Annotated in this window: 39 protein-coding genes and 1 tRNA gene (1 of these 40 running past the window's edge); 11 read left to right on the top strand and 29 right to left on the bottom strand. The window is 43.4% G+C overall.

Going from position 1 to position 57,671, the window contains the following annotated elements:
* On the top strand, positions 1-1,018 hold the 3' end of the coding sequence (locus Q1W14_RS17460) for a two-component regulator propeller domain-containing protein (protein ID WP_300703687.1). The gene continues 2,933 nt to the left of window position 1, outside the view; 1,018 of the gene's 3,951 nt are visible here — the last part of the coding sequence; its start codon lies off the left edge, out of view; the stop codon is at positions 1,016-1,018.
* A 76-nt stretch (positions 1,019-1,094) separates the two neighbouring features.
* On the opposite strand, the gene Q1W14_RS17455 is transcribed toward Q1W14_RS17460, so the two are convergent.
* Together Q1W14_RS17455 and Q1W14_RS17450 are read right to left on the bottom strand one after the other, a co-directional pair.
* On the bottom strand, positions 1,095-2,966 hold the full coding sequence (locus Q1W14_RS17455; RefSeq protein WP_300703685.1) for a hypothetical protein: 1,872 nt from the start codon (positions 2,964-2,966) through the stop codon (positions 1,095-1,097).
* A gap of 24 nt (positions 2,967-2,990) precedes the next feature.
* Positions 2,991-4,244, bottom strand: coding sequence for an AGE family epimerase/isomerase (locus Q1W14_RS17450; RefSeq protein ID WP_300703683.1), 1,254 nt, complete (start codon positions 4,242-4,244; stop codon positions 2,991-2,993).
* A gap of 232 nt (positions 4,245-4,476) precedes the next feature.
* Here Q1W14_RS17450 and Q1W14_RS17445 point away from each other — a divergent pair, with 232 nt between their 5' ends.
* Positions 4,477-8,439, top strand: coding sequence for a hybrid sensor histidine kinase/response regulator transcription factor (locus Q1W14_RS17445; protein ID WP_300703681.1), 3,963 nt, complete (start codon positions 4,477-4,479; stop codon positions 8,437-8,439).
* Positions 8,440-8,555: 116 nt separating this feature from the next.
* Complete coding sequence (locus tag Q1W14_RS17440) at positions 8,556-11,090, top strand: glycoside hydrolase family 9 protein (protein ID WP_300703678.1); 2,535 nt, start codon at positions 8,556-8,558, stop codon at positions 11,088-11,090.
* Between the two features lie 137 nt (positions 11,091-11,227).
* Here Q1W14_RS17440 and Q1W14_RS17435 read toward each other — a convergent pair whose 3' ends face one another.
* Both Q1W14_RS17435 and Q1W14_RS17430 read right to left on the bottom strand, forming a co-directional pair.
* Positions 11,228-12,235: a family 43 glycosylhydrolase gene (locus tag Q1W14_RS17435; protein WP_300703676.1), complete on the bottom strand. Its 1,008-nt coding sequence runs from the start codon at positions 12,233-12,235 to the stop codon at positions 11,228-11,230.
* A gap of 70 nt (positions 12,236-12,305) precedes the next feature.
* Positions 12,306-15,212 (bottom strand): glycosyl hydrolase 115 family protein, encoded by a 2,907-nt coding sequence (locus tag Q1W14_RS17430; protein WP_300703674.1) that lies wholly within the window; start codon positions 15,210-15,212, stop codon positions 12,306-12,308.
* Positions 15,213-15,687: 475 nt separating this feature from the next.
* On the opposite strand from Q1W14_RS17430, the gene Q1W14_RS17425 reads away from it, so the two are divergent.
* Complete coding sequence (locus tag Q1W14_RS17425) at positions 15,688-16,497, top strand: DUF1266 domain-containing protein (RefSeq protein ID WP_300703672.1); 810 nt, start codon at positions 15,688-15,690, stop codon at positions 16,495-16,497.
* A 31-nt stretch (positions 16,498-16,528) separates the two neighbouring features.
* Positions 16,529-16,960 (top strand): hypothetical protein, encoded by a 432-nt coding sequence (locus tag Q1W14_RS17420; RefSeq protein ID WP_300703669.1) that lies wholly within the window; start codon positions 16,529-16,531, stop codon positions 16,958-16,960.
* A gap of 74 nt (positions 16,961-17,034) precedes the next feature.
* Here the strand turns inward: Q1W14_RS17420 and Q1W14_RS17415 are convergent, their stop codons facing one another.
* From Q1W14_RS17415 to Q1W14_RS17400, 4 genes are all read right to left on the bottom strand, one after another.
* Positions 17,035-18,459 (bottom strand): sialate O-acetylesterase, encoded by a 1,425-nt coding sequence (locus tag Q1W14_RS17415; protein ID WP_300703668.1) that lies wholly within the window; start codon positions 18,457-18,459, stop codon positions 17,035-17,037.
* Positions 18,460-18,611: 152 nt separating this feature from the next.
* On the bottom strand, positions 18,612-20,336 hold the full coding sequence (locus Q1W14_RS17410; protein WP_300703666.1) for a glycoside hydrolase domain-containing protein: 1,725 nt from the start codon (positions 20,334-20,336) through the stop codon (positions 18,612-18,614).
* Positions 20,337-20,353: 17 nt separating this feature from the next.
* Entirely contained in the window at positions 20,354-22,507 is a 2,154-nt protein-coding gene (locus Q1W14_RS17405; RefSeq protein ID WP_300703665.1) for an alpha-N-acetylglucosaminidase, read from the bottom strand.
* Positions 22,508-22,834: 327 nt separating this feature from the next.
* On the bottom strand, positions 22,835-24,583 hold the full coding sequence (locus Q1W14_RS17400; RefSeq protein WP_300703664.1) for a glycoside hydrolase family 9 protein: 1,749 nt from the start codon (positions 24,581-24,583) through the stop codon (positions 22,835-22,837).
* Positions 24,584-25,236: 653 nt separating this feature from the next.
* On the opposite strand from Q1W14_RS17400, the gene Q1W14_RS17395 reads away from it, so the two are divergent.
* The 3 genes from Q1W14_RS17395 (at position 25,237) to Q1W14_RS17385 (ending at position 30,155) form a co-directional block, all read left to right on the top strand.
* The gene (locus tag Q1W14_RS17395) at positions 25,237-25,668 is read left to right on the top strand and encodes a hypothetical protein (protein WP_300703663.1); all 432 of its coding nucleotides are present in this window, start codon (positions 25,237-25,239) and stop codon (positions 25,666-25,668) included.
* 410 nt (positions 25,669-26,078) lie between these two features.
* Positions 26,079-29,438 carry a DUF2723 domain-containing protein gene (locus Q1W14_RS17390; RefSeq protein ID WP_300703662.1) on the top strand — a complete coding sequence of 1,120 codons (3,360 nt, stop codon included), beginning with the start codon at positions 26,079-26,081 and terminating at the stop codon, positions 29,436-29,438.
* Between the two features lie 102 nt (positions 29,439-29,540).
* Complete coding sequence (locus Q1W14_RS17385; RefSeq protein WP_300703660.1) at positions 29,541-30,155, top strand: polysaccharide deacetylase family protein; 615 nt, start codon at positions 29,541-29,543, stop codon at positions 30,153-30,155.
* Positions 30,156-30,367: 212 nt separating this feature from the next.
* On the opposite strand, the gene Q1W14_RS17380 is transcribed toward Q1W14_RS17385, so the two are convergent.
* The 4 genes from Q1W14_RS17380 to Q1W14_RS17365 form a co-directional block, all read right to left on the bottom strand.
* Entirely contained in the window at positions 30,368-31,606 is a 1,239-nt protein-coding gene (locus Q1W14_RS17380) for a DUF4861 domain-containing protein (RefSeq protein WP_300703659.1), read from the bottom strand.
* Positions 31,607-31,629: 23 nt separating this feature from the next.
* Complete coding sequence (locus Q1W14_RS17375) at positions 31,630-32,433, bottom strand: gluconate 5-dehydrogenase (protein WP_300703658.1); 804 nt, start codon at positions 32,431-32,433, stop codon at positions 31,630-31,632.
* Positions 32,434-32,520: 87 nt separating this feature from the next.
* Positions 32,521-33,363: a 5-dehydro-4-deoxy-D-glucuronate isomerase gene (gene kduI / locus Q1W14_RS17370; protein ID WP_300703656.1), complete on the bottom strand. Its 843-nt coding sequence runs from the start codon at positions 33,361-33,363 to the stop codon at positions 32,521-32,523.
* 176 nt (positions 33,364-33,539) lie between these two features.
* A complete protein-coding gene (locus Q1W14_RS17365) occupies positions 33,540-34,802 on the bottom strand; it encodes a toll/interleukin-1 receptor domain-containing protein (RefSeq protein ID WP_300703655.1) in 1,263 nt (420 codons plus the stop codon).
* 183 nt (positions 34,803-34,985) lie between these two features.
* On the opposite strand from Q1W14_RS17365, the gene Q1W14_RS17360 reads away from it, so the two are divergent.
* Positions 34,986-35,171, top strand: coding sequence for a hypothetical protein (locus tag Q1W14_RS17360; protein ID WP_300703654.1), 186 nt, complete (start codon positions 34,986-34,988; stop codon positions 35,169-35,171).
* A 248-nt stretch (positions 35,172-35,419) separates the two neighbouring features.
* Here Q1W14_RS17360 and Q1W14_RS17355 read toward each other — a convergent pair whose 3' ends face one another.
* The 17 genes from Q1W14_RS17355 to metK form a co-directional block, all read right to left on the bottom strand.
* Positions 35,420-37,057 (bottom strand): C69 family dipeptidase, encoded by a 1,638-nt coding sequence (locus Q1W14_RS17355; protein ID WP_300703652.1) that lies wholly within the window; start codon positions 37,055-37,057, stop codon positions 35,420-35,422.
* 38 nt (positions 37,058-37,095) lie between these two features.
* Entirely contained in the window at positions 37,096-38,646 is a 1,551-nt protein-coding gene (locus Q1W14_RS17350; protein WP_300703651.1) for an ATP-binding protein, read from the bottom strand.
* Between the two features lie 125 nt (positions 38,647-38,771).
* Positions 38,772-38,842, bottom strand: a tRNA-Gln gene (locus Q1W14_RS17345).
* Between the two features lie 91 nt (positions 38,843-38,933).
* A complete protein-coding gene (tyrS, locus tag Q1W14_RS17340; RefSeq protein ID WP_300703650.1) occupies positions 38,934-40,226 on the bottom strand; it encodes a tyrosine--tRNA ligase in 1,293 nt (430 codons plus the stop codon).
* A gap of 208 nt (positions 40,227-40,434) precedes the next feature.
* Entirely contained in the window at positions 40,435-41,085 is a 651-nt protein-coding gene (locus tag Q1W14_RS17335) for a TatD family hydrolase (RefSeq protein ID WP_300703649.1), read from the bottom strand.
* Between the two features lie 13 nt (positions 41,086-41,098).
* The gene (gene yidD, locus Q1W14_RS17330) at positions 41,099-41,320 is read right to left on the bottom strand and encodes a membrane protein insertion efficiency factor YidD (protein ID WP_294586743.1); all 222 of its coding nucleotides are present in this window, start codon (positions 41,318-41,320) and stop codon (positions 41,099-41,101) included.
* Positions 41,321-41,325: 5 nt separating this feature from the next.
* Positions 41,326-41,784, bottom strand: a complete 459-nt coding sequence (rnpA, locus tag Q1W14_RS17325) for a ribonuclease P protein component (RefSeq protein WP_300703647.1) — start codon at positions 41,782-41,784, stop codon at positions 41,326-41,328.
* A 142-nt stretch (positions 41,785-41,926) separates the two neighbouring features.
* Positions 41,927-42,679: a uroporphyrinogen-III synthase gene (locus Q1W14_RS17320; RefSeq protein ID WP_300703646.1), complete on the bottom strand. Its 753-nt coding sequence runs from the start codon at positions 42,677-42,679 to the stop codon at positions 41,927-41,929.
* 4 nt (positions 42,680-42,683) lie between these two features.
* The gene (locus Q1W14_RS17315; RefSeq protein WP_300703645.1) at positions 42,684-43,415 is read right to left on the bottom strand and encodes a DUF4271 domain-containing protein; all 732 of its coding nucleotides are present in this window, start codon (positions 43,413-43,415) and stop codon (positions 42,684-42,686) included.
* Positions 43,412-43,999 (bottom strand): TIGR00730 family Rossman fold protein, encoded by a 588-nt coding sequence (locus Q1W14_RS17310; RefSeq protein WP_300703644.1) that lies wholly within the window; start codon positions 43,997-43,999, stop codon positions 43,412-43,414. Before Q1W14_RS17310 ends, Q1W14_RS17315 begins: the two co-directional genes overlap by 4 nt.
* Positions 44,000-44,100: 101 nt before the next feature.
* On the bottom strand, positions 44,101-46,332 hold the full coding sequence (locus Q1W14_RS17305; protein WP_300703642.1) for a TonB-dependent receptor: 2,232 nt from the start codon (positions 46,330-46,332) through the stop codon (positions 44,101-44,103).
* A 33-nt stretch (positions 46,333-46,365) separates the two neighbouring features.
* Positions 46,366-47,358 (bottom strand): hypothetical protein, encoded by a 993-nt coding sequence (locus Q1W14_RS17300; protein WP_300703641.1) that lies wholly within the window; start codon positions 47,356-47,358, stop codon positions 46,366-46,368.
* Positions 47,359-47,373: 15 nt separating this feature from the next.
* On the bottom strand, positions 47,374-48,363 hold the full coding sequence (locus Q1W14_RS17295) for a thioredoxin domain-containing protein (protein WP_300703639.1): 990 nt from the start codon (positions 48,361-48,363) through the stop codon (positions 47,374-47,376).
* Positions 48,364-48,367: 4 nt separating this feature from the next.
* Entirely contained in the window at positions 48,368-49,345 is a 978-nt protein-coding gene (locus tag Q1W14_RS17290) for a hypothetical protein (protein ID WP_300703637.1), read from the bottom strand.
* Positions 49,346-49,382: 37 nt separating this feature from the next.
* Positions 49,383-49,760 carry a hypothetical protein gene (locus Q1W14_RS17285; protein ID WP_300703635.1) on the bottom strand — a complete coding sequence of 126 codons (378 nt, stop codon included), beginning with the start codon at positions 49,758-49,760 and terminating at the stop codon, positions 49,383-49,385.
* A gap of 153 nt (positions 49,761-49,913) precedes the next feature.
* On the bottom strand, positions 49,914-51,557 hold the full coding sequence (locus tag Q1W14_RS17280; RefSeq protein WP_300703634.1) for a tetratricopeptide repeat protein: 1,644 nt from the start codon (positions 51,555-51,557) through the stop codon (positions 49,914-49,916).
* A 499-nt stretch (positions 51,558-52,056) separates the two neighbouring features.
* A complete protein-coding gene (gene metK / locus Q1W14_RS17275) occupies positions 52,057-53,352 on the bottom strand; it encodes a methionine adenosyltransferase (RefSeq protein WP_300703633.1) in 1,296 nt (431 codons plus the stop codon).
* 287 nt (positions 53,353-53,639) lie between these two features.
* Here metK and Q1W14_RS17270 point away from each other — a divergent pair, with 287 nt between their 5' ends.
* Positions 53,640-54,680: an endonuclease/exonuclease/phosphatase family protein gene (locus tag Q1W14_RS17270; protein WP_300703631.1), complete on the top strand. Its 1,041-nt coding sequence runs from the start codon at positions 53,640-53,642 to the stop codon at positions 54,678-54,680.
* A gap of 95 nt (positions 54,681-54,775) precedes the next feature.
* Complete coding sequence (locus Q1W14_RS17265; protein WP_300703630.1) at positions 54,776-57,514, top strand: alpha-L-rhamnosidase; 2,739 nt, start codon at positions 54,776-54,778, stop codon at positions 57,512-57,514.
* Positions 57,515-57,671: the final 157 nt, after the last annotated feature.

Raw genomic sequence — 57,671 nt, 5'->3', positions numbered from 1 at the left:
CCTGCGCTTCTACCAGTCCGACAAGAACCAATCGAGTAGTGGAGGTAGCGGTATCGGACTGCATATTGTATCAGAGTATGTGAAGATGCATCAAGGCAGTATACACATTGAGGATAATCAGCCAAGTGGGTCTATATTCATACTCACTCTGCCGTTACATCAGCACAGCGACAAAGAACAAAAAGTAGAATTGACGGAAAAGCAAACAGTTGAAGAAGAGCCTCATCCATTCACCATTCTACTGGTAGATGATAACTACGATTTCATCAAATTCCTTTCGGAAAGTCTTTCCAAGAAATATCATGTGCTGAAAGCCATGAATGGAAAGCAAGCCTTGTCCGTTCTCGAGAAAGAAGATGTGGACTTGATAGTCAGCGATATTATGATGCCCGAAATGGATGGATTGGAACTCTGTTCTACAATCAAGAACGATATTCGTTACTCCCACATTCCCATCATCCTGCTGACCGCCAAAGCAAGTGAAGAACATCAACTCGAAGGTCTCAGTGTCGGTGCGGACGATTATATCACCAAGCCCTTCAACATGGAAGTTCTTAAACTCCGCATCAACAAGATTATCGATATGAATGTGAAACGGCAGGAGTTATTCAATCAGGAGATAAGAATCGAGCCCAGCCGGATAACCATCACTCCCCTCGACCAACAATTGGTTGAGAAAGCCATTCATATTGTAGAAGAGAACCTCAGTGAGACTGAGTTCTCCGTAGAAGAGCTTGCCGCCAGCCTGAATATATCCCGCAGCTATTTCTATAAAAAGATGGTGAAGATTACCGGAAAGAAGCCTATCGAGTTTATCAGAACCATTCGTATGAAGCGTGCCCAACAACTACTGGCAGAGAGTCAGATGCAAGTTGCCGAGATTGCTTATATGCTGGGATATAATTCGCCGAAAGTCTTCTCCAAACACTTCAAGGAAGAGTTCAACCTAAGTCCTTCGGAGTTTATACGGAAGCAAACAGGGAATGCAGGGGGCAATGCTGCTGTGGAGGAGGAGTAATTTATATATCTAAAAGGGTATTGCCATTTTCTACACCCTCTTCCCCTGCCGAAAGCAAGGAAAGAGGGTGAGTTTTTTATTTAGAGAACACAGATATAAAGCTAATAGCAGGCAAATAGACCCGAGCCTGTCCATTCTCAACCTTCACAGTCGTTTCCGTCATGCAGTCTTTGGTATTGGTAACATAGACCTTAACCTCGCGCACCTCTGCCGGGAGTCCTGAAATAACGGCATGGCAATCGGCACCATTATTCACCATGTGAACTGCATATTCTCCACGGGTTATATTGCCAAATGCCGCACAATTTACATTCTTCTTATCGCTACTGACCGGAATAGCCAAAGCGTCGGCAGGAGTAGACGCCAACTGCTTGATATTCCAGAAGCGTTGTGTAGGACGCAAAGCACCTTTAGAACCGTAAAGACCATCCCCCCACAACAAGGAATAGTCGGATGTCAACTGCCATTGCAAGATGGACAACGGCTGGCAGATAGCACAAATGCGAGTATAAAGGTTAATCTCGTAAAGCGCAAAGGTAGATTCATTAAAGATCTCGGCATAGTTGTGGGCGGCAGCATCCGTACTACCTTCACCGATGATGAGAGGTACATTCAGTTGCCGGGCGGCACCTGCCCACTTCTTCAAGGTAGCATCATCGCAACCTCGCCAGGAGTGGAAGGAAACTGCACCAATGTACATAAACGTTTCTTCATCTCCCAAAGCCGGAAGGATAAAGTCGAAGGTAGTGGCATCGGAGTTATCTCCCAGTAGCATGCGGGTAGGCAGATTCCGTTTGGCAAGATAGCCGCCAAACTCTTTGATAAACTCCGCATGTTGTTGGGGAGTATAATATACATCAATACCCAAATCGGACTCATTGAACGAGAACATGGAGAATTCGATGCCGTAACGTTGTTTGGCATACTGTATATAATCGGCCATGGACTTATATATCTTCTCTTTCTTCTCCGGATTAAGACGGTAGGCAATCACACCTCCACGATATTTATAATCGGCAGGGTCACCTTCGATAGCCCATGTAGGAGGAAACCAACAACTTAAGATAACGGGCATGCCGATCGCTTTCAGTCGTTTCGCCATCAGAAGGCTTTGCTCTACACGCTCGTTCAAACCACCGTTTTGGGCAGCGGCAATTGGATCTGTATTTTCTTCGGGCTGCCACAATCTCCAGGGAAACTCAATACGTCCGTAAGCTACCCGCAGATTTTCAAGGCAATAATCTATCACTTTAGGATCACCGGTAGGATTCTGAAGACGGAAGTTCCCACCGAAGCCGGTAAACAGATTACCCGGGTTCTGCCTATCGAGCACAATATTCACATCACTATGGTCGATGGTTCCGGATGCACGAAGCTCTATATTCAAGGTGGCATCAGATGACTTCTTCAATGCAGGCAATAATTGGATATAGATAGCAGTACTCTCCTTCCCCTTCTCTACAAAGGTCTTTACGGATTTATCGAACTTGAATTCAAGCTTGCGTTTGGCAGAGGTTATGGATAGTTTCCGGCTACCTGCATTTATCTTAGCTTGGGCATAGTTCTCCGCCGCAAGCGTGATGCAATAATAGGCTGATTGGTTCAGGGTAGTGTCCGATGAGGCTTTGATGGAAATATCCACCAGTCCCCGTGCCTTGTCGGTGACCTGTTGTTGGAACTGCACGCCGCGAAGGGTGGTTATCACTTCCTGCAACTCTCCTTCCCTGTGATAGCGGGGACGGACTTGTCTTTCTTTTCCTGAGGCTTCCATGTCTCCTTTCAAGGTACCTACACAGAGGGAAGACTCAAAGTCTATCAGTTCACCATCCACCCGGACACCGGTTATATTACTCCACGCCATTACTTCGGTCTGCGCCGAAAGTGGCAAGGACAGAGCACCACACAAGAGTGCAGCCGCCCACAACTGGAAAATTCGAAAGTTCTTCATACGATTCATGTTTAATATAAGGTGTTATTTCAATCTAGTCTCTATCTCAAAACCCATGCGACTATTGTGATAAGGACAGTTCCACATACTTGCTTTAGCCTCTTTGTAACGGGGAGTTCCATCTTCCTCTACGGTACGGAACCACTCGCCGTATTCTTTGTCTATCATTCTCGATTTAATAAACTCCCACGTGCGGGAGGCGGCATCGAGGTAAGACGGTTGCCCCGTCAGTTGCCAGGCGTTGATACATCCCACTACAGTTTCCGCCTGACACCACCAAGAGGCGTCTTTGCGGATTTTATCTTTGTGCCTTTCGTACATCATAGCACCCATTGGGTTGATACCTTCGCGAAGCGAGGCGTCTACCAACTCCAAACATATCTTCTTGCATTTCTCCAGTGTTTGAGGATCATCCAGAGCTTCGGCAGCCTCCATCAATAACCAGGAAGTCTCGATGTCATGCCCGTATGAGTCAATATCATCCAGGTTGTTCCAATCGGAATCACAATACAATATCAGATGATGAGTGCGGGGATTGTAGAGAGGAGTGGTTACCATATCTATCACCTTGGCAAGGCGTTTGCGCAGACCATCATCCCTCCAAACTTTATATAGAGCCGTATATGCTTCGAGCACATGTATATGGGTATTCATGGTTTTGGTGGCAACTCCTTCTCCGTCGTAGCCCAGCTTGTCAGGGGTGCCCCATTCGCGGGTAAAGGATTCTATGTAACCATCTTTAACCGGATCTTTTATCTTACTCTCCAAGGTATGATAAATCTCAATGGCTTTCTGTAGACTTTCTACATTGCCGGTTGCCCTGAAATGCTCGGATAGCCCGTAGATGGCGTACGAACAGCCGTAGGTCTGCTTGTCTGTGTCGAGCGGGGTACCGTCAGCATTTATCAGCCAATAGATTCCGCCGTATTGCGGGTCGATGAAATGGTCTATAAAGTAGCGTTGTGCTCTATCCGCCAAGTTACGGTAGATGGTATCTCCGTACATGCGGTAAGCGGTAGAAAAGGTCCACAGGATGCGAGCATTGAGCACACCTCCTTTGGGAGCGTCGGCAACGGGAGTGCCGTCACGTTGCAAGGAGCCGTAGAAACCTCCGGCAGGGTCTATGCTATGCTTCTGCCAGAAAGCAAGGATATTGTCTTTCAAGTCTGCGGTGATTTCATTGTGCAGTGCCCGGGTTGAAACGGATTGTGCTTTAGCGACCGGGAAAGCAAGCAATTGCAGCGTCACCCATAGAAGGATAAAAAAGCGGTATTTCATATATAAGACGAATTTAAGTGGTTAACGAATGTGTCATATCGCAAAAGTAAGGTTTTTCCGGGTCTTATCTACGTGCGCCAAGGTATTTCAAAGGTAGCAATTGTAGCCAAATACGGGATTATTTGAATACTAACCCCGAATACAAGGGTTATGGAAGCGTTATTAGTCCTTCATAACTTTCAAATCTTGCAAATTTTAAGTAGGTTTGCGCCACGCTTAAGCTAATAATGCCATGAACTCATCCGTTACTTCCTATCTATACCGCCTGGTGCTACTACTTAGCATACTGTTTCCCCGTTATGCCCAGGCTAACCCTACGGAGCAAAGCATTATCATGTTCAGGCAATTGTCCACTACCGAAGGGCTTTCAAACAACAGTATCTTTGCCTTGTGCCGTGACAGCCGGGGTTTCCTTTGGATAGGAACCGCATCGGGCCTCAACCGCTATGACTCTTATTCCTTCCAGCAGTATTATCAAGGCATTGATAACTTGCCCGATAACAATATCACAGATATCTTCGAAGACTGGAAAGGCAATATATGGGTATCTACCAACGAAGGCATTGCCATCTACGACTATCAGACGGGGAAGTTCAATCAAAACAGCGAGGAGGTGCTTCAACAGATCAACATCACTTGCGACACCATCCCCCACGCCGGAATGGACCCTAAGAAGAAGTACTTCTGGGCATACGATAATAGCAAGATATACCTCTACGACCATCAGCAGAAGATGACGAAGATGTATCCTTTGGTAGATACTTATATTACCAAGTTGTTTGTCACCGACGAATATATCTACTCCATCTACGAAAGTGGGAAGTTGTTCTACACCAATATCAATTCGTCTCTCACCCATGAGATTCCCATCCCTGCCCAATACAAGAAATACCTGGAGAAACACCTGCCACGGATATATATCGACCGCAACGGCGGTATGTGGATTTACACCTTCCAGAACAGTCTGCTCCTCTACAAGAAGAACCGGCAGGCAGATTGGGAAGAGATAAAACTGCCCATCCATACCGAACAATTCAACCGTATACGCACCATTGAGGAAGATAAGAACGGCAATATCTGGCTTATCACCAGCCATCTCGGAGGATTCGTCTACCAGCCGCAGTCACGAACACTGACTAATTTATCGCACGACCCTCTGAAGTCCCATACCATAGCCAGCAACAACCTGAGTGCCATCCATATCGACCAGGAAGGCATTGTGTGGATCGGCAACTTCAAGCAAGGCATATCGTATTACGTTCCCCAATCGCAGGTATTCATCAACCAAAGGTTATGGCAATACAGCGATATGATCTCGTTTTGCGAAGATTCCCTCTCTATCTGGTATGGCACGGATGGCGGAGGACTGATGCGCCAATCCCTGGACGCCCCGCTTCCCGAACGGATTCCAACGCCTGCCAATGTCATTGTCAACATCAAGAAGGACAACAAGAACAGACTTTGGTTGGGAACATTCCAGAACGGGCTGATATGCTACGACCACGGAAAGATAACGCAATATACCTACGAGAATAGCGGATTATTAGGCAATGACGTTTACGGCATACAACCCGATAAAGAAGGTAACATCTGGATAGGCACTCTGGATGGTTGCATACAAAAGCTGGATGCAAAGACGCAACAGTTCCAAACCCTTCTGAACATGCAAGGCAGGATAAATATCAGGGACATGATATTTGCCGATGAAGACAACCTGTATGTAGCTACCTCAATCGGACTGATGCTTGCCAATATCAAGAACAATCAGTGCACGTTTATCCACCACAACCAACCTAAAACACAGGAATTAAAGAAGCAGACCTTATACACCCTCTATAAAGACCATCGCAACATCCTCTGGCTGGGAGGTACTCAGGGTTTATCCTATTGGAACCTGAACAACGACAGCATCCACCACTTCGACCATAGCAACGGATTGCCCGCCAATATGGTAACTGCCATTTGTGAGGACAATAACCACCAGATGTGGATAGGCACCTGCAATGGCTTAACACGTATCAACCTGACTCAGAAGTCGCCTTCGGTCTGCAACTATGACGTGAACGACGGCATCTTATCCAACAACGTCAATGACCGTGCCCTCTATAAATTGAAGAACGGAAATATCCTCGTGGGAACCTCCAACGGATATACTACCATTACTCCCCAGGAAATAGTGCACAACGCCTACAACGCACAAGTCTATATGACGGGAATAGAACCCGGGTACTATCCCTTATCCGAGATGCTGAACGGCAAATCTCCCGAATGCGCTACCGAAGTCATTCTGAAAGAGGGATTACCTTTCTTCCAGCTTCAGTTCTCCACACTCGACTTTATAGAGCCGGGCAAAGTACGTTACGCCTATCGCATAAAGGGACAACAATCGGACTGGAACTATACCGCCAACAATCAGATTGATTTCTCCATGCTCCCTACCGGCACTTACGAACTTCAAGTGAAAGCCTGCAACTCCGAGTATATGTGGTCGCCCAACATCAAGACTATCACAATCCGAATTCTGCCTCCCTGGTACAAAACCGGATGGGCTTATCTTGCTTACTTCCTCATTGTGGTATGCTCCGGATGGAGAACCATCGTGTACTACCGCTCACGCCGCAGAAAGACAGCCCTACAAAAAGCAGCCGAAGTGGAGAGCGAACGCCAGCAGAAAGTTACCGATATGAAGATGCAGTTCTTTGCCAACATCAGCCATGAACTGCGGACACCGCTATCACTCATCATCAATCCCTTGGAAGAGTTCCTGAGCAAGTATCCCCAATATAAGAACACCTTATTATATACTGCCCAGAACAATGCCAGATATCTGCTGGAACTTATCAACCAGTTGCTGGACTTCCGCAAACTGGATGCTAGCGGGGAGACTATGCACTACATCCACGGAGATATAGTGAGCCTCGTAAAAGACCAGTTCCAAGCCTTCGACAGTGTGGCACGCAAGCGGGAGATAGACTATCGGATAGTAAGTCCGCAGGCTAATATACAGATGGATTTCGACTATGACAAAGTGAGGAAGATAGTCATGAATATCCTCTCCAATGCATTCAAATTCACCGAGAACAAGGGAAGCATCGAGATTACCATCCATATAGAAGGCAGCAACCTCGTCATGCAGTTCAGCGATACCGGGTGCGGCATAGACGACACCCAGCAGAAGAAAATATTCCAATGCTTCTATCAGGCGGAACAACAAGAGAACACACTGGGAGGAAGCGGCATCGGCTTATACCTCGTAGCCGAATACGTGAAGATGCACAAAGGAAACATTCAGGTTTCCGGCAACGTACCCCACGGAAGCATCTTCACTATCAGCCTGCCGATGCATGCCACCGTACAACCTCAGATACAGGGGCAAAAAGCCGTTGAGGACGCCCGTCCACCGGAACAGCCCGGCAGCAGGAACGAGCAGAACTATACCATCCTACTGGTTGACGATAACTACGACTTCCTCGACTTCCTGAGCGCCTGCCTTTCCACCAACTACAATGTATTGAAGGCCATGAACGGGCTGGAAGCTCTGGAGGTATTGAATACCGAGAACGTAGATATCATCATCAGCGACGTGATGATGCCTAAGATGAACGGCTTGGAACTCTGTACGGCTATCAAAAACGACATCCGCATTTCACACATCCCTATCATTCTCCTGACCGCCAAAGCCAGCGAGGAATATCAACTGGAAGGGCTGAACATGGGTGCCGACGACTACATCACCAAGCCTTTCAACATGGAAGTCTTGAAGTTGCGTATCAGCAAGTTGATAGAAAACAACCTGAAGAAGCACGAACTCTTCAACGATGAGATAAAGATAGAGCCTAGCCGCATCACCATCACGCCCCTCGACCAGCAGTTTGTAGAGAAGGCTATCCGTATTGTGGAAGACAACCTCACGAATGCCGAGTTCTCGGTAGAAGAGCTGGCGGGACAACTGAACATCTCACGTGGTTATCTTTATAAGAAGATGGTGAAGATTACAGGGAAAACCTCCCTAGAGTTCATTAAAGTGATTCGTATGAAAAGGGCGCAGCAACTACTTGCCGAAAGTCAGATGCAGATAGCGGAGATAGCCTACATGCTGGGGTATAACTCGCCCAAAATCTTCACCAAGCACTTTAAGGAAGAATTCGGAGTAAGCCCTTCCGAGTTTATCCGCAGCCAAAAGAGTACAAATTAGTTGAAATACTGATACTAAACACATTTCATCACGCTATTGTCTACAAACAACCACCCTCTGTATCTCATGAAGTGCGTACATTAGCAGAGAAATCAGTAACTCTAATAAGATATACTATGAGAAAGAAACATTTCGTACTTGCATCGGCTTTCGCCTGGCTGTTCTCTTGCGGCGCTTTGCATGCACAAGACTTCAAGCTAACGCCCTCCGGCTACTTCAAGAACCAAGGAGTGGATGTGATGGCTTTCGACGACATCTACCCCGAAGGACATCAGGGTGGAGTCTGTATCATTATGAACGGACACCGCATAGCAACCAACGGTGATATCCGTCTGGAAGCTACCCCGGGACAGTGGCAGCCCGTGCCCAAGCAACTGGATCGCAAACTAGGCGACAACAGTATCACCGCTACCCTGTGTTATCCCGATTCTTCGCGCCATCTTACTGGCTTCAATCCGATGGTTTATCCCGACCTCAACCTGAAGTATACCGTAAAAGTAGAAGCCAAAGGCAGAAACATAGAAGTAACCGTAGACCTAGACCGTCCTATTCCCCAAGAGTTTATCGGGAAGGTGGGGTTCAACTTCGAATTCTTCCCCGGATCACTCTTCGGCAAGCCTTGGCTGATGGATAACAAGAGCGGCATCTATCCGCAACAACCCAATTCCCCCTTATTGACAACACAAAGCAATCATCTACATACAGGTAATTATCACAATGGAAAGAGTCCGCTGGCCGATTATGACAAACTGGTTGGCAAAGGATACAGTCCCATTGTAGCGGACGACGTGATCAGTGAACCCTACGCCGTAGGAACGAAGTTCACTTCTCGTCCCGATGACCCCTACAATAAAGTAACTATCGAATCTCTGAACGGCGACCTGCAACTCTTTGACGGACGCATGAACCACAACAACGGTTGGTTCGTATTGCGCAGCAACATCAAGCCCGGCGTCACCAAAGGTGCAGTGAAGTGGATTATCTCTCCGAATGTGGTAGCCGACTGGATGTACCAACCTATCATCCAAACCTCACAGATAGGGTATCATCCGGCACAAAACAAAGAAGCGGTTATCGAGATGGATATTCGTGATAATCGCCAGGAAACGGCACAAGTAATCCGTATCGATGCGGATAAAGAGAACATCGTGAAAACCGTCAGCCCTGCCAACTGGGGAAAGTTCCTGAGATATAACTATCTGAAAGTGGACTTCACCGACGTGAAGGAGCCGGGACTGTATAAGATAAAGTACGGAGCTTCCATTTCACCCATCTTCCGTATAGACAGTGATGTATATGCCCGTGGTGTTTGGCAACCTGTACTGGAATACTTCCTGCCCGTGCAAATGTGTCACATGCGTGTGAATGAGAAGTACCGTGTATGGCATGACTTCTGCCACATGGACGATGCACAAATGGCCCCCGCACACAACCACATCGACGGTTACGACCAGAAAGAAGGTCTTTCTAAATTTAAGCCGGGCGAAATAGTTCCGGGAGTCAACATCGGCGGCTGGCACGATGCGGGCGATTTCGACCTGCGTATAGAGTCGCAAGCCGGTGAATCTTATATCCTTGCATTGGCCTACGAAGCTTTCCGTCCGGAGATTGACGCCACTTCTATCGACCAAATCAACCGTATCACCGAAATTCATCAGCCCGACGGTAAGAATGACTTACTGCAACAAGTGGAGAACGGTGCACTGAGTGTAGTAAACGGGTATCTTGCTTTAGGCCGATTGTATCGGGGTATTATCTGCAATGACCTGCGCCAGTACGTGCTCTTAGGCGATGCTGCTGCCATGACCGATGGTAAGATAGGCAATAGTGATGACCGCTGGATATTTACAGAAGATAATCCGGGACGCGAACTGGCCACAGCGGCACAACTCGCCGCTACTTCGCGCGTGCTGAAAGGCTTCAACGATACATTAAGCGTGCATTGCCTCAACATCGCCCGCCAAATCTATGCCACTACTGCCACAAATAATAACAGAACGCTTTCTCCTAAGATTCAGGCAGCCGTAGAGCTTTATCTCACTACCGGAGAACAAACGTATATGGATTTCTTGCTGGCAAATCAGGAGACTATCATCCAGCAAATAGGACGTACCGGCTGGTACACCGCCCGCGTAGAGAAACAATTTGCGGAAATGAAGAACAAGAAAGCGAAAGCCTTCTCTACCGCCTTCCGCAAAGCACTTGCCGATTACGAAAAAGAGTTGAACAAGCAAGTTGAGGAAACGCCTTACGGTATTCCTTACCGTCCACACATCTGGGGTGCCGGCTGGGACATCCAACGTTTCGGCTTCGAGCACTATTTCCTGACTACTGCCTATCCTGAGATATTCCCAAGCGCACCTGTATTCAGTGCACTCAACTTTATTCTGGGATGTCATCCGGGCTCCAATCAAGCTTCCTTCGCTTCGGGCGTGGGTGCACAATCGGCTACGGTAGGTTATGGTCTGAACCGTGCGGACTGGTCGTATATCCCGGGTGGAGTTATCTCCGGAACGGCACTTATCCGCCCTGATTTCCCTGAGCTGCTCACCTTCCCCTTCTTGTGGCAACAAACGGAGTATGTGTTAGGAGGAGGTTCGTCGCACTATATGTTCCTGGTACTGGCAGCACAACAACTTCTGAACAAATAGAGTTAAGTTCCAAGACAAGTATCTTGCTGTTATTGCCAACGGGTTGGCAAGACTTTGCCTGCACTTTGGCAAGGTCTTGCCAGCATGTTGGCAACAGTTTGCCAGCCAGTTGGCAAAACCTTATACAATAGTATTCATCATTTACTACTCAAGACAGGCTTTCCGCCTTTCCAAAACACTTCTACATTAGTGATATACCAAGTACGACCATTGTCGTTGTTTCCCTGAAAGAACAGATATGTACGCCCGTCGGTATCAGCAAAGATATGCGGATGTCCGGATTCACTTGAGTTCCATTCACCGGGTTTGCCATTGGGCATGAAAGGTTTATCAAATAAGCGTTTCCAGTTTACGCCGTCTTTACTAACTGCCACACCTATTTGTTGGGGCGCATTATTGTATGCTCCGGCATAGAACATGAATAGCTTATTCCCCTTTCTTACTATAGAAGCTGCTTCAATACATTCTCCCTCCCAAGGAAGCTCGGGTACAAGTATCGGAGCATCCACAGCCAGTTTCCAGTCTTCCCGATTGAAGTCGGTATTGCCCGGAGCTACAGCTACACCTTGTAGCTGAATCTTGAAGTCTTTATCACGCGATGCGAAATAGAGGTAGTATTTGCCTTTGAATTCATACACTTCCGCATCAATGGCACGCCCACAGTTCCAGTCTCCGGTAGGATGAAATATCGGATTCGTAGGGTTACGCTCGAAGTGGATACCATCAACAGATACAGCATGGCAAATGGCATCTTTCTGCATATTACCATAGGTTTGATAAAACAGATGTACCTTACCATCACGAATCAAAGCGCCGGGAGCACATAGACCTTTCTTTTCATAATCGGCACCGGGAGCGGGAGTTATTTCTCCGACTTTCGTCCAGTTAATCAAGTCGTGACTTTCGGCAATACCGATATTCCATCCCGATTGGGGATTGTTCTTGTAAGGTGGAATGGAGTAATACATCAGGTATCTATTCTGAAAATGAACTACATGCGGGTCTTTGCAGAATGGAATGCCTATCCGGGTAGTGTCTCCATACATCATTCTCGAAACTTGGGCTTGTACATTTCCGATAGCTACTTGTGCTTGTATATTACCGGTAAATAGTATCAGCAAACAGCATAAAAGAATCTTTCTCATTAGTAGTTTATCAATATTAAATTAATATATCCGTGTTATCAAATCATCTGCAATACCATCTCAATTATTCTCATTTGACCAGAGTTACATCAGGCCCCAGATAAGACCTTTTCATCCCTCCGAAATCAATAACCACCTTCTGAATAATCATGCCCGGATCAGCACAAATCAGCTTGAAGGTATGCTTGCCCGGCTTTCCAACATTCATAGTAATGCTACTTATCGCACTGTTACGAAATACATTCAATCTCCATTGCCCGGAATATTCTTTAGCATTAGTAGTAAGCCATTGTACCATGCCGTCATCGATCATGATGCCATAACGAGTATCGTGCTTGGAGTCAATCGGAAATAGAGGCAGTGCATATACATGTACCGTCGCATTACCACCATTGAACGTATAGAAATCATATTCGGCTTTCGGGCTCTTGTTGGTGAACCACATATTAGGCACTGCCTGCATGGCTTCGCCCAACTGTACACAATCGTTCTCATAACCCAAACCCTTTACGGTACGGATTTTAATTCCGTTGCTTTCTACCTTCCGGTGGAATAGTCCTGCATTGATCGCTACGCAGCCGTTATCTTCCACATAAATACCTTTCAGTTCCTCTTTCGAAGGAGATTGAGGATTAAAAAGCGGCAGATAAACCTTTTCTGTTTTATTGCCGGAAGTGAGTTCTATTTCTCCTGTAACAGCCTCCCCTACCGGAGCTTTTGTCCAGTCTACGGAAATGCCGATACGGTCTTGCAAGACTGTTTGTCCCGATTGTTTGGTCAGTTTAATCCAACGTTCCTTGGTGGTGGCTTTCCAAGAGAATGCCTTATCGCCTCTGTTATAAAGCTCTATAAACAGATCTTTATGGTTATATGGGTTCACTGATGGCAATGCATTAACAGTCGATACGCCTACCGTATAATCTTTTCCGGGAATAAAGACTTGCATATCTTCACCTTGAGTGGGATGCCAGGTTTCTACAGGAGGCATCTTCTGATATTCGCCCATCCACCCCGGAGAGACGGCCATCATGTGGTTCCACTTGCCATTGAGCATGGTATTAAATCTATCGGTATAGTAATTCAAACTGTCGTGATAAGCTTTGGTTTTGTCGGCATAAAGATTCGTTGCGGCACGTCCTTGGCGAGCATACCAACGGTTTTGTTGGGCGGTCAGCATCTTCTTGTTCATCAACGCAGCTCCTTTTACGGGGTAGAACAACAACTCGTAGAAGGCAGGCTTGTAGGCTTCGGGAAGTGAGTTCAGCAGTTTCTCGCTCTTATCGGCAATGCGGTCGTACTCTTTCATCCGCGATTCGGCTTCATTGTAATTGATGAATGAAAAATCGGTATCAATGACACGTTCACGTTCAAGATGATTATTCCATAAGTAGCCCCAACCCATTGATTCCGGTTTATGCTGAAATCCCAACAAGAAGTAAGAATCAAGAATGTCTTTCAAATCCTTCTTGTATTTCTCGCCAAAGATAGATGCTAAGTATTCGGCATTGAAATCGTAGGAATAATCGAAATCAAACTTCTCAATATCCCATGCCATATCCAGAAAGAACTTCATACCTAACTCTCCCGGTTTGATGTCGCCTACATTCAGTAACCAATAGCGATTTGCCCCTGTATCGTAGGCTTTGCGCATTTCTTCGTAAATCAAGGTAGACGGAGTGGTGTTAAGCCACAGATAGTCGTGCGGCTCACCGCAGTAAGAGATGTGGTAATAGACGCCGGAAGCTCCTTTACGCTTCTGTTCTTCTTTATTGCTCAAGCGTTTCAGATAGCCGAAGTTATCATCAGGCCAAACCAGTGTAACATAATCGGGTACCTTCAGACCCTTCTCATAAATATCCATCACCTCTTTATAAGGAACAAATTGTTGGGGAATGGAATCTATATTTTGATTGATATGCTTCGAAAGAATAGCACGTTGATCGTTCAGGACTTCTTCCATCAAGCCCACTTCTCTTTCTTTTGAAACACCTACCAAGCCGGCATCATGAATGCCACGCATTGCCAAAGTGTAAAAGTTCTCATAAGGGCCGTTTTCGGAGATACGTTTATCAAGAACACGGTTTATTCCGTCTTTATTGGTAGTATAATTCCAGTCGCCCATCGTGTCATTGTACCACTCTGTTACATTGTTGAATAACAGAGGCTCACAATGAGAAGAGGTCATCACGATACCATAACTATCGGCCACTACCTTATTCTCCGGGTACTTGTTGAAAGCACCCGAACCCGGATGCATAGCTGGCGCCAGCATATTGCCCTTCATGCGTAGAATCAGCTCACAAACTTTGGCATAGGTTTTAGGCCCGATATCTCCCAACTCCGGATCGAATGTCTTTGCCGCCCACGGGGTGATACCCCAACCTTCATCGTTGATAAAGATACCTCTATACTTCACACTCGGGGCTTTCGAAACATACTCCGATGCTTCAAGATACAAAGCCTTTTGCTTCTTAACCGGGACATCCGCCCACCAATACAAAGGAGAAACTCCCATTGCTTCGGATAAAGCGAAAACGCCATACGCCGTACCACGACGATCGCAACCCGCTACCACTAAAGCACGCTCAACGCCTTTAGCAGGTTTATCAATTGTTTTAATGATATATTGCTCCCAACCGTTACGGATGGTGGAGACATCAAGTTTATTTTGCTTTACCAGTCCGTCAATAAAGCCGTTATGCCCTAATGTACCTATAACTACTACTTCTTTACCTTTTACCGTTTTAGAAGTCGAGACTTCTCCCTTCACCCCGGTTACCATTTGGATGTCTTCGGCAAACAAACCGGAAACTTTCTTCACTACCTCAAAGTCAGAAGAGTCCATATAAATATTACACGGTTTCCCGTCAACAAACAAAGGAAAGTCCGACGCTGCTGTTGGTTTATTGTTTATCCTTACTTGTGCAAATGCAGATATTCCGCAAAAGAGAAACAACACGATAAATACTCTTTTCATAATAAATAGAATTAAAACTTGATTATCAGGCTAACAATACGAATATTTATATCTTAATTAGCTCTTCATATACAATCTTCATAGTGCAAATATAAAGACATCAAATAACATAATTCCACTCTATTCTTTCAAATATTAGTAATATCCAGTCAAAGCAAGTTTTATTCCAGAATAATACAGCAAAAATAATTATTTGAAATACATTATAGAAGTAAGCCTCTCAATCTTTTCTCATTTCATTAATGGCCGCAATAATAGAAGGTATTTCATTCATTTCCCCCATCATTACTATACCATTCTTATTTTCTCCCCCTCACAAAAGTTAAAAGATAGCCTATAGAGTTCTTGTATACAACCACTTACAACTCATCTAATATTCATTATTTTATCCCCCTACCCACTTCAGCTAACTATAGATATTATCTCTATTTTTGCCAAAGACATTTCAATTAATCACTAATTTCAATTTTAGACAATGAAACAAGCACATCAGCTTCAACTTATGTTGTTAACAGTAGCATTGCTACTCTCTTCTTGCGGTGGACAATCAGGTAAACGAGTTATTAAAGACGAAAGACTGGCAAGCTACATGCTGGCAGGTGTATATACCTTGACCGGATATGAGGGAGAGGCAGAAGGAACCATCAAAATGTTCAAAGAAAATCTGCCCGATACATTAGCAAGTGAGTTCCTAACCCAAATGCAAGAGGGGTATACGTATCTGCTTATTTTCCCTTTCAAGGAAGGTCACTCCAAATCGGACATCATGCGTGAGTTCAAGAAGTCATGGGGCATAGAAAACAAAGAAGACTTGCTGGCTACTCTGAAAGAACTGAAAGAGGGATTGCATCAACCTACATTTGAGAAATGCGTGCAAATCGTAAAAGAAAACGGAGGAAAAGAAGTTGATATCAACGCTATTGACTTCGCCAAATATGATGTTGACAAAGAGGACGTAGAGTTTATTATAAAGAATTTCGACACTATCTCGCCCTCCGGCATCAAGGCATGGGACTACTCCCGATATGCCAACAATGTCAACATGGCTCAAGCTGCCGGATTACTGACCGAAGACGAATGTGACAATATGATGAAAGACTTACTGACTACCGTCCGTGCCAACTACAACGATTGGAAAACTTATTTCGCCGACTTCGATATGGGACGCCGTTTCTGGGGAGGTGACACTGAAAATGCGGAAATGTTCAGCCGTAACGCAGCTTTACTGGGTTCTGACAATAGTTACCTCATCTATAAATATATCCCGCTTCAAGCAACCGAATAAACACATATTCTCTAACCAAAAATACAGACTTATGTTTCAAAAGAGTTATCAAATCACCGGCCCGCTTCCCAGCTTGGAAGAAATAGAGGGCAGCTACAAGAAATCAGGCAAATGCCCCACTGAAATAAAACGAGGCAAAAAAGGAATTACCGCCAGCGTACTTGGACAAATCAAAGAAGATTATCTCTACATCAGCAAGAATGGTTATCATGGAGTAGGTATCACGGTATGCCAAGAGCAAGGACAATGTATGATTATGGCAGGACAATGTATACCTAGCAGTATGGTTGCCTGGTTCAGAAATCAAGCCGGCTTGTTACTATTACCCCTTTTTCCTTTAATATGGGGCAAACAGAAAGATTTTTATGAGGAAGTAGACACTTTTATCAAGAACACATATCATGTAGAAAGCACATTAGATGCCAATGACATGAATGTCATGAATATGTTCAAGAAGAAATAACCGGAGGTAATCAATAATTAGTTTTAGAAGAAAGGCACTGCTTCATAGTTTATTGAGCAGTGCCTTCTTTTTATTTACCAGTTATCTGTACGGAACGGAATCAACGGCAGTTCGTTACCTCCAATCATTGTTCCACTCTGGAAGTTACGGAAACAGTAACGCACAGCAACGGGATTAGGCACTTTCTCTGAAGTGAGAATAATATGATTTGTTTGCCAACGCAATGTTACATTATCCGCAGGATAGAAGACACGGTCTTCACCGGCAACTTCGAAACCACGGAGATCATAATTACGGCAAATGCCCATTTCGAGATGATCGAATGAGACGAGTGCTTTATTTCCTTCTATTGTCAGATCTTTGTATTGGGGACCGAAACAAACAAATTGCTTCTTTCCGTAAGTAAGATTAAGTGCCAGGTAACTGAGGCGATGACCAACCATTGTTTTGTTACGCGGATGGATATTGAATCTTTCGAAGGGTTCCACCAAATCATTTGTAGAAACCATAGCACTGTTCGGAATAAGGCTTTGCGCTTTGAACTGGGCTTCACGCAGATAAGCTCCGGCAGTATCATCCCATTTGTCACCATAAGCGTATGGAGCAATTTCTACAAAATAGAAAGGAAGTTCACCAAGTCCCCAATCATTGCGCCAAAGCTGCACCATATCGGCAAGGCGTTGGGCATAAGTATCATGGCGTCCTACGTTGGATTCCCCCTGATACCAGATAAAACCTTTAATAGTATAGTTTTGAAGTGGTTTCAACATGGCATTGTACATCAACAACGGACGATGCATAGGGTGTAAGCGTTCAACAGAATCAGGATTAAGACTTACATCAGGATAGCTTTCCAGAAGTTTGCGACCTATCCATCCTTCTACGGTTGCTCCACCATAAGAGCTATTGATAATACCTACGGGAATTTGGAGTGCACGACTCAATGAAGTAGCGAAATGATAAGCGGTAGCACTGAAGTCCAGTGCAGTTTCTAAGGAAGCTACGTTCCAACTACCCGCACATTCGGTTTTAGGCTCATAACTCTGATCCTTGGGAACAGTAAACATACGCACACCTTTATTATCAACAGCGGCAATAATATCATCCGCTCCATTCATAATACAGCAGCCGCCGAATCCTTTCAACGGCATCTCCATATTACTCTGACCGGAAGCAAGCCAAACTTCACCGATAAGAACATTCTTCACGGAAGTTTTCTCTCCATCGTCAAAAGTAATTTCGTATGGGGTATAACCGGCTTTCGGAGTAGAGACTGTCAGCAACCAATTACCGTCTTTATCTGCCCGGCAAGTAGTGGTTTTCCCACTCCAGGAAGGAGTTACACGTACTTCGGCTTTCGGGGTGGCTTTACCCCATAACTTTACTTCTGTCTGTTGTTGAAGTATCATGTTGTCTCCCATCAAAGTAGGGAGCTTTACTTTAGCACCTAACGATAGGGCGCAGAATAAAAAAATCAATGCAAAAGCTTTTCCTTTCATAGTATATCTGTTGTTTTGAGAGATACAAAAGTAGATATTATCTGTAAAAAGGCAAGCTTTAGAGACGTTTTTTTGCGTCCCTATTTTCCCTACAAAATAAGTCCGGACTCATCAGACAATGAATCCGGACTTATCTATAATAAAGCAGGCTTTTATTTAGAGTTAAGGTATGATTTGACTTTTTGGATATCTTTTTGTAAGGTGATACTATTCATTCGTTCGTATGCAAATGGTTGCAATAACTTACGAATGGCTCGGGCATGTTTGGGGGTTGCCTTCAGCAGTTGTATCTTTTCGTACATCTGTATACCTTCTATCAGCTTTTCAAAACGGGCAGAAGAGACGTTCTTCGGATAAACCAGATACGTATCACCTGCCGCCCAAGTATGGAAACGACTGTCCTGACAAGGAGATTCCACCCAACTGTTGTATGCCCAACGCAGGTAACCATCCAACCCGCGTTCTTCGGCCAACAGCCCGAGAACAGAAGCTTCTATTGGTTGCGAGAAGGTAAAGGTATTAGGGAAAGCTTCGGAGCAACAAGTATAGAGGGTAGTCAGTTTACCTTTCGCTCTACGCTCTTCTACGATGCCTTCAGGGTAAGCATCATGATAGCCGATACTATAATCGAATATCTCGTCATTCAGTTCTTCATGATAAACACCGGCAAGGGAGATCTTGAAGTTCGGATCTGCTTTCCGTATTACACGCAAGGCTGCTTCCATACTGGCTTTAGGACGTTCGTCCATAGCAATGATAGTGTTTTCGAACCAGCCTTTTACTTTCAGATGGGCAGCAAAAGCTTCAAGTTTGGTTACCCAGTAAGCATCAAATTCGGGATCGTCTACATTCAGTTTACGATCAACCATTGAGTTTGTTGCCTGATCGTAGTAACGGAAAGTCAATTCCCAAGGGATTACCGAATAACAATAAATGAGGGGACGTATGCCACAAGAGAGCATGAACTCTACCCAACGGTCGAATACGGTATAGTCAAACACCCAGGTACCATCGGCCTTACGAACCTCGGTGATCATATTCTCGAAGTAATCGTACGTTTGTCCATTCCAAGGTTTATGGGTGATGGAAGTGGTGATACCACCTTGCCCGGCTTTTGCCAAACGTACCATCAAGGGGCGCATAGCATCAAAATGCTCTTTGCTCCATAAAGGAACTTGTGCGATACGCGCCACAGCAAAAGGATTTTGCCAAAGATCGAGGTGAAACTTCCGTGCACTTGCTTCGGGTAAAGTACATTCGAGCACTTGTATGGAGTAACGAAGGATACAGGAAGCATTTTGCTCGTTTTTTATCACTATATCTCCTTTGTAAGATCCGGGGCTTGCATCACGAGGTATGTCGAAGGTTATCCAGACAGGACGAACAGTTTTAGGTTCATAACGAATAGACCGGATGGGGGCTATACGGTCGGCTACAAGAAATGAATCAAATTCCGCTTTATTCGGACGGTAGCCGCAGCCTCCTTTTCCATCCTTGGCAAGTTCATCGGTCATCACATAGGTCATGAATCCGGTAGTAGTTTCATCTACCCAACGCTGGTTCTCTGGTTCGGTAATAATGAAAGAGATTTCGCCTTCATCTACCGGAGACCATACCAATAGCTTGGCATGCACCCTTTCGCCACGCCAGGCAACAAGCGTTTGTGTGCCCTTTTGGTTCGTAGCAGACGGACAACTAAATTTATCCACCAAATAATCGGTATCTGCCCAAGCGGCCTGTAACCGTGCGGGGCTTTTGCTCCATGCAGGGTCTTCTTTTGTTCTCGGAACGCTCAGTTCTCCACGGTTCTCTGCAATAGCATTTGTGCAGATGGAGAAAAGCAGTAAAGTAAAAAGAGTATAACCGTAATTCCTCATAAGTTAATTATTTAAAGTTAGTAGAATAGTCCTGATAGTATTTCTTTCGCCACTTTAATTGCATTTTCTTTGGTCTTCTCAATAGAATGATAAGGTTGATCTATCCATTTTTCTTCCAAAGCATAATAATCTATAGGGTGGGATTGGTCAGCATCCCATTGATTCAATGTTTCATCGATATAGACTTGCCAGCGCATGGCGTAGAAATCTTTCAATAAGCCGCTCCATTCCCGGTGAGCATAATCACGTAAACCACCTTCATCGGCTGCTTTGCGGTTGCCCCAAGTCGTTATCTGTACTTTGGCATTCCATTCATAGAGTTTCTTTTCTTCAGGTGTATTTCCTAAGTGAGTAGCCCGGTTCACCCAAGTATCAAGACCAAATTCCGGACGGGTAGAAAGTAGCCGGTCCTGCCACATCAGTAGTTCCATAAAACGCCGGCTACAGTCCTTGAACAATGTTTTCTCCTTAGCCTGTTTAGCAGCTATCATCATCTTATATACCATTCGTCCTTTTTCTGCCACAGCCTGACGAACAATATCAACCAAATCGTACTCGTAATTATTATTGCCCCGGAATGAATCAGCTACAGAAGCAAACTGTTCCGCCGCCTGTATCACCTCCATCGGATTGTAATAATCACTCATTTCCGACCAACTCGAAACTTGATATACCTCGTCGGAAGGACGAGCACAGAATACCGATTCGTGCGTGCCTTGCTGAGTAGACACTACCGGACAATTATAGATGGAATTGCCCAAACGAACCCATGCCTCATAAAGGCTCTGACTAAAGCTACCATAACGGGAGGTTACATAACCTTTCAACCATTCGTCCTTCGAGAACTTCTCGGTGTGCCAAGGCAGTTCGCAAAGCAGTTCGTACATCACCGGGTTGTTCTCAATACCTTCCATAGTGATACCCACCCCCTTCAATGTCTTGCCAAAGCTGATGGAGCGAGCTTTGAAATATTCGTCAATCACATGTTGCATCTTACCGTGAAGTCCTACATTACCTCCATAATTCAGCAACATACAATAAATCCAGTCATGACCGTTGAAACCTTCTTTCCGATACCAAGTCGACTCAGGATCACCCCATTGCGGGCGACTCTCAGAATAAAGGTCAAGTACGACCATATCACCTTTATTCAGGTTCTTAATCATTGCTGCACGAGGATTAGCGCCCCAAGCCTGTGCTACCCAAGCTGCTTTCGGATTACATTGCTTCATGGCACTCATAATCGCTTTGCCCGCTTCTTCCAAATTCACTCCCTCTATACTTCCACCTTCGTGGAAGGGATCCATACTGTAGTAATTCGCTTTTCCAAAAAGGCGGGTCATCTCTTTATAGTACAGTTCGGCTATTTGTGCAAACTTAGGGTCGGTTGGTTGTAAGAAAGCCGGGCGTCGATATCCGCACCATATACCGGGATCGGTTACATTCAAACTTAACTTCTCTTTAGCATTATTGGGAACCATCCCCGAGTAGCCCGCAAAGACCGGTTCTATATCCAGCTCACGCATACGATTTATGATCTTCTTTTGCAATGCAGCACGCTGTACATACCAGCTATCGGGATTGGGACCACCCCAACCTTCCAAATTATTCATCAGCCACCAGGCAAAGAATCCGGGACCACTGATAAACTCGTTAATCTCTTCATGAGAATACCCCAGTTTCTTGAGAACATTAAACCATACACATTCTGTACCTGTGATTGTCAAAGGCATATTAATACCATGAAGCGCCATCCAGTCTATTTCACGTTCCCATCGTTCCCAATCCCAGAAAGCCATGGAATAAGAGTAGGTACAATAATTAAGATCATAACGAAGAAGAATATCCGTCTCATGGCATTCTTTTTCGGGAATTGTAGGCAGTACAGCCGGAAGTGCAATATTCATATTATTCCATGAGATATTAGCGTGAACATAATACTTCAAATACCAACGTACACCTGCTGCCAGATTAACATACGTATTTCCTCGCACTACAATCTTATTGCCTTTGCTCTCCAACTCGAAGAAATCTTTATCGGACTTTACCTTTTCAAGAATAAAATGTTTGGAGGCTCCTTTTTCCAAGCGTTCTAAAAGGTTATGAACCGGATTGGCTTGAATAACTGTTGAGAACAGTAACAGACACCAAATGAGTTTAAGATATTTCATAGTATTACTTAATTTAAATACCGTAACTGGTATATAATTACAATCCTGAAAGAACTTCACCGCTTTTGTAATTCGAGCAAAATGTTGAATGCAAAAGTATTAAATCATATGTATAATTCAAATAAGTAGAGTTCATTAATTTATAATATAATAATAAAGAGGTTGTGTCAAAATTCTAATAAGCCTATCATTCTGTCATGCTGAGCGTAGTCGAAGCATCTCCTCTCTATGTGAAAGGAGAAGAGATCCTTCGACAAGCTCAGGATGACATGGCATAATGATAGTGTATTTTACTTTTGACACACCCTCTTCAAAAGATTCTTGACTTTATTTCTCGCTCAAAGCATCAAGCGCGGAAGCCAGTCCTACCAACGCTGCATTCCAGTTAATCGCTATTTCATTGGAAGCATACGAGGGTTCTGTATCTGAGTATGATTCATCGGGATAATTGGAGGCATAAGCCACTTTATCCTGCTGTCCGGGATTAGGGCCACCTACTAAGAAGCCGGGAATTGGTTCTTCTATAGCATCCGAAGCAGCTAAGCGGTAATGCGGATGCATAGGACTCTTCGCACCGAAACCGGTTACATAGCAATAACCAGTGGCATTTCGCCCGAGCATGTAATCCGAATTACGGTAAGCATTCGCCAAATAATCCTTATTCCCACTCTGAAGATAAGCGTAGACCAATGAAATTCCTTGATTGGCACAGCCTTCGGCGATGCATCCCCAGAAGAAATCTTTTGCTCTATTGCCATAAGGAGAATGAAAAGAAGTAGTATCTGCTCCTGAAATGGCGGCATCGCTATAAGCAAGCAGCTTTTCTTTCAGTAATCCGGCAAAGGCACGGTCGGCATCATTCAACTCTCTGCCCGGTTGCAGCCAGGCAAATACTCCTAATGCTGAAACACTGGGCCAGCCGGGAGTCTTGAAAGTTTCAGGAACTTTTGTCGTAGCATCTTCCCGGTAAGCGGCTTTTCCGGTAGTCAGATAGAGTTCGGTAGCTGCCCAGAAGAATTCATCATCGGCATGGTTATCGCCGTATGCTCCGGTGGTTACGGCAGGCTGGTATTCTCTGTTCAGTTTATCTTGTTCATAGTAAGCTTCAGGATTCTTTTTAGCCCAGAGATACGCCTTCTCGGCAGCGGCAATCGCACGTTTGGAGAAACCGGGATAATCTTTCTCAAAAGGAGCAAAGAGACGGGATGCTTGTGCCATAGCAGCGGCAAAATCGAGGGCTGCCGTAACAGATTTCTTTACGACATATCGCTGCTGCTTACAATCGGTAGGCTTAATGAAACCTTCAAAAGCGGGAGTGGTGAGTTTATGATAAACGCCTCCATCCGAAGGGTCTTGCATGGTTAACATCCAATCCAGATTATAATACATCTCGTCCAATAAATCGGGCGTAGCATTACCGCTTTCAGGGATGTTGACAGACTGCTGAGCAAAATAATCGGGAAAGAGTTGATAAATATTCTGCATCAAGCCGATGGAGTATGCAGAGTTTACAATGTACTTGTTATAATCACCCGCATCATACCAGCCTTTGGGTGAAGAAATGATTGTCCCGGCAGGGTGTTGGGGTGAAACGGCATTGGGATGCACCATTACATTGTTGTCCGGATGTCCTACTGGACGATTCCACTTTCCTGCATACTGTTCTTCAATAGGCATTCCTGTACGTTGATAATAAAATGCTTTGAGTGCTGCATCGGCTAGAGGTGCCAATACTTTTTCTTTCACTTCGAAAGGTACTGAAGTACCATTTACTTCCAGGAGATATTTTCCGGGAGTTACTATTTCGCTGAAGTCCAAAGTAGTTCGTGTTTTACCTGACCACTCAGAAACAGCAGTACTCTTTGCCTGCCCTTTTAAGATTTCTTTACCCGAAGCAGCGTCTGCTATCGTAAATTGTTGGACTATGGCACTATCCACTACAGCCACTTTCTCTTGCGAGGGATAATAGCCCAATTGATTCACTTTGATACTCTCCGCCGGTAACTTACCAGTTGAAGTACTACATGCAGCGAAGATACTGCAAATGCCTACCAGCCATAAATGCTTTTGATTCATAGTATTATTGTTTTGCGTTATTGAACTCTCTAAAAATAAGCCTTTTCTACAAAACAATAGATAGTTAAAAGTAGAAATATCGGAAGGGGAAACATTTCTGTACCTCTTTCAATACATTAGCAACATATATCATCGTTTATCTATACAATGTCTTCTATGAATAACCTTGTGCTTCATTCCGAAGGCAACTCCTGCAACAACCATTTCCAAACGGGAACAACCTCTGATGAATGGCTACTATGTTCTCTAATAAAGAAGTGTTTTCTATAGAAGACGATTTTAGGGAATAATCGTCTTCTATAGAAAACAAAAACCGTGTAGTTTCCCTGTTTCCCCTTTCTTTCTAAAAATGCATCTTCTTGCAATGGCAAGTTATTATTTGTACATTACTTAGTGAGTATTTCGTACAAGAAAGAGTGATGGAATAAGAATAAGCATTATATTTGCAGTGACTAACATTCTTTAAAAAGGAAGCAGAGAACCTGCTTCGGCGAGTTGCAGGCCTTTTTTGAGGTCTGCAGCCTCTCTCATAGGCGGTTCCGTACGCCCGTGGGGAGCATTAATGTGCCTCCAGCTTCCTTTTTAGGCGAGTGTTAGTCAACGGGACCGGCGGAACCGTCTTTTTTCGCCTTCACTCCAAATACTGTTATATTATGGAAGCAGAAAACTCGTTGACTACCACAAAACAAATTTCAGATGAACTTTTCTTTGAAGAAGAAGCACGCCGTCTCCGCGAAATATTTGTTGGAGCGAGAGATGCAAATCAATTACACTATCTACGTGGCGTATTGCAGACAATGAAGGAAATGATGCAGAACCTTGAACTTCCGTGGGATAGCTTGATTCCCATATTGTTCCGAAACTATGCCGTATACATGTTGCACCCCGATCCCGAAGTTAGTAGTAAGAAAACCTACCGTCCCGTGACCATGCTCATAGAAAGGATGAATTACATGGCTCAGCACAAATATATACTCCACAATACGATTCTTTTCCTTGAAAGCCAAATTACCGACATTGATAAATTGATGGCAAAAGGTGATGAAGATACAAAAGCCGAAGAGATAGTAGCAAAAACCGAATAGTAAAGCACTCTATCAAGCCTTTTGAATATACTTCAACCAGCTATACGTAATTGTTGAACTATTATTTAGTGGTTCAACAATTGAGAGCTGATAACTTCCTCCTATAATAAGCCGAGCCTTCTTTCCCTCCCAAAAATCAATGTATATCTTTTAACCTATCCTAATAATCTGCCTTATTGTCACTTATTTAGAACTGAATTCATTATCTTTGCGCCCTTAATAAGAGTACTGCTAGTACCCGGCATGTCAGACACTGGTGTCTGATGTGATAAACACTGGTGTTTGACGCGATAGACACTAGCGTTTGAGATGATAAACACCAGTGTCTGACGTGATAGACACTTGCGTCTATCAATCGGAGAATAGAGCATTGATAATAAGAGAATTAACAAATAACGAATTTCATCCGAATGAAACAGTACAAAACCGTAAACAACCTGGTAGGTTGGATTACCTTTATCATTGCAGCGACGGTTTACTGCCTTACCATTGAACCCACTGCAAGCTTTTGGGACTGCCCGGAGTTCATTACCACCGGCTATAAGCTGGAAGTAGGACACCCACCCGGCGCACCGTTCTTCATGTTAGTAGCCAACTTGTTCTCACAGTTTGCTTCCGACGCTTCAACCGTTGCCAAGATGGTGAACTATATGAGCGCCTTGATGAGTGGGGCTTGTATCTTGTTCCTTTTCTGGACAATTACCCACTTGGTGCGCAAACTCGTTATTAGAGACGAAAACAATATCACTCGCGGACAATTGATTACCGTTATGGGTAGTGGTCTGGTAGGTGCACTGGTATATACATTCAGCGATACATTCTGGTTCAGCGCCGTCGAAGGTGAGGTTTATGCCTTCTCTTCTCTGTTTACTGCCGTTGTATTCTGGCTGATACTGAAGTGGGAAGATGTTGCCGATGATCCTCACAGCGACCGTTGGCTGATTCTTATTGCTTACCTCACCGGACTCAGTATCGGTGTGCACTTGCTCAACTTGCTCTGTTTGCCCGCCATCGTACTGGTATATTACTACAAGAGAGTGCCTAATGCAAATGCTAAAGGTTCACTGCTGGCGTTGCTGGCTTCCTTGATACTGGTTGCAGTAGTACTTTACGGCATCGTACCGGGTATTGTGAAAGTAGGCGGCTGGTTCGAGTTGCTCTTTGTCAACACCTTGGGAATGTCCTTCAATAGTGGTGTCATCGTTTATATTACCCTGTTGGCGGGCTACCTTATTTGGGGTATCTACGAAAGTTATACCGAAAAGAACAGGGCGCGCATGGCATTGTCATTCATACTAACCATCGCCATGCTGGGTATTCCTTTCTATGGTCACGGCACTAGCTCGATTGTAATCGGTATCATTGTTATTGCAGCGTTATGGCTGTACCTCAGCCCGGGCATGCAGGCTAAGATCAAAGAAAAATACCGCGTATCGGCACGTACACTCAACACTTCGTTACTCTGTACAATGCTGATCGTGATAGGATATTCGTCATACGCACTTATCGTAATCCGTTCTACCGCCAACACGCCGATGGACCAGAACTCACCGGAAGACATCTTCACGCTGGGCGAATATCTGGGACGTGAGCAGTATGGTACCCGTCCGTTGTTCTACGGACCTGCCTTCTCTTCACAAGTGGCTCTCGACGTAAAAGACGGTTATTGCGAACCCCGCATTTCTTACAACGCAACCAAGTTCATCCGCAAGGAAAAAGCGGATGCCAATGAAAAGGATAGCTACGTAGAAATACCCGGACGCATTGAGTACGAATATGCTCAGAATATGCTTTTCCCACGTATGTACAGCAGTACACACACCAACGAATACCACAGCTGGCAAGATATTAAAGGCAATGATGTGCCTTACGACAAATGCGGAAATATGGTCATGGTGAACATGCCTACGCAGTGGGAAAACATCAAGTTCTTCTTCTCCTACCAGCTCAACTGGATGTACTGGCGATACTTTATGTGGAACTTTGCCGGTCGCCAGAACGACTTGCAAGGAAGTGGCGAGATAGAGCACGGCAACTGGATTACAGGTATCAAGTTCATCGATAACTGGCTACTGGGCGACCAGACCTTGTTACCGCAAGAATTGCAAAATAATAAGGGACACAACGTCTTCTACTGTTTGCCGTTACTCCTTGGTATCATCGGTCTGCTGTGGCAGGCCTACCGTGGGCAAAAGGGAATCCAGCAATTCTGGGTAGTGTTCTTTCTCTTCTTCATGACCGGTATCGCCATCGTGCTCTACCTCAATCAGACGCCGAGCCAGCCGCGCGAACGAGACTACGCATACGCAGGTTCGTTCTATGCCTTTGCTATCTGGATTGGTATGGGTGTAGCAGGTATTGTCCGCCTACTTCAAGATTATGCCAAGATGAAAGAACTGCCGGCTTCCGTGATTGTTTCCGCAGCCTGCCTGCTGGTTCCTATCCAGATGGCTAGTCAGACTTGGGACGACCACGACCGTAGCGACCGCTACCTGGCACGTGATTTCGGTCAGAACTACCTGATGTCCTTGCAAGAAAGCGGCAACCCGATAATCTATACGAACGGCGATAACGATACCTTCCCCTTGTGGTACAACCAAGAGACAGAAGGCTTCCGCACCGATGCACGTACCTGTAACCTCAGCTACTTGCAGACCGACTGGTATATCGACCAAATGAAACGTCCTGCCTACGATTCTCCTTCGCTACCCATCACATGGGACCGTATGGAATACGTAGAAGGAACCAACGAATACGTCCCCATACAGCCGGATTACAAGAAGAGCATCGACGCCCTCTATGCCGAAGCCGAAAAGCAAGCATTGAACGGCAATCCCGAAGCTTTAGTCAACGTGAAGAAAGAATTCGGTGACAACCCGTACGAGCTCAAGAACATCCTGAAATACTGGGTACGCAACAAGAACCAAGACTTGAAGGTGATTCCTACGGATAGCATCGTCATCAAAGTAGACAAAGAAGCCGTACGTCGCAGCGGTATGCTGATACCGGGTGATAGTATCCCCGAGTACATGCATATTAAGTTGTTAGACCCAAGTGGCAAACCCAAGCGTGCCCTCTACAAGAGTGAGCTCATGATGCTCGAAATGCTTGCCGAGGCAAACTGGGAACGTCCTATCTACCTCGCCGTTACTGTGGGTGCTGAGAACCAACTGGGCATGAGCAACCACTTCATCCAAGAAGGTCTTGCTTACCGCTTTACACCGTTCGACACCAACCAGACAGGCGTGAAGATCGACACAGAGAAGATGTACGACAACCTGATGAACAAGTTCAAGTTCGGTGGTATCGACAAGAAGGGTATCTATATTGACGAGAACGCCATGCGCATGTGTCACTCACACCGTCGCATATTCTCACAACTCATTCAACAATTGATGATCGAAGGCAAAAAAGACAAAGCCAAAGCCGCTTTGGATTACGCCGAAAAGATGATACCTGCTTACAATGTAGCCTACGACTGGCAGAACGGTGCCGCACAAATGGCGGAAGCTTATTATCAACTGGGCGAAACAGCCAAAGCAGATGCCATCATGAAAGCTCTCGCTACCAAAGCGTTGGAATACCTCACTTGGTATATGAGTCTGGATGAAAACCGCTTCTCCATCTCCACCCGTGAATTCGAATATCATTGGGCGGTACTGGATGCAGAAGTGAAAATCATGAAGAAGTACAATTCCAAACTTGCGGAAATCTACGAACCGAAAGTAGAAGAACTGTACACTATGTATGTAGACCGAATGAAACAATAATATTTTAGTAATTAGTGGTTAGTGATTAGTGATTTGCTTATCTGGTAAATCACCAACCACTAATCATTAATCGCTAATCATTAACCAATAATCACTAATCACGTGCTAATAGAACAGCCTCCCGAGATATTTCGTAAATTATATCCCAGCGCCCTTTGGAGGATGGACCCGAATGAAAAAGCCGTTTATCTGACTTTTGATGATGGCCCTATTCCAGAAGTAACCCCTTGGGTGCTCGATTTACTGGACAAACACGAAATCAAAGCCACCTTCTTTATGGTAGGTGACAACATACGTAAACATCCCGAAGAGTTCCAAATGGTTGTTGAGAGGGGTCACCGTATCGGTAACCATACTTTCAACCATATCCGCGGATTTGAATACAGTGCAAGAAAGTACTTATCCAACACCGAACAAGCCAACGAGGTTATGCAGACCGACTTATTCCGTCCGCCTCACGGACACATGGGTTGGGCACAATATATGACGCTGAAACGCAAGTATAAGATAGTAATGTGGGACTTGGTTACCCGCGACTATAGTAAGAAGCTTCGCGGTCCGCAGGTACTCGCCAATGTGATGAGATATGCACGAAATGGCTCTATCATTACTTTTCACGACTCACTGAAGTCATGGTGTAACGGAAACCTGCAATATGCACTTCCACGTGCTATCGAATTCCTGAAGGAAGAAGGATACGAGTTTAAGGTGTTATAGCCTCACCCCCGACCCCTCTCCGAAGGCGAGGGGAGAAAGGAAGTGGGGATATGGGCTGAATAAGTATTGAAAGGAAGCTATATAAATAGAATAACGGCATTTGTTTTACTATGTGATAAATCTAGTAAAACAAATGCCGTTACTTCATTCTTTCTTTCCTATCCCTGTTATCTTTCTCCCCTCGCCTTCGGAGAGGGGTCGAGGGTGAGGCCTTACTTGATAGTAATCGTCAACGGATTACGTACCTTTTGTGCAAAATCTGCCATATACTTGTTCCAAGCCTCAGCAGTCTTGATATCTGCTTTATCCCACGCAAATCCCCAATAATACTCGTAGGTAGCATCGGGCTCATAGTCGCTGAAAGCCAGCACATGACCGTTGGCATTGTTGCGTTGCTTCCTCTCCTGTTCTGAGAAATAAACAGCTTTCGCCTCTTTTACTACAGCGGGGAAAGCTGCACCCATGAAGATTTTACCATTGTCGGGACCTGTTGTAGGATCAACGTATGTCATATAACCGTTTGTAGCGTCGGCAACTACAGCGGCCGTGCTATCGGATTCATGCAATACAATACCTGTAACGATAGGCAATGTTTCTTTCAGGTTGCTGTAAGTAATGTCAGTCTTGTTGAGATGAGAACCGGCGTCCAAGGTAATGATACGTGTTTCCACAACTGTAGTGTCACCCTTCACATTGAGAGGAGTAAACTCTAGTTTCACGGTAAAACGCAGCGGCCCATTATCCAGAATCTCTTGAGTCTTGTAACACCAAGGGTAGATAATAGTATCATTTGCCATTAATGCAGATATACCGGCACCCAACGTAGGCCCTACTGCATAACAGTCCATACCAAATCCATGATCGAGATGATAGGAAATGGAACTACCCAATTCTGCCGCAGCTTTAGGATCAGTCTCTTTCAGTTCGGCTATCTTCGCACGGGCTTCCTTATCGAGTTCCTTTGCATAGAACGATTCCAATACGGGTTCGGTAGTGTTGTACTTCGTAAACAAGTCATAACCAAAACCACGTTCGCCCCTTGCCTGCAAAGCAGGACCGTATGCCCGGAAAGCTACAAGGTCATTCTCCCAAGCTACATCGTCCAGACGTTCGGGATAGCATTTTCCGCAAGCTTTCACTTCTACATCACGGGGAGTACCTGTTTGTATAGTATAAGTTGTAGCAGAATTAGCAGCTACCGTTGCGGGGAAAATAATCTTATCGTCGTAAGTTATCTGATAAGACACCTCTTGCCCCTCAGCATCCAGCACCACAATTTGTGCCGTATCAGCCAGGTTCAGGCGATCTGATATTTCAGTCATAGATAGTTCTACCATCTCACCTGAGCGCTCCATTGCCAGCGGATTGGTTACCGTTACGGTTACAGTCTTACTCTCGCCACACGCAAAGCAAAACATAACCGTCATACATAGTAAAAGAAGTTTCTTCATTGAATTACTATATCACCTTTTTATTATTTCGGTTGTTTGCCAATGTAAGCCAAGATACCGCCGTCTACATAGAGAACGTGTCCATTCACTGCATTTGAAGCTTCAGAAGCCAGGAATACAGCAGGACCGGTTAATTCTTCAGCCTCCAACCAACGACCGGCCGGAGTCTTAGCACAAATAAACGTATCAAACGGGTGACGGCTGCCATCTGCTTGCGGTTCACGCAACGGAGCAGTTTGCGGAGTAGCGATATAACCCGGGCCGATACCATTACACTGGATGTTGTATTCACCATATTCAGAACAGATGTTACGAGTCAGCATCTTTAATCCACCCTTAGCAGCAGCGTATGCAGATACAGTTTCGCGACCCAGTTCGGACATCATAGAACAGATGTTGATAATCTTACCAGCTCTCTTCGCCATCATTGCAGGCAGAACAGCCTTAGATACGATGAAAGGAGCATTCAAGTCGATATCAATAACCTTACGGAAGTCAGCAGCATCCATTTCGTGCATCGGAACGCGACGGATAATACCGGCATTGTTTACAAGAATATCAACCGAGCCTACTTCTTTTTCGATAGATGCCACCATAGCTTGAACTGCGGGTTCATTAGTTACGTCGCATACATAACCATGTGCTTTGATGCCCTTTTCGGTATAAGCAGCCATACCTTTGTCTACCAACTCCTGGTTGATGTCGTTGAAGCAAATGATTGCACCTTGTTCTGCAAAAGCTGAAGCGATAGCGAAACCAATACCGTAAGAAGCACCTGTAACAAGAGCTACTTTACCTTCCAAAGAAAAATTCAAAAACTTGTTCATGATATTAATTATTAAAATTAGAGAAATTATTGTATTTACGTTTATACTATTATGAATATACGATTAAGCAGGCTTCCCTACTCAAAGTTACTTTAAGTCGGTAATTAGCGAGAAATCCTGATCACCGTAATCCAGATTCTCACCTCCCATGCCCCAGATAAAGGTATAGTTATGAGTAGCCGCAGCGGAATGTATAGACCATTCGGGAGACAATACAGCCTGATCGCCTTTCATCCAAATGTGACGCGTCTCGTCTACCTCACCCATAAAGTGACAAATGGCATGTTCTTCGGGGATCTCAAAGTAGAAATAGGCTTCCATACGACGACTGTGGACATGTGCCGGCATTGTGTTCCAAACGCTTCCCGGCGCAAGTTCAGTCATACCCATTTGCAACTGGCATGTGGGCAATACCTGATTTACCAGCATTTTATTTATATTACGGTGGTTGGAACCTTCCAATGACCCCATTTCGGCTACGACAGCATCTTTCTTGGTTACCTTCTTATCAGGATAATTGCAATGTGCAGTTACTGAGTTGAAATAGAATTTTGCAGGATGTGCGGCGTCTTTACTCTCAAAAGTTACTTTTCGGTCGCCTGAGCCCAAATAAAGGGCTTGTTTATAATTCAATTCAAAGATTGCATTATCGGCTTTAACTACACCCGGTCCACCTACGTTGAAGATACCCATTTCACGACGGGTCAGGAAGAAAGGAGCTTTCAACGGGTCGATAGCTTCCAAATTCAACACTTCTTCCACAGGCATAGCGCCACCTACCACCATACGGTCGTACATAGAATATACCATATTCACTTCATTCGGAGAGAATACTTTCTCTATAAGGAAATCGCGACGGATTCTTTTTGTATCGTAGCTTTTTGCATCTTCGGGATGCGCAGCATAGCGAATCTCATAGTTCGTTTTCATAATTCTACTACGTTTTTATAGGTTACAAATTAGAGTATAAAAACACATCGTTTGCGTACACGGTGCAAATGTAGTAAAAGAAAACGGAGTAACATTGCAAATTTGTGCCAATTATGTATCAATATCGTACAAAGGAAAGAAAAGGAGGATTAACGAGTAGTTGGGACAATAGTCTATCATTGAACTTTTAATATCTCCAATCGCCATGCTGCGCCAGTATCCTTTTGAGCGGCTGCTTTACGATACCAGTAAATAGCTTCAGCCAAATCCTTCGTAACACCTTGACTAGTTTCATAACATACGCCTAAATTAAATTGAGCACTAACATCGCCCTGATCGGCAGATTTACGATACCAACGAACAGCCTCAACTAAATCCTTTGTAACACCTTTACCATATTCATAACATAAACCTAATTTATATTGAGCACTAGCATAACCTTGATCGGCGGATTTACGATACCAGCGAACAGCCTCAGTAAAATCCTTAGTGAAGCCTTTACCACTTTCATAACATAAACCTAAATAATATTGAGCAGTAGCATCACCCTGATCGGCAGATTTGCGATACCAACGAACTGCTTCAGTAAAATCCTTCTTAACGCCTTCACCATATTCATAACAATAACCTAAATTAAATTGGGCACTTGCATAACCTTGATCGGCCGATCTACGAAGCCAATGAACAGCCTCAGCAGAATCCTTAGTAACACCTTCACCATTATAATAACATAAACCTAAATTAAATTGAGCACTAGCATTACCTTGATCGGCGGAATTACGATACCAGCGAACAGCCTCAACAGAATCCTTAGTGACGCCTTCACCATTTTCATAACATACACCTAAATTACACTGAGCCTTAGCATTACCTTGATCGGCGGATCTATGATACCAATAAACAGCCAAAGCAAAATTTTTAGTAACTCCAGTACCGCTATAGTAGCTATCTCCTAGTGTAAATTGTTCTTCAGCATCCGTTGGTCCATCCTGTTCTTGTTTATTGCACGTTTGTTCCGATTGTAAAACAGACTCTCCTTTTATATCTAACAGTTTCTCTATATTCTCTGCTAAAGCTCCAAACCGTTGTTTCGGATCAGGGAAAGCATCAATCCAATTCAGATTCTTGAGGTAATACTTTTTCGCTCCTTTAAAAAGATCATCTGTAATACGAAATGTCAGAATAGGTTTCCGGTCTTCCGAGGCTATTTCTATCTCTCGATCTACTTGTTCGGAACGGTTAAAGTTACCTGAGAAGACGACCGCCATCATTCTACTGTCATCCAATGCTTCCGTTATAGCTCTTGCCCAAGGTACGCCAGCAGGAATATCACGGTAAGCGACAAAGCATCGTATCTTTTGTTGTTCCAGATATGCACAAATACCTTCAGCTACCTTTTGATCGAGACTAGAATAACTTATAAAAACATCGTATCTCATATTGTCTATAAATTAAAAGAAGATTGTAACAGCAAGTTTACGAAAAAAATATTTTACACCCAAATAAATAGAAAAAGAATTCGAATGAAGTCTTATTTAATGACTGAGAAGATAAATTTATGCGTTCTCGTCAAGAGCAGATTTACGAAAGATTAACGGGCAGGAGGCTAAAGCCTCTCGTTTATGTCATCAGAACGGATGATGCGTTTACCCAAAACAGACCGTCTGTTTACTCCAAACGCATCATCCGTTTGTTCTGAACAGACCATCCGTTTTGCCACACTTCATCGTCCCGAATGCCAGGGCTTTTCACCAAAACCACAGAGGTTTTCAAGGCAAATGCCAGCCATTTCACCTGCCGAAACGTGACGTTTAGGGAGCTAAAGTGCAGCATTAGGGGAGCAAACATGCGGCATTTCAAATAAGAAGACGTAAGGGGAAAAAAGAAACGGAGAAGCAATGCCCCTCCGTCTATCCTAATTTAAAATTGAAGTATCTATAAATTCACTTTACAAATATACAACATAGCAAAGGCGATGTCAAGTGTTTCGGCAATTATTTTAAGTACATCCACAGACATACTTAGGGTTTTTGGAGTGCGATTACCCAGAATACAATCAACGTATCTTATTATTAGTATATTTCGTAATCAACGTATTACGCAACTCAACATACGTCTGCATAATCTTGTCGGCACATTCCTGAGTATAACTATTTAGCAACTCAACTGCTTTCTTCGGATTCTTCTTCTGCAAAGCAATGAAATCTTGTTCTATCTGCCGGTTGCGTGCAAAGAAACCATCTTCCATCGGAGTACGAGCAGCATTCAAGTCTTCCTTGCCATCCTGCCAGTTCAAGTACAAAAGATTATCTACGAAGTCGATAGCCCAGCGAACGGAATTGTCTGCATACTGGCGGGGATTGTAAGTAGAATAAACTTCCGGTATTCTGGTAACTCCCGTAAAGATAGGAATGTAAGGAGAAGTATAGGCATTGTCCTGGAAAACCCAATAAACACCTCCGATCTCACGAGGCATATCCGAACGCAGTTGGGCAACCATTCCGTATTCTCCATCTACTCGCGCTACAGCACGGCGACGGGTAGTCTTCATCAGTTTCTGAGTTTCTTTAGAAGGGAAAGGAGTGGCAAGTTTACTTTTTACCATTTTACCATCTTTGTCAGGATAATACCAAACAGCATCATTCTCTTTGTCGTAGATAGTACCGGTAAAAGTGGAACGTTGGAAAGCCATCAAGTCTTTGACAGATACCTTATTATCAGGTTTCAAAGAGAATGGATACATGCTGAGAGGTTCCACATATTGCATATACTGGTTCAAGTTCTCGTATGGATCATTAGTTCTACGTTCCGGAATCAGCTTCATAGATGGAGCGAAGGTATTGGCAAACAGCCAGAAGCGGTTTGTTGCAAATTCCCGTGGAGTGGGACAATAAGCTTCTTGCCACACAAAAGGTTTGCCGCTTTGCGGAGAGTACCAGCCATTTTCGATGGCTACCGTCTGATAATTGGAAGAAGCTTTGTATTCAGCGGGTTTGGAGAGATCTATTTCTTTGATGATGCTCCAGTTGGGAATCATCGCAATATGATCATCAGGTACTCGTTGTGCAGCCCAGATAACACCGGGCTTACCACTTTCAGGCGTCCAGTTCTTGCCTACGCTGAACAGTTCCAGTACCCATACATTTTCGGGATCGGCTATCGTCAGGCATTCCGATTCGGGACCACAAGAGGGCAGGAAGCCATATGTTTCCATCAATGAAGTAATAAGGGCTAGCGCATCTTCGGCAGTTTTACAGCGTTGAAGAGCAAAGATCATAGCTTGCTCCACGGTCATAATCTGCTTGCCTTGTCCTTTATCAACTTGCAACTCGGAACGTTGACTCATGGTACTTTCGCCGATACAGAGTTGGTATTCGTTTATATGCGAATAAGCCGACTGGAAATAGGTATAAGTTTGCTCCACCTGCGGAATGTAACCAAGGATTTCACCATTATCCTCCAACGGAAGATCCACCCGCTGAATGCCGTAATAAACAGGAGCAAGGGCACCTTTGGCAAATTTCTGCCCGGGTACGACACGTATGCGGCAATCAGCTCCGGCATCAGTATGAGAGTTGAGTACACTACCGTCAACGGTTGCATTTTTTCCGGCTACAATGGCGGTACATGCATCCCCCGTCTTAGAAACCAAAAGGAGAAGCAGTGTCAAGAAGATGTTTTTTAATGATATCATTATAAAGTAGTTTATATAGATGAATTACTTGTTGTCTTTCATTCTATTATCCATTGTTCGATATTTCTCGTTTTGCTACTGAAGTTCACCCCAATCTTGAATATCCTGCGCTTGTCTGTCTCGAAAGGGCGGGCGTAGTGTTTATCTTCTATCTGTTGCAGTGCTTTTTCGGCAGAATCATTGAACTTGAATTCCATAACATAGATAAAACGGTCGGTCTTTAACACCATGTCGATGCGTCCTTCGCTTGTATGATACTCTGCCTGAACGTAGAGACCTACGAGGCGGAAGACAATGAAGAGCACATTTTGGTAGTGCAGTTCCAGATTACGAATCAGTTCATAGGGGGTATCGGCAAAGAAGCTTTGCAAGCGGAGGAAGAAGGCATCAGGATTGCCGACTTCAACTTCATGAACAAACTTCTGTATCTCAAAATTAGTATCTCCCTTAGTGACATTAGTATAGTAGGGCATCAAATATCTGATGAATCCCTCTTCAACTTCCCGATTGGGGAATCCAAGACGGTAGTTACCAAAACGGGGATCGTAACTCTTTATCGTTAAATATCCACTTTGGTAGATTACCGGAATAGGATTATAGGAAGTGGAGTCTACACTGTTCAGTGTCTCGGCGTCGGTCTCTTCGTTCGCCATACGATGCAGGTCGTATTGGTCACGCTTCAATAGCTCCACCAAGTAGGTGGGCGTACCGGTCTCGAACCAGTAACTGCCGAATTTCTTGTATTTAAAGGTATTCAGTAGACTGAAAGGATTGTAGATACCTTCGGTATTCTCTACGAAATGATAGCCGTCGTAGCGTTCTTTAAGTTCGCGGGTTACTTCGTCATAGGTCATACGGTTGGCGGCGGCAAGTTCGTGAAGCTCTTCTTCCAGATTGTGGTGTATCTCCTGTTCAGTGATGCCACACACATCTACAAACATCTCCTGCATAGAGATATCTTCCAAATTATTGAGATCGCTGAAGACACTCACCTTTCCAAACTTAGTTACGCCAGTGAGGAAGGCGAATTTGATACAACCGTCCATAGTCTTAAGTACACCATAGAAGGGCTTCAAGGTAGTACGGAACGATTTCTGTAGTTCTTCATTACCAATGGCTTGGAGCATAGGCTTGTCATATTCATCTACGAGTATGACGACACGTTCACCAGTCTGCTGGCAAGCACGTTCAATGATTCCGGCGAAGCGCAGGGAGAAGGAACGTTCAGAAGGTTCAGCTCCATAAAGCTTTTCCCATCCCACAAGATTCTTTTCGAGGATATTGTCCAGACTCTCGGGAGCGTCGTACTTCTCGATGTTGAGATCAAGGTGGAGGATGGTGTATTTCGTCCAGTCTTTCTCCAGTTGCTCCATGGCCAGACCTTGGAATAACTCCCGTTTCCCCAGGAAGTAAGCTTCAAGAGTGGAGATGAGCAAACTTTTGCCAAAACGACGCGGACGACTAAGAAAGTAGTAGCTGCCAGTCTTTACCATTCGATAGATGATGGCCGTCTTGTCTACATAGAAATATCCGTCCTTACGTATTTTCTCAAAGTTCTGTATTCCGATGGGATAGATTTTATTACTCATAATATTTCCTCCTTATTGATAACGTAAACAAAGGTACTGAAAATATCTGTTTGTTTATAGTAATAGAGCAATTTCGGACAAAAAAAAGCTCCGACAATCAAAGATTATCAGAGCTTTATTTTCTGTTGTCCCACCAGGACTCGAACCTAGTCAAACAGAACCAAAAACTGTTGTGCTACCATTACACCATGGGACAAACTCAGGTGCTTTCTGTTAAAAAGCGGTGCAAAGATAGAAGTTTGTCCCGAAACATCCAAATATTTCGGGACTATTTTTCTATCAATCTATTATTTTGCGATAATCAGGTAATAGTTTTTCTTTCCTTTCTGTACCAATAAGTACTTCTCATCGAGCAAGTCGGCAGCAGTAACTACTTGATCAAAAGCGCCTAACTTTTCCTTATTCAAAGAAACGCCACCACCTTGAACCAATTTACGCATTTCGCCTTTGGAAGCAAAAACAGCAGCATTGTCAACGAACAAATCAACAGCTTTCACACCAGCCACCAATTCATCGCGTGATACTTCAAACTGAGGAACGCCTTCGAATACAGCTAACAATGTATCTTCATCCAGCTTCTTCAATGCATCCGAAGTTGCATTACCAAACAAGATATTGGATGCATCTACCGCCGCATTGTAATCTTCTTCAGAGTGAACCATAATGGTTACTTCCTGCGCCAAACGCTTCTGAAGGATACGCAAGTGAGGTGCTGCTTCGTGCTCAGCAATCAAAGCATCAATCTCTTCTTTACCGATAGAAGTGAATATCTTGATATAGCGGGCTGCGTCCGCATCGCTTACATTCAACCAGAATTGATAGAATTTATAGGGAGAAGTATAACGAGGATCAAGCCAGATATTACCGGATTCAGTCTTACCGAACTTACCACCGTCAGCCTTCGTAATCAGCGGACTGGTAAGAGCGAAAACTTCGCCACCATTCGTACGACGAACCAATTCGGAACCTGTAGTGATATTACCCCACTGATCCGATCCACCCATTTGCAACTTACAGCCACGGGTTTCGTACAAATGCAGGAAGTCGTAGCCTTGCAGCAACTGGTATGTAAACTCAGTAAAAGAAAGACCGTCGCGTGCCTCACCGTTCAGACGCTTCTTTACAGAATCTTTTGCCATCATATAGTTTACGGTGATGTGCTTTCCTACTTCGCGAGCGAAATCGAGGAAAGTGAAGTTCTTCATCCAGTCGTAGTTGTTCACCAGTTCGGCACGGTTGGGAGCATCGGAATCAAAATCCAGGAACTTGGCAAGTTGCGCCTTCATACCATCCATATTACGCTGAAGGATCTCTTCGGTAAGCAAATTACGTTCAGCCGATTTCCCTGAAGGGTCGCCAATCATACCCGTAGCACCGCCAATCAGAGCCAACGGCTTATGTCCGCAACGTTGGAAGTGACGCAAGATCATCACACTGCACAAGTGTCCGATATGCAAAGAATCTGCTGTAGGGTCAAAGCCGATATAGGCGGTTACTTGTTCTTTTTCCAAAAGTTCTTCTGTGCCGGGCATTATGTCTTGAAGCATGCCACGCCATCTTAATTCTTCTACAAAATTCATCGAATGATTATATTATTATTATTTAAACGATTATTTATATAACTGACTGATTATGTTTTTTGGGCAATCTGGTTATATTTTTATAATCGTCCGATTATATTTTTGTTATAAATCCGATTATATCATCTAATAAACCGATTATCTGCCAAGTGATTGATACATAATTAGTGCCTACAAAAGTACGACACTTTATTTGAAGTTACAACTCTTATAGCTTAAAAAAGGCTTTACGGATATTTTGCCGCACCGATTCCAAAAGTTCATCCCCAGTAACTCCACGAAGATGCGCCGCACGTTCATATAACTCGACAACAGGAATCACACTTTCATCAGTCTCAATGAACAACCGCTCAACAGGAGTCAGCCGAAGTACTTCTTCCTGATATTTCTCTCCGAATGAAAGATAAAAGCCATGCCGAAGATATTCCTGAGCCATCGCCGCTTTACCACGAAAACCATGAATAATCCATGGATTTGCAGGGCGCAAGGTGTGTTTCAGCTTCAACAGTTCATCCGCCGCCTTAACCAAATGAATGATTAAAGGTTTATCAACCTCCATAGCCAACCGGGCTTGATGTTCAAAGAATTCTATCTGCATAGCCATCGGAGCATCCGCCAATTTATCCAGCCCAGCTTCTCCAATAGCCAATACCTGCGAATGGTTCACCAACTCTGCAAGAATCTTCCTACGGTCATCCTGTTCTCCCTGATCAGCGGAAAGCATAAGATGCCAAGGATGTATTCCCACAGAATACCAGCAACCTTCATGCGGGGCAAACGTCTCAGGATAGCAGTTTACAATCGCCTCTCCGGGCACTACGGACAATTGGTGGGTATGTATGTCAACAGGAATCTTCATGAGACAAAGTTATTCATGGAACAGGATCATATCCGGAACCTCCCCAAGGATGGCAACGCAAAATACGTCTCACCGCCAAATAGAAGCCTTTGAAAGGACCATGTTTCTTAATGGCCTCCACAGCATATTGCGAACAAGTAGGAGTAAACCGGCATGATGGGGAAGTCATGGGCGAAATACACTTCTGATAAAAATAAATGGGAAGTAACAACAGATATGAAAGCAGCCTTTTCATACCGACTAAGGAAGTTGTACCGGAGTTTCGGATTCCGGAGAAAGTGTATCCTCAGTCTTTAAAGGAAGTGCAACGGCAGATGAAGAAATTACCTTTTCAGCAATACGTGCCAAAGCAATCTTTATTCTGTCTTCTATCAAAGAAGACTCCACCAATTGGTCTGAAAGATAAATAAATGCAATTGCCAACCGAGAGTGATTTTCATCCAATACTTTCAGCAATTCATGCTTATTGACACGATATGCCTCCCGTATTTGACGTTTCACCCGATTACGCTTCACAGCACGCTTAAAGCGGCGTTTCGATACACTTACAAGAATGGAAGCGGGTGCATCCAACTCCTCTACAGGCAAATATACCACGCGTAAGGGGAAGACCGAAAACGAACGTGCTCCGCCCGCAAACATCTTCTCTATTATTTTCTTCTTATCGAGCCTCTCGGGCTTACGCAGGGTATTCTCCATAAGTTATGTGCTACAAAAAAAGCGAGCTACAAGTGCCTGGCGGCATAAAAGCACAACCACTTGTAGCTCGTAATCATAAAATTTACCGTTACAGCAACAAGTCACAAGCAAATAGCTCATAACTTATAGCTCATAACTAAATTTACTTTCCTTTATTATTCTCCTTGATGAACATGTCCAGTGCTGCCGTCATAGAAGGTGCCTGCACACTAGGTGCTTCCAAATCCAGACGAAGTCCGGCATCACGCACTGCTTGTGCAGTTGTAGAGCCAAATGTTCCGATCTTGATTTCCTTCTGCTCAAAATCCGGGAAATTCTTCTTCAGAGAAGAAACTCCGGCAGGGCTGAAGAACACTAACATATCATAGTCAAATTTCTCATCCGCAGGGAAATCATTGCTGACCGTGCGGTACATAATAACCTCATTATGCTGGATCTTATTCTTCTCCAACAAATTTTTGATTTCTTCGGTATGCACATCCGACATCGGCACCAAGTACTTTTCAGTCTTGTGCTTAATGATAGAAGGCATAAGATCATCAAACTTTCCGGTATTTCCAAAGAAAATCTTACGCTTACGATACTGTACGTACTTCTGGATATAGAGTGCAATAGTCTCTGACACACAGAAATATTTCATGGTCTCAGGTATTGTTACACGCAATTCCGTACAAAGATGGAAAAAGTGGTCAATTGCATGACGCGAAGTGAAAACGACAGCAGAGTGATCTAATACAGACACTTTTTGTTGTCTAAACTCTTTCGCAGAAACGCTCTCCACCTTAATAAACGGATGAAAATCAATTTTCACACCGTATTTATCGGCTATGTCGTAGTAAGGAGATTTCTCTGATGCCGGTTTCGGCTGCGACACAAGTACTTTCTTTATTTTCAACGTCCTAAAAATTTATTATCAAATAATCGTTTAGCTGCATCATCCCTTGATATAACATAAAACAAGGTACGATTTCAAGGGCACAAAAGTACAAAATTAAAAGGAGACTTCCATATAAATTGTTACAAAAAAGCTTTAACCACTTATAGAATATCAATATTCCAGTCAAAAAGAGTAAAAATAATCCAATTATTACCGTAAATTGCAGACTTAAATCAAAATAGACTATAAACAGAACAAACGGAAATAGAGCAAATCCAAGGTAGTAAAGTAGTGTAGAATATGATTCAATCCAAAGAGCAGTGGTGCTATCGTCAAAAAAAATCCAACCTAAAAAAGAATAAATCAGCCATTTCAGAAACAGGAAGAGTAAACATATCCCTACATAAACTCCCAGTAAAACGACCGGTGGTACATGCTGCACTAAACCGGGTTGCTCATCATTGAAATAATTGAAAAAATAAACTCCGGCAAGTACACAGGTCTGCAAAATCAACAGCAACAGATAGCGCATATCCGTCGCAGTAGAAGTAGCAAAGATACTGGTGCGTTCACGGTGCAACAGAAAATCCTTAACCAACTGTAACAAAAACTTGCGGCTACGAGACAGAACGTATGACGACAAAAAGAAGCAGCCTAGAAGGACAACTGTGATACAATCATCGATTCTCGGAGAATAAGGAATAGGAATTCCCTCTGCCCCGGCTACTATCCAAGCCATCAACATCGTTATCATATAGCGGCAAATTTACGGATAGAAGCGTCCCACAAAGGAGTAGTATGTATCAAGTCAACAGCTTCTTGCGGAGTATGGGCTACATGCCAGATGGCACCATGCTGCGCACGCATAAAGTTTTCATCTACTGCTTTCTGAAGCATGGCAAGCAGAGGATCGAAGAAACCTTTGGTATTCAGTATGACAATGGGATTGAGGTACAGCCCCAATTGCTTCCAGGTTATCGCTTCCAAAAGTTCTTCTAAAGTGCCGCATCCTCCGGGTAAGGCAATAATGGCGTCACTAAGGTCGGCCATTAGTTTTTTGCGTTCGTGCATGCTCTCCACTTGAACAAGTTTGGTCAGCCCTGTATGATGCCAGCCCTGCTCTACCATAAAATGAGGAATCACTCCGGTCACTTCACCTCCGGCAGCAAGTGTGGCATCGGCCACAGCGGACATTAATCCCATATTTCCCGCTCCATTAATCAGGCGGATTTGCTTTTGTCCCAACAAGGTACCCAATTCACGGGCAGCATCGAAATATACAGGGTCAATCTTTGTACTTGAAGCACTGTAAACACATACGGAAGTTATCTTATTCATGGAGTCCTCTTCATCTAATATTAATAGTGAGTGCAAAGGTATGGTTTTTCAGTGAAATCTTAATAAGTAAAATCAATTTCGTCCAATCATAGATTCCTTTTTCAAAATTTAAAAGTATAGTTCAAAGACGGAACAATACCATAGAGATACAATTTATAGACACGACCTTTATCCACAGCGCTATGACCTTGACGTCCGGCATAAATAGAAAAAACATTCTTCCGGCTATAGGCATTAACAATCGAGAAGCTCAGACTACGATCTTGCCTGATGTGCCAAGTGGTCGAAAAATCAAGTTGGTGAAATGCGGGAGCACGATACCCATTCCGTGTAGAATAGATATAAACCAATACATGTTCCGAGTAGTACTTTCCTATTGGAAGCGTCAGGTTCATACCCGAAGCATAAGAAAAAGTAGAAGATAGTGACCAATAAGGACTCACCTCCCAATTCAGGAAAAGCTTCAAGTTATGTGGCCTGTCATACACTGGTCTATACTTCATACCACCAATATGATTTCGTGCCCGCGAAAGTGTATAGCTAAGCCATCCAGTTACAGGTCCTTTATTCTTGGAGAAGTAAAACTCAAATCCGCATCCCTTGGCAAAGCCTGTCTCTAACTCACTTTCTATCCGGTCATTCTGAAAAATATCGGCATTATCACGATAATCTACCACATGGTTCGTCCTACGCAAATAGGCTTCCAGCGACAAGGTATATTCCCTGTCAGGGAAATTACACTCATATCCCAATGCCAATTGTCGCATTACAGAAGGCTTTAAAAGTGCATTGGCAGGCATCCATACATCCGAAGGTATACCTACCGAAGAAGTGGTAAGCATGTGTATACTTTGCGAAGCCTGAGTATAGGATGCAGAAAAACGATGAGATGGGTTTGGTGCAAAAGTCAGTTCAGCACGAGGTTCCGGCATCACAAATGTTTTGGCAGCATAGTAAGAAGAAGACGGTGCATGGAGTACTGACAACCTGATGCCGGCATTTAACTGAAAACGGGGCAAGAATTTATAATTTACTTCTGCATAAAGTGCTGCATCCCACAGGTTTTTTCGTGGCATTTGCGAAGGAGTAATGTTAGAATCTTTACCGGACTTTTCAATAATACCAGGTATTGTAGTGAAATAATGTAAGTTTATGCCCGCCTTAAAGTTCAGTAGATTATTCTGATACCTTTCCCAGTCGGACTTAAGCTGATAAGACTGCATATTCGACTTCCAAGCGTATCTCAATCCATCGGATAATGATTTATATTTATAATAATAGTTGCTGAATACGGCACTTGTATTCACATTAGTTTTATCATTCGATATATGATTCCAACGCATGGTAGCAGTAGCATTGCCCCAATCCATTCCATACCCCTTCACCAATTTGTTGAATACCGTGTGGTCACCACCGCTATAGAGTGAGAAATAGAGTCGGTTATGATCATTCAGCGTTCTATTCACCTTGGCATTTACATCGTAAAACCACATCTGTGGCTTTGATGTCAGATCGCTTCCTAATAATCCGACTACAACTCCGGGGTATCCAAATCTGCCAGAAACCAAATAAGAGCCTTCTTTCTTCTTCAGTGGACCTTCAAACATGACTTTCGAGGCAATCAGTCCCAAACTAGCACTTCGCTCACTCTCTTTACTGTTACCTTCGCGCATCCGCACATCTATAACAGACGAAGACCGCCCTCCATACTTCAGCGGGAAAAACGATTTATAGAGATTAACCTCACGTATTGCATCATTATTAAATACTGAGAAGAAAGAGAGTACATGGCTGGGATTATAGACTACAGCTTCATCCAGTAATACCAGATTTCCCCATTGGTTGCTTCCACGTACCGAAATATTGTTTGATCCCTCATTACCACTTTGTACACCTGGCAAAAATTGCAGTGACTTCATTAAATCGGGCTCCCCGCCCACCGATGGCAACGCTTGTATGCTTTTCGCATCTAAAGCAAATTGGCCGCTATGCTTCCTGGCACCCACAATCTCTACACCTTTCAACAAATACTCATTAGGTCTCAATGCAATATCTACCACCACATTGGCTGATAGGGCTAGTGTATCTCTCCAGGTTATATACCCTAACATGGAACACTGAAGTATACATTCGCCCTTGGGCAGCGAAATAGAATAAAGCCCATATGAATTTGCCGCCATGCCCGCTCCGGATTTCCTTTCCAAAACATTGGCATCCGAGAGGATTTCTCCAGTTTTAGCATCGGTTATACGTCCACGTACAACAACCTTTTGAGCAACAATGGTTTGCCATGAACAGGATAAAAAACAGATATATAATAGTAACAGTTTCATCAGTTTCTGATTTCTATAATTCAAAAAGAAGTATTATTTTTCTTCCGTAGCTATTCCTTTCTCGGAGAGTGCACTAACACGAAAACATCCATATACGCCTCCACTTATGTTACTTATCACGGAAGATGGAGCAGGCGTATAAGCACCGCCATCTGCCCTAAACTGCCGTATCATCTGATCGAAGATATTGTAGCAGCTCTTGGAGATCGTTTGTGCCCACACGTACAATGAGTCAGAGGCAGGATAATTCCACCCTGGGGGATATCCCAAAGGATTCTCCCCATCGTCAATCAAGAAATCCTTCACATTTTCTTCAAGATACTCATCACTTAATATTGAGTATTGCCAAAATGTGCCAACAAAACCTAGCAAAGACTGTGGACGTGAAAAAGTAAAATAGTTACTAGTACGTGAATGTAATCGGAACAAATAATAGTTGTCTACTCCGGGTGGATTAGTAAAACTGATGCATGGTGCCCACCTACCTCCCTTTTCATTGAAATCGAAGCGCTTTACTTTCAAATCAGTGATAACTAATGCAGGTTCCATCTTTTGGATATCAGATTCATAATGTTTGCCATTATAATAGATCTCCAATTTATAAGAATGCCCTTCTATACCATAAATCTTGGTAGTGACATACATGCCCCGACAAGACTCCTCAATATATCCGGCGTTTACATTCTCACGAGCATTCTTCTTCTGGTGATAATCATAGAAGTCATAAAAGTAACCTCCATAATCGCCGTATGGATATACTACCTGCATCGTATCTCTGATACCTTCAGTAACATCTGTCACTATCATTAAAGCATCTTCAATACCTTCATACAGATCATCTTCGGCCGACATAACAGCCGGCTTTCTCAAAAGGAAAAAGTAAGGTGGATTTTCGTTGGTTATTGCTCCATCGAAAACTATCCCATCAAGTACAGAATCAGGGATAGAGATATCAAACTCTTCTTCACAGGCTGATAAAATTAGTGATAACCCCGCCAATATAGTAATACTTAAATGTTTCATCATAATTAGTGGAATTTATCAGTTTTGTAATTCTTGGTCCAGTAGTACTTTTAGTTCATCATAAGAATTTGTAATATATACCAACCGGTTATTAATAATAATGGTGGGAGTTGCAAAGAGTCCTCGCTCCATTAGTTTATTAATGCTATGGTTTACCTTATCATAGTTTTCGGCAGACACTAGTTCTTGCTTATATCCTTCTATGTCTAACCCGAAGTTATTGGCAATATTAAAAATAAAAGTTGAGTCGACCAAAGTTTCATGCTCAAAAATGGCATCATGAAACTCCCAAAACTTATTATATTTAGCAGCAGCCTCGCATGATAAAGATGCAAAAGTTGGTTCATCAGCAAAATTAATAAAACCAAATTTTACTCTATCCTTATATTCGTTATAAATCCGTTTTAATGTCTTTTCAAAATCAAGGCAACGCTTACAATCAAAATCAGACGCTACAATAAACGACGTTGTTGCTTTAAGATTTCCTCTATAACGTACATTTAAATCATCTACAGTACAATGGGGTTGCTTAGGAGGATAAAGAAATCTTTTGATCTGTGCTTTATTGTACAACGAGTCTGCCAAATGCTGAATTACAGCTGCCCTTATATCATTCTTTAATGAGATATTTCCTTCAATACTTTCAGAAGACACTTTGTTTAAACTCTCCCTAGAATGCAAAACACGATCTTTAACTGATCCGTATACCATCAGTAGGCTATCCTTCTTGGTAATCATCACCTTCTTTACATAGTCACCCAAATAAGTATCAAATGTTTTTCCTGCAGCTATAGATTCATATTCTATTAGTTTATGCTTAATCAAATCGTCCAACGCCTTTAACTTTATCTCAAACGCAGTATTCAACAGATCAAAGGTTTCTTGCGTAGTCAATTGTGATAATTCAGAAGAATAGATCTTATATCCATTTACTTCCGCTACAATGTTCTTGCTCCTATTGGAACAAGAACATAAGATCAAAAAACATAAAAAGATAATATATTTCATTCTTCTACGGACGAGGTGTAGTTTGAAATAAATAATATGGATTTTTTTTCACAAAATCTACATCAGTGTTTAATGCAACATAATACCTTGTATTATCTGATGCATCCATCCCATAAAAGGTCTGATCACCTGATAAATCACCTTTAAATGCATATCCTGTATATTTCTTAAGCCAATTCTTATTATTGGAATCCTCATCATCGACATAAATCGTTCCCTTTCTGATTTGAGGCCCTCCGGCCAATACTCCAAAATTTATATAATTCTTAGGTCCTATACCAAAAGAAGGTTCCCACTGTTGTCCAAGAGGATAGGGAGGAAAAGCCCAAGCTAAAGCAGCATTATTATTTACTACAGTATATCCTCCCAAATCCTCAATAGACTGATAATTAGGATCATTACTACCTCTTATATTATTATCAGTATGTTTATCATCGCAATCATGATAACGAACAAGTATATCCATTGTTCCACCAAACTGACTATAATTTATATGATCGACAAGAAAAACCCCTCCGGCATAATACCGGTCTGCTTCTGTTAAACAAAATTTAAAATGAACATTGCCATTACTATCTACAAAAGAATCTCCTACCGAGCCTGTAGTCTTTGAATTCTGTCTAGAATCTTCAGCATCAATATAAAGTGTCAATTCCTTATAGGTACCACATGAACCAACTTTAAAAACTCCTACAACATTAGTTGTCGTAGCATAAGCAGTCCTCATCACTCTTTCTTTAGCTACAGATTGCCTATTCATCAACTCCTGCTCATACTCATTCATCACAGATTGAATAGTCTGTTCATCAGCTATTGTTTCAATTTTAGCTGTATCAGTTTCTTCACTAATTGCCCTAGTGGTCAGCTCATAATCAGCAGACACCTTAGCAAGCTCCAAATCATTCTCTAGTAAATCATAGCTATTGCTACACGAATAGCAAGCTAACGTGCCTAAAAAGGCAAATAATAATTGTTTTCTCATGTTTATCGTGTGGTTACGCTGCACCACAAGCTTTAAATTAAAGATTGAAATATCCATAAAAGACCATATCGCCAATAGTGATTTCTAAGCGATACAAATTATTCTCACTCAACAGACCTGACAAGTTCAATTCTATATCTTTTATAGCAGTGAATTTTTCAGAACAGACACAATTAGCCCCCAAAGTATCAATAATTGATATACTAATATCCGCACTTTCACCTTCATTGATGATTAGTATAGATTCATTGTTCGAATTAAAAAATGCTGAAACTTCTAAGATATCTAAGGAACGTTGTCCTTTATGCGGCACAGTAGTAATATGTTTATCCAAATCTATCCTCTTGTTACCACTAGCCACTGCACTTACAGTTATTGACACAAAAATAAATAACCAGATTAATACTCCTCTCATAGCTTTCATTATTAAAAATATTAGACACAACAAAGAAGCCAATATTTCTGTATCCGCCCAAAGGAATAATGGTAACAATGGTAACAATCAAGATTGCAACGGTAACAATACTAAATTACAAAAGCGATAATAGCAAGCATAACATAATGAATATCAAGTTCTAAATACTCTATTGAAGAGTTCAGCATCCATTTTGTTTTTGATTCTGCTTTTTCGTGTTTTTATAGCATCAGCCGAGACATCCATTACATCAATAATGACATCTCTTGAACATTGGAACAAGGATAGTATGCAATAAAATAGATCATCATTAGTTAAAGCCGGACAATAATGTTTCAAATCTTCCATGACATAAGCAAATGTTTTTCTAATATCATTGGCTATAATTTGCCTATAAATATTAGCTGAACTGATACGTACTTTAGGTGTAGCTTTTTCAAGCTCATTAAGTTTTTTATACCCTTGGGTTGCTCGAAACAAAGTGATACTAATTTGAATCCGTTCTTCTTCCAACTCGTTTAGTCCTCCGCTTTTGGTATTAGGAATACTTGTATCCTCAGATATTTCATTTAAAAGCAGCGTTTTAGCACGACTTTCCATTAATCGCTGTTGTAGAACCATAAATTTCTTCTTACGACTTCCATCCCTCCACAAGTATAATACTATTAAAGTGAATGCAAGAAATAAAAAGAGGATTATCAAACAAACAGTTATTTGTTGATTTCGAACAGATAGCTTCTGTTTATGCAATTCTACCAGATGATTATCCAACAGTTTGTCAAGTTCTGCACGATTGTTCATTGTTCGGATAGAATCATAGTATATAAAGAAGGAGTCAGCATACTGTGTAGCCTTTTCCCAATCTTTCCTCTTCTTATATTCTCGATTCAAACAATTATATGAAGATGATTTAACATAAATATTAGAAGATGTTGCTCCTATACTCCAATAATAAACAGCGGAATCTCCATTATTTAAACAATCCAAAATATCACCTTTAGTTGAACAGGCTAAAAGATAATCTTCTTTTGACAACGAATAAGCTAATGCATTTGAAACATAGTCAATTGCCTCAAAATTATTATTTTGTTCTTTACAAACTGCCGCCATATCACTATATATTATAGATAATAAATCAGAGTTATGTAAAGTTTGGGCAATTTTTAGTGATTGTTTATAATAATACAATGCACTATCCAGGTGATTAACATCTAAGAATGTATCTCCAATGTCATTTAAAGCATAACAAGCACGTACAGAATCCTTTTGAGCACATATTTCAAAACACTTTTTATGCATTTCCCTTGCATTATGCTTTAAGTTTTGTTCATTATAGCAATTCCCTAAATGACTATATACCATTGCTACAAATATTGCATCCTTTTTTGGCTGTATCAATCTCAAGGATTTCAAATACAATTCAATTGCCTCCGCCAGTTCTTTCTTTTCTACATGAACACATCCCATATAGAAATAAGATTTAGCTAAACGTTCTTTTTCATTACCTTTTTTATAATACTTCACCGCTATCTGTATTAAGGAATCATTCTCCAACAATATACAGCATTTATATCGTGCTTGCGTCATCAATAAAGCATACAAGGCGCAGTCAGCTCCTTCCAATTGCTGAGGTTCGGATATCTGTTCTAATAGTAACAAAGCACTGTCAGGATCAGACCACATCAAAGAATCGGCAGTTAAAAGCACAGAATGAGTAGGGGCAATCTCTCTTCTGCAAGAATAACACATAAGTAAGACTACTAATAGGAAAGAGAATAAAAACAGTATATGTTTCATAATAATAGTATTTAGGCTTGATAACCACAAAGGTAAAGAATTTAGTATAAAAAACACTCTGTCAATGAATATAAGATACTTAATCAGCGACTTTATTCATTAACGTTTCGATAGTAAGTATCAAAAGTCCCCCTGACTAACCAAGGGTGGAAACCGGCATCTTTATTTTTATCACCCAAAAAGATTTAGCGAACAGCAATAGTTGGGAATAGAACTATCTTATATAAATCCGATAAAATGACCAATTTAACTCTCTCCCTACCTGCTCCGTACCCGCTCCGTACCTGCTCCGTACCTACTCCCTATATCCCCCCTCGCTATAGAAGCGGAGAAAACAGGGAATTGCTAGGGACCGGAAGAGGCTTTGACCAAAACAAGAATAGGTGGAATCAACCCTAACAACAAAGAAGCCACCCCTCCCCTCTGCGGTAGCAGAATGGAGTGGGTGGCTTCCTATATAAATAGCTGTAAAGCTATGCTGATTACTTATTTATACAAATCAGGCTAGTCCGAATGCAGCTTTCACCTTATCCACGTAATCCAGTTTTTCCCAAGTGAAGAGTTCAACCTCTACATCCTTGTTGCCTTCGTAGCGTGACTTGAAGTGTTTGATAATGGTCTGCGGTTCGCGTCCCATGTGACCGTAAGCGGCAGTTTCCTGATAAATAGGATTGCGCAACTTCAAGCGGTCTTCGATAGCTTTAGGACGAAGATCGAACAGTTGGTCAATCTTACGGGCAATCTCACCATCGCTGATGCTTACGTTGCTGCGGCCATAAGTATTGACATAAATATTGATAGGACGTGCCACACCGATAGCATAGCTCACCTGTACCAACATCTCGTCTGCCACACCGGCAGCAACCAAGTTCTTGGCAATATGACGGGCAGCGTATGCGGCGGAACGGTCTACTTTCGAGGGGTCTTTACCGGAGAAAGCACCACCACCGTGAGCACCTTTACCACCGTATGTATCTACGATAATCTTACGACCGGTCAAACCAGTATCGCCGTGAGGTCCGCCAATAACGAACTTACCGGTAGGATTGACATGGTAAGTGATGCTATCATTGAACAGTGCCAACACCTTTTCGGCGCTGATGGAGGCAATGACGCGCGGCATCAATATCTCGATGACGTCACGACGAATAATAGCAAGCATCTCTTCGTCAGCTTTGAGCTGTGCAGCCTCGCTATCATCGGCAGGCTGAACAAAATCATCGTGTTGGGTAGAAACTACAATCGTATCAATGCGGACGGGAGTTCCGTTATCATCATATTCAATGGTTACCTGGCTCTTAGCATCGGGACGGAGGTAAGTCATGTCTACACCTTCGCGACGGATGTCAGCCAGTACTTGCAAGATGCGGTGAGCGAGATCCAGTGAAAGCGGCATGTAGTTTTCCGTTTCATTGGTGGCATAACCGAACATCATACCTTGGTCGCCGGCACCTTGTTCCATAGGGTCTTGGCGTTCTACACCACGGTTGATGTCGGGGCTTTGTTCATGGATAGCGCTCAATACGCCGCACGAATTGCTCTCGAACATATACTCACCTTTGGTATAGCCGATTTTCTTGATTACTTCACGTGCGATGAGTTGGAGGTCAACGTACGCTTTGGTTTTCACTTCTCCAGCCAGCACTACCTGTCCGGTAGTTACCAGAGTTTCGCAAGCTACTTTCGAACTGGGGTCGTATGCCAACAGTTTGTCAAGCACAGCGTCCGATATTTGATCGGCCACTTTGTCGGGGTGTCCTTCAGACACCGATTCGGATGTGAATAAATATCCCATTTTCAATTAAAAATTAAGAATTAGAAATTAAAAAATGAGGCATGCGGGAAAGCACTATTGAGTAGAGGCACCGCGGCGGAAAAGCCGTCAGAAAAGGATGTTGTTTTAGCATTTTTTTCTGTGGTTGCAAGCTACTCAAATCTCTCCACATTTCATTTTCGGGTGCAAAGATAATGCAAACTGTAATTAGTACAAAATAAACCCGCTATTTTAACTGTTTAGATACAATTTGAGTTATTAAAAAATTAAGTATTACCTTTGCCACTCAACCAATTCTAAACATCGTTATGAAAAAACTGATTTTACTATGCATGCTTTTCTTAGCATCTATTGCAGGCAGAAGCCAGGAAAAAGGAGAATTTACTGTATTGCAATGGAACATCTGGCAAGAAGGGACAAAAGTCCCCGGTGGATATGAGGCCATTGTAGACGAGATTGTCCGTCTCAAACCCGACTTTGTAACTTTTAGCGAAGTACGCAACTATCACAATACACGCTTCTGCGACCGCATTGTGCAATCTCTCAGGGAGAAAGGCGAAACTTACTATTCCTTCTATAGCTATGACACCGGTCTGCTGAGCCACCACCCCATCACCGATTCGCTGACTATATATCCTGAAAAAGATGATCATGGAAGTATCTACAAGCTGACCAGCCACATCAAAGGGCATAAGATTGCTATCTACACCGCACATTTGGATTATTTGAATGATGCATATTATAATGTACGTGGCTACGATGGTTCTACTTGGAAGGAGATCCCTATCCCACAAACTGTACGGGAGATTTTAGAAGTAAACGATGCTTCACTCCGTGACGATGCTATCCGTGATTTTATTGCCGCAGCTCAGAAAGATATTCAAGAAGGAACAATTGTCATTTTAGGTGGAGATTTCAATGAACCCTCACATCTCGACTGGATTCGTGAAACAAAAGACTTGTATGATCATAACGGGTTCATCATCCCTTGGACAGTACCTTTATTATTAGACAATGCCGGATTCATCGATACCTATCGTTCATTGTATCCCGATGTATTGAGCTATCCGGGTTTCACTTTCCCCGCCGACAATCCGCTTGTAGCCGTGGATAAACTGACGTGGACACCAAAGTCTGACGAGCGCGACCGGATAGACTATGTATTCTACTATCCGCATCCGGCCATCAAACTGAAAGATGCTGTGATCTTTGGTCCACAAGGAAGTATCGTAAAAAGCAAACGCACTGCAGAGCAGGGTAAAGACAAATTTCTGTTACCCAAAGGCGTATGGCCCACTGATCATAAAGGAGTGCTGGTAACGTTCGAGGTATTCTATATCAAAAAGTAGAAGAAGAAAATCATTTTGTTCAGTGATAGAATCCTAAAAAAGCGCTTACTTTGGAATTTAGTAATCCTATTGTTAACGCCGTAAATCACTACAAGATGAACAAAACGACATTGTTTCTTACAATCGCCCTTCTTTGGGGATTGGTAAGTTGTGCTCCTACCGGACAAGTAGAAGTAAAGAATCTACGTCTGGAAATGAAAAAAGACCCGATGGGCATTGATCTAACACAACCCCGTTTCTCCTGGCAGATCAGTTCAAAACAACCGGACCTGACACAGGTTGCCTACCAAATACAGGTAGCCACCTCACCCGAAGAACTGGCACAAGGGAAGAATTTATACTGGGATTCGGGAACCGTCTCCTCTGACCAGTCCATTCTAATACCTTACTCAGGAAAGGATTTAGAATCCGAAAAGCCTTATTACTGGCGTGTACAAATCACTACCAACCAAGGAAAAACAGTTTGGAGCGAACCCGCTCAATGGTCGATGGCCATATTGAATCCTGCCGACTGGAAAGCGAACTGGATAGGTGAAGATACCCTTTCGAACCCTAATGAGCGACTGGGCGACGACAAGAATCAAAAGACCCGTCTTGCCGCCCGCTATTTCAGAAAAGAATTCACCGCAGACAAAGAGGTTAAAAGAGCAACCCTCTACATCTCAGGACTAGGAAGCTCGGAAACTTACCTGAATGGGCAGAAAATCAGCGAAGACATCTTTGCTCCCATACCGTCTATGTACAACAAACGCGTTTATTATAATACGTATGATGTAACTCCGCTCATCCAGAAAGCCGGAAACACGCTCGGCATCATTGTTGGCAACGGCCGCTATCTTGCCATGCGCAACCCCGGTATGGTTACCTTCGGTCTTCCCAGCCTTCTTGCCCAACTGAAACTGGAATATGCCGACGGCTCTCAATCCACCCTCCTCACTGATACATCTTGGAAAGTAACCTCCAAAGGTCCCATCGTTGCCAACAATGAATTCGATGGCGAAGAATACGACGCCCGCCTCGAAATGGAAGGCTGGAACAAGAACGGATTTAATGACGCTGAATGGAAAAACGTCGACATCATGCCCACCCCGGCAGGCGAACTAACCACTCAACAAGCTCCCAACATCCGCATACAAGATACTGTGAAGCCCATCTCTATCACTGCCCGCCCCGACGGAAAATACTTGGTAGACATGGGACAGAACATGGTAGGCTGGCTCAAAGTTCATCTGAAAGGAAAAGAAGGACAACCCATCAAGATGGTTTTTGCCGAACTGCTCAAAGAAGACGGTTCCCTTTACCTCAATAACCTTCGTTCGGCACAAGTGACGGATATTTATACCCCTGCCCGTGACGGCGATTTCAACTGGCATCCTTCTTTTGTCTATCATGGTTTCCGCTTTGTAGAAGTTTCCGGATTGGATTATCAACCCGCCGTTGAGGATTTCACAGGCGAAGTATTTTACGATGAAATGGCAACCACCGGCAACTTCGAAAGCTCACAACCTCTACTCAATCAACTCCACAAGAACGCCTTCTGGGGCATTCGCGGCAACTATCGTGGCATGCCTACGGATTGTCCGCAACGTGACGAACGTCTCGGCTGGTTGGGCGACCGTACTACCGGAGCTTACGGAGAAGCTTTCTTACTGGATAACTCCCAACTCTACAACAAATGGTTGCAAGACATTGAAGACTCCATGACTCCTGAAGGCAGCATCTCCGACGTTTCACCTGCTTACTGGCAACTCTACTCCGACAATGTGACCTGGCCTGCCGCCTTCTTCTGTGTAGCCGACATGCTCTACCGCCAATATGGTGATGACAGCAGCATCCGAGCCCACTATCCTGCCATGAAACGCTGGATGAATCGCATTCAGGAAGTCTCCATGAAGGACTATATCATCACTAAAGATACATACGGCGACTGGTGCATGCCGCCTGAAAAGATGGAGCTTATCCACTCTCAAGACCCTGCCCGCAAAACAGACGGTGCCATTCTAAGTACTACCGTTTACTATGATTTGCTGAAAAAGATGGCAAACTTTGCCCGTATCTGCGGTCAAGATGCCGATATTCAAGGCTACGAAGAACTTGCCGCCAAGATGAAAGAGGCTTATAACAACCGCTTCTTCAATAAAGAAACTGCACAATACGGTAACAACACTGTCACAGCCAACATACTCTCACTTCGTTTGGGGTTAGTGCCCGATGGTTATCAGGAGAAAGTTTTCGCCAACATCATCGAAAAGACCGAGAAAGATTTCAACGGACATGTCAGTACCGGCGTACTCGGCATCCAACACCTCATGCGTGGATTAACCGAACGTGGACGTACCGATCTCGCCCTCAAGATTGCCACCAACGAAACCTATCCAAGTTGGGGATATATGATAAAGAATGGCGCTACCACCATTTGGGAGTTATGGAACGGTAATACAGCCGATCCTGCCATGAACTCCGCCAACCATGTTATGCTATTGGGCGACTTGCTGATTTGGTATTACGAAGACCTCGCAGGAATAAAATGCGCACCGGATGCTATCGGATTCAAGAAGATATTGATGGCCCCGCTATTTCCCGAAGGGCTTCCCCACGTAAACGCTTCCTATCAATCTGCATACGGTGAGATAAAGAGTGACTGGACTAATAAAGACGGAAAACTATCTTGGGAAATCTCCATTCCGGGTAATACTTCTGCCATTGTTCGTATACCTAAAGCATTCAATGTGAATCAAAAAACGAAAGAACAGAAAGGTGTTCGCCAAGTATCTGAAACGGAAGAATATACTGAAATTGAAGTAGGATCGGGAGATTACAGATTCTCTAAGTAAATATATCCTGAAAATAACTAGAAGTGGGGGGGGAAGAGTTATGGGGACGGGTTGTTTTTTTGATTTTATATTTAATTTTAGAATATGTTTTTGTGCGATCCGAATTGAATTTTAGTGTATTATTGGGTTTTATTTAAATTGGGTTCTCCATTGTGTT

Origin of the sequence: Bacteroides sp. (assembly GCF_030151085.1) — a bacterium.
Taxonomy (GTDB): Bacteria; Bacteroidota; Bacteroidia; order Bacteroidales; family Bacteroidaceae; genus Bacteroides.
The sequence above is the reverse complement of the archived record's forward strand: the minus strand, read 5'-3'. Positions and strand labels throughout refer to the sequence as shown.

What these genes read in the sequence shown, in the direction of transcription:
- Q1W14_RS17455 (WP_300703685.1), bottom strand. Translation starts at nt 2,966, where the DNA reads ATGAAGAACTTTCGAATTTTCCAGTTGTGGGCGGCTGCACTCTTGTGT.
- Q1W14_RS17450 (WP_300703683.1), bottom strand. Translation starts at nt 4,244, where the DNA reads ATGAAATACCGCTTTTTTATCCTTCTATGGGTGACGCTGCAATTGCTT.
- Q1W14_RS17445 (WP_300703681.1), top strand. Translation starts at nt 4,477, where the DNA reads ATGAACTCATCCGTTACTTCCTATCTATACCGCCTGGTGCTACTACTT.
- Q1W14_RS17440 (WP_300703678.1), top strand. Translation starts at nt 8,556, where the DNA reads ATGAGAAAGAAACATTTCGTACTTGCATCGGCTTTCGCCTGGCTGTTC.
- Q1W14_RS17435 (WP_300703676.1), bottom strand. Translation starts at nt 12,235, where the DNA reads ATGAGAAAGATTCTTTTATGCTGTTTGCTGATACTATTTACCGGTAAT.
- Q1W14_RS17430 (WP_300703674.1), bottom strand. Translation starts at nt 15,212, where the DNA reads ATGAAAAGAGTATTTATCGTGTTGTTTCTCTTTTGCGGAATATCTGCA.
- Q1W14_RS17425 (WP_300703672.1), top strand. Translation starts at nt 15,688, where the DNA reads ATGAAACAAGCACATCAGCTTCAACTTATGTTGTTAACAGTAGCATTG.
- Q1W14_RS17420 (WP_300703669.1), top strand. Translation starts at nt 16,529, where the DNA reads ATGTTTCAAAAGAGTTATCAAATCACCGGCCCGCTTCCCAGCTTGGAA.
- Q1W14_RS17415 (WP_300703668.1), bottom strand. Translation starts at nt 18,459, where the DNA reads ATGAAAGGAAAAGCTTTTGCATTGATTTTTTTATTCTGCGCCCTATCG.
- Q1W14_RS17410 (WP_300703666.1), bottom strand. Translation starts at nt 20,336, where the DNA reads ATGAGGAATTACGGTTATACTCTTTTTACTTTACTGCTTTTCTCCATC.
- Q1W14_RS17405 (WP_300703665.1), bottom strand. Translation starts at nt 22,507, where the DNA reads ATGAAATATCTTAAACTCATTTGGTGTCTGTTACTGTTCTCAACAGTT.
- Q1W14_RS17400 (WP_300703664.1), bottom strand. Translation starts at nt 24,583, where the DNA reads ATGAATCAAAAGCATTTATGGCTGGTAGGCATTTGCAGTATCTTCGCT.
- Q1W14_RS17395 (WP_300703663.1), top strand. Translation starts at nt 25,237, where the DNA reads ATGGAAGCAGAAAACTCGTTGACTACCACAAAACAAATTTCAGATGAA.
- Q1W14_RS17390 (WP_300703662.1), top strand. Translation starts at nt 26,079, where the DNA reads ATGAAACAGTACAAAACCGTAAACAACCTGGTAGGTTGGATTACCTTT.
- Q1W14_RS17380 (WP_300703659.1), bottom strand. Translation starts at nt 31,606, where the DNA reads ATGAAGAAACTTCTTTTACTATGTATGACGGTTATGTTTTGCTTTGCG.
- Q1W14_RS17375 (WP_300703658.1), bottom strand. Translation starts at nt 32,433, where the DNA reads ATGAACAAGTTTTTGAATTTTTCTTTGGAAGGTAAAGTAGCTCTTGTT.
- kduI (WP_300703656.1), bottom strand. Translation starts at nt 33,363, where the DNA reads ATGAAAACGAACTATGAGATTCGCTATGCTGCGCATCCCGAAGATGCA.
- Q1W14_RS17365 (WP_300703655.1), bottom strand. Translation starts at nt 34,802, where the DNA reads ATGAGATACGATGTTTTTATAAGTTATTCTAGTCTCGATCAAAAGGTA.
- Q1W14_RS17360 (WP_300703654.1), top strand. Translation starts at nt 34,986, where the DNA reads ATGTCATCAGAACGGATGATGCGTTTACCCAAAACAGACCGTCTGTTT.
- Q1W14_RS17355 (WP_300703652.1), bottom strand. Translation starts at nt 37,057, where the DNA reads ATGATATCATTAAAAAACATCTTCTTGACACTGCTTCTCCTTTTGGTT.
- Q1W14_RS17350 (WP_300703651.1), bottom strand. Translation starts at nt 38,646, where the DNA reads ATGAGTAATAAAATCTATCCCATCGGAATACAGAACTTTGAGAAAATA.
- tyrS (WP_300703650.1), bottom strand. Translation starts at nt 40,226, where the DNA reads ATGAATTTTGTAGAAGAATTAAGATGGCGTGGCATGCTTCAAGACATA.
- Q1W14_RS17335 (WP_300703649.1), bottom strand. Translation starts at nt 41,085, where the DNA reads ATGAAGATTCCTGTTGACATACATACCCACCAATTGTCCGTAGTGCCC.
- yidD (WP_294586743.1), bottom strand. Translation starts at nt 41,320, where the DNA reads ATGAAAAGGCTGCTTTCATATCTGTTGTTACTTCCCATTTATTTTTAT.
- rnpA (WP_300703647.1), bottom strand. Translation starts at nt 41,784, where the DNA reads ATGGAGAATACCCTGCGTAAGCCCGAGAGGCTCGATAAGAAGAAAATA.
- Q1W14_RS17315 (WP_300703645.1), bottom strand. Translation starts at nt 43,415, where the DNA reads ATGATAACGATGTTGATGGCTTGGATAGTAGCCGGGGCAGAGGGAATT.
- Q1W14_RS17310 (WP_300703644.1), bottom strand. Translation starts at nt 43,999, where the DNA reads ATGAATAAGATAACTTCCGTATGTGTTTACAGTGCTTCAAGTACAAAG.
- Q1W14_RS17305 (WP_300703642.1), bottom strand. Translation starts at nt 46,332, where the DNA reads ATGAAACTGTTACTATTATATATCTGTTTTTTATCCTGTTCATGGCAA.
- Q1W14_RS17300 (WP_300703641.1), bottom strand. Translation starts at nt 47,358, where the DNA reads ATGATGAAACATTTAAGTATTACTATATTGGCGGGGTTATCACTAATT.
- Q1W14_RS17295 (WP_300703639.1), bottom strand. Translation starts at nt 48,363, where the DNA reads ATGAAATATATTATCTTTTTATGTTTTTTGATCTTATGTTCTTGTTCC.
- Q1W14_RS17290 (WP_300703637.1), bottom strand. Translation starts at nt 49,345, where the DNA reads ATGAGAAAACAATTATTATTTGCCTTTTTAGGCACGTTAGCTTGCTAT.
- Q1W14_RS17285 (WP_300703635.1), bottom strand. Translation starts at nt 49,760, where the DNA reads ATGAGAGGAGTATTAATCTGGTTATTTATTTTTGTGTCAATAACTGTA.
- Q1W14_RS17280 (WP_300703634.1), bottom strand. Translation starts at nt 51,557, where the DNA reads ATGAAACATATACTGTTTTTATTCTCTTTCCTATTAGTAGTCTTACTT.
- metK (WP_300703633.1), bottom strand. Translation starts at nt 53,352, where the DNA reads ATGGGATATTTATTCACATCCGAATCGGTGTCTGAAGGACACCCCGAC.
- Q1W14_RS17270 (WP_300703631.1), top strand. Translation starts at nt 53,640, where the DNA reads ATGAAAAAACTGATTTTACTATGCATGCTTTTCTTAGCATCTATTGCA.
- Q1W14_RS17265 (WP_300703630.1), top strand. Translation starts at nt 54,776, where the DNA reads ATGAACAAAACGACATTGTTTCTTACAATCGCCCTTCTTTGGGGATTG.